The following is a 56,969-nucleotide window of genomic DNA, read 5'->3' on the forward strand; positions in this document are numbered from 1 at the left end:
GCGGCGGCCGCGCCGGCGCCAAGCGCCGCCGTGTCCAGCCCGGGCTGCTGATCGGCCGAGAAATCGAAATTGGGCTCGTTCGCGCGGTCGAAATCGTCGGTGGCGGCGAGTTCGTCGTCGGAAAGGGTAAATTCGTCCTCGCCGAGCGAGGTCTCGAATTCCGGCGGCGCGGCGTTGTCGCCGAACAGGTCGATGTCGTCGAAGAAGCGCGAGGAACCGGACCCCTCTTCCGCGCCGGCGCGCGTCTCGATGCGCGGGCCTTCCGGCTCGCGGGCGGGTGGAAGCTCGAAGTCGTCCTGCGCCTCCGACGGGTCGGACCCGTCATCGGCCGGGAGGTCGAGAGTCAGCGCCTCCTCGATGGCCGACAGGGCGGCCTCGGCGGGGTCCTGCTGAATCTTCTTCGTGTTCGTCGACATCGGCGCCTGCCTCCGGTCCGTACGCTACTCCGACCGGCTTGCGCCGTCGGGCCGGGGTTTTGCGGAGTTGTGGTATTCCCGTCGGCGGCAGAAACGCCGCGCTTGACGAGAGGAACACCAGTTCCCCGCAGCTTTATCTTACGCTCTTGACCATGAAGAATGGAACGGGGGTGAAGCCGGTGATTTGAGTTATCGTTAACGGCCTGTTTACCATGCTCCGAAACCTCTCATTCACGCTCTCCGAAAAAACCCGCAGCGGCGAGCCCGGCCTGCGAATCGGGTGTGTCGGGAACAAACCCGCCGGCGCCGCGCGACCGGCTGGCATTCGCCGTCTCCGGCAGCTATCTAGGGCGGGCCTTCCTGTAGCCATTCGAAATCGCAGAAGCCCTGCCCCATGCCCAAAATCATCTTCATCGATGCCGCCGGCACCGAGCGCGCCGTGGACGCCCAGGTCGGCTCCACCGTGATGGAAGCGGCGATCCGCAACGGCGTGCCGGGAATCGACGCCGAATGCGGCGGCGCCTGCGCCTGTGCCACCTGCCACGTCTATGTGGACGAAGCATGGCAGGCCGCCACCGGCGAGCCCGGCCCCATGGAGGAGGACATGCTCGACTTCGCCTCCGACGTGCAGCCGAACTCCCGCCTGTCCTGCCAGATCAAGGTGTCGGACGCGCTTGACGGGCTGGTGGTGCGCACGCCCGAACATCAGGGCTGAACGGCGCCCGGGGGCGGGTGCGGCGCGTCCGTCGGCCTGTCCTTGGCCTCGTCCCGGCTGATGAGGCCGGAGGCGACGTTGCTCAGCGCCGGCGCCGGCAGCGCCGCGAAGGGCAGCGGGCGCGTCACCTCGATGGCGGCGATGCCAAGCCGGGCGGTGAGCAGGCCGTTGACCACGCCTTCGCCCAGCCGCGCCGAGAGCTTGGCGGCGATGCCGTGGCCGACCACCTGCTGGACCAGCGAATCACCCGCCGCCATGCCGCCGGTGACGGCGAGATGGGCGACCACCTGCCGGAACAGCCGCATCATGCCGAGCGCGCCGGGGCGGCCGCCATAGAGCAGGGCGAGCTGGCGCACCAGGCCGATCGCGGTCAGCAGGACGAAGATGAGGTCCACCGCCGCGCGCGGCGAGACCGCAGTGACCACCGAGACCCGCTTGGCGGCGTTCGAGACCAGCCGGGTCGCCTCGGCGTCGAGCGGGCCCATGAGCTGACGCTCGGTCAGCCGGATGAGGTCGGCGCCGTCGATGATCGCCCCGAGATGGCCGGACAGTTCGGTGCGGGCGCGGAACAGGCGCGGCGAGGTGGCGGCGATGGCGAGCAGTTCCGACGTCACCGATTCGGCGAGGCGCCGGTCATCCTTCGCCAGCGCCTCGGCCGCCTGCTCGCGCAGATGGTTCAGCGTGCGCAGCCGCATCAGCCCGAACGCCTCGCGGCCGATGATGACGAGGCCCGCCAGCACCAGCAGGGCGGCGAAGCCGAGCCCGGCATAGCCGAGCCAGTCGGCGCGGGCGAACAGGTCCTCGATCAGCCGGGTGACCGCGAGCCCGATGCCGAGGCTGACCAGCCCGCCCAGCCCGGTCCAGAACAGCTTGCCCCAGCGCGAGCTTTTCGGCGGCGGCAGCGGAAGCGGGGCGATCTCCTCTACCGCTTCCGCCGGGGAGGGGGTGACGACGACGGCGCCGCGCGGGGCCGTACGGCCATCCTCGGCGAGGACGACGCCGGGATCGTCGAGACGGAAGGCCTGCGGGCGGCGAGGGGTTCGGTCGCTCATGATCCTGTTTCAGCCGGTTCTATTTCAGCCGGTCGCCGAGGAGGAATTCCAGCGCGCGATCGAGACGTATATGGGGCAGCGGCAGGGCGAGGCCGTCGGCGTTGCGCGCGACCTCGGGCGGGCGGAAGCGCAGGAAGCGGAAATCCCCGCCCGCCGCGTCCGACAGGCCGTTGAAGCCGTGGGCGGGGTCGAACAGGGCGGACGGGTTCTCCGGGAGGTCGCCGGGGAAGACGGCGGCCTCGGCCAGCCCGTCGAAATCGTCGGCGCCGTGCTGGCCGGCTTCCGGCACGCCGACAATCGCCGGCAGATGCGCCCGCCCGCGCTTCACCATCGCCTCGCGGGTCGCCCGCACGGCGGCGATCGCCACCACGTCGATATCGGCGCCCGCGCCTTCCGCCCGCGCCAGCGCCCGCTCCACCAGCCGGCGCAGGATCGCCTCCAGCGGGTCGTGGCTGGTGTGGTGCAGGTGGTCGGCCTTGGTGGCGGCGAACAGCACCTTGCCGATGCGGAGGCGGAACAGCGCCGACAGCCACGAGTTCCGGCCGATGCGGAAGGCGGCGAGGATGCCGTCCAGCGCCGATTCGAGGTCGGCCAGCGCCGCCGGGCCGGCGTTGAGCGCCGAGAGCACGTCGATCAGCACGATCTGCCGGTCGAGGCGGGCGAAATGATCGCGGAAGAACGGGCGGACGATGCGCTCCTTATAGGCTTCGAAGCGTCGCGCCATCATGGCGTGCAGCGAGCCGGCCGACGCTTCCGCCGCCTCGGCAAGGTTCAGCGGGGCGAAGGTGAGGGCGGGCGAGCCTTCGAGATCGCCCGGCATGAGGAAGCGGCCGGGCGGCAGCAGGCTCATCGACACCGTCTCGGAGCGGCAGGCGGCGAGATAGTCGGTGAACAGGGCAGCCAGCGCGCGCGCCTCGGTCTCGTCGGCGGGCCGGCGCGGGTCGGCCGCCTCCAGCGCGGCGAGGAACGGGCCGGCCAGCGGGCGCCGGGCGGGCGCGCGGGCGAGCGCCAGGCTGCTGGCGCTGAAGTCGGCAAAGGATTGATCCAGCAGCGGCAAATCGAGCAGCCACTCGCCGGGATAGTCGACGATGTCGAGGGTGAGGGTGCGCCGGCCGCCGCGCGCGGGCGCGTAATCTATGGCGAGGCGCAGCTCGCTGATGCGCCGGGTCGATTCCGGCCAGCGCCGGGCATCGACCAGCGTCGCCAGATGGCCCTCATAATCGAAGCGCGGCACGCCGTCGTCCGGCTGCGGCTCCAGCCGCGCCGTGGCGATCCGCCCCTCATGCATGGCCTGGAAGACCGGGAGGCGGCCGCCGCGCATCAGGGCGTGAATCAGCGCCGTGGTGAACACGGTCTTGCCCGCCCGCGACAGGCCGGTGATGCCGAGCCGGAGCGTCGGGCTCGTCAACTCCTCGGCGCGGTCGAGAAGGGTCTGCGCCGTCAGACGGGCCTCGTCCAGCAGCCACTCGAAGCGGGAGGGCACGGCTATTCCTTCTCCTTCTGGGCGCCGGGTTCCTTCTGGACGCCGGTTTCCTTCTGGACGCCAAGCGCGCGAGGGGTGACGAACCGCTCCAGCGTGCCGATGCCGGGCGCGATCTCGCTCCAGTCGGCCACCGGCACGTCGATGACCGCCAGCGCGGCGGTGGGAAATTTCGGCAGTACCTTGGCGCGCTGCTCGCGCCGCAGCAGCAGGGCGGTGAAATCTTCCATGCCGGGATTGTGCCCGACCAGCATCAGCGGCGAGGTGTCGCCCTGGGCCTGGACGAGACGCATCAGATTGGCGGCCGGCGCCTCATAGATGCTGCGCTCATAGGCCGGGAGCGGATGGGGCGGCCAGCCCTTGGTGACGATCTCCCAGGTCTCGATGGTGCGGCGGGCGGGGGAGACGAAGATCCGTGCCGGGAGCAAATTCTCCTGCGCCATATAGGCGCCGATAGCAGCGGCGGCGCGCAGGCCGCGCCCGGCGAGGGGCCGGTCGATGTCGGCGACGCCTTCCGGCCAGGCGGACTTGGCGTGACGGAGCAGGATGAGGCGCAGCATGATGTCCATTCGAAAGGGTGGAAGGGCGCAGCGAACATATAGGCACGCGCGCGCCGGGTGCGAGCACCCGTGCCGCCCGGCACCAAATGATTGACGCGCATTAAGTGACTTTTCGGCAACCACTTGGATGCTAGGCTGCTGTAATGAATACGCTGCTGGTTTCACAGGATGGTTGCAATGCGGTCAGTCGGCTTCGCTGGTGTGATGGTTGTCGCGGGGACGATCGGTCTGTCGGGCTCGCTCGCCCAGGCCGCCGACATGGCCTATAAGGGCGACCCGACCTACGCCAAGGCGGAGGCGACCGATCGTCAGTGGACGCTGACCGTCGGCGGCTATGTGATGGCGCAGCCGGTATGGGCGGGTTCGGACGATTACGAGTTCGGCTTCAAGCCGATCATCAGCATCACCCGCGCCGACCAGTTGAGCCGCTTCAACAGCTTCAACGACAATCCCAGCCTCGCGCTGTGGGACACCGGCACCTTCGAGGCCGGTATCGTCGGCAAGATCGACTGGAAGCGCGATTCGTCCAGTTCCAACGCGCTGCGCGGCATGTCGGACATCGACTATGCCGTCGAGGTCGGCGGCTATGCCCAGTGGTTCCCGGTGGACTGGCTGCGCCTGCGCGGCGAACTGCGCTACGGCTTCGGCGGGTTCGATGGCGTTGTGGCGGACCTCGCGGTCGACGCGATCCATTTCAGCCCGGAACTGTGGGGCGTCACCCTCTCGGCTGGTCCGCGCATGACGCTGGCCAGCTCGGGCTACATCGACACCTATTATGGAATCACCCCGGGCGAGGCGGCCTTCGCCCAGGCGCTGGGCAATCCGCTGACGCCTTACCAGGCCGGCGGCGGCATCTATTCGGTCGGCTTCGGCGGCCAGGTGGTGAAGCGCTTCACCGAAAACATCACCGGCTCGGTGTTCGCCGAATACAAATATCTGATGGACGATGCCGCCGACAGCCCGCTCGTTGTGCAGAACGGCGACCGCAACCAGTTCCAGACCGGCGTGTCGCTCTCCTACACCTTCTTCCTCGGCTTCGAATAGTCCCGTGGAATTTGGGCTCCCGCGCACCGGCCGCGGTCGGCGCGCCCTGTCCTCCGCCTCGGTGCAAATCGTCCGCCCTGCCTCGTTTCGGCGCGCAAGCTGCTGAAAAATCCGGCATTTTGTGTCAGCCGCATGACGCTGTGAGGTGTTGTGTGGCGCGAAGCGTGGCGATATAAGCTGCGCCCGATCAGGGGTGCCCCCGAACACGAGGACGAAGGCCGATGTCGGTTGAGATCGACCAAGAGTATCGCCCCCGCGAGGACGAGCCTTTCATGAACGAGCGGCAGCGGGAGTATTTCCGCCTGAAGCTGCTGCAGTGGAAGGACGACATCCTGCGCGAGGCGAAAGAGACGCTGCAGCACCTTCAGGACGAGAATCAGAATCACCCGGATATTGCCGACCGGGCCTCTTCCGAGACCGATCGCGCGATCGAGCTTCGGGCCCGCGACCGGCAGCGCAAGCTGATCGCCAAGATCGACGCCGCGCTCGACCGGATCGACGACGGTTCCTACGGCTATTGCGAGGAAACCGGCGAACCGATCTCGCTCAAGCGGCTCGAAGCCCGCCCGATCGCCACGCTGTCGATCGAGGCGCAGGAGCGCCACGAACGGCGCGAGCGGGTCTATCGCGACGATTAGGGGCCTTTCCGATCGGGTGAATGAACCGGTCGGACGGGAGAGTGTTCCGGTCGCGGCGATCGGGAGCGTGTCCCGCGAGGGGGGATCAACCCTCGCGGAGAAGGCGCCTGGGGCGCCTCCGCCGGACGGGTTCGGCGGCCGGACGCCAGGCGACAGATCCCGTACCATGCAAAAAGGGCGGCCCGCGGAACGGGTCGCCCTTTTTGCATGGTGCCCGTGACCGGGGGCTGCGCGCTTCAGGGACGGCGCGAGCGCCCCAGCAGATTGGCCATTTCTTCCTCGAACGGGTCGCCGGGATTGGCGCCGCGCGGCTCGGCGATGTCGATCTCGGGCGCCGGGGCCTCGGTGGCCCGAATTTGCGGCGCAAAGATATCGAGCGCGCGGCTCTCGGGGGTCGAGGCCTCGGCGGGGCGAGACTCGGCGGGGCGGACCTCAGAAGGACGGGCCTCGGCGGGACGGGCTTCCGTCGGGCGCGGGTCGGGGCGAATCTCGGGGGCAGATACGTCGGAGGCGCGCGCCTCCGGGCGCGGCTCGGGCCGCTCGATCGCGGGCACGAAGGCCGGCGTCGCGACCTTCGGCGCCGCAGCGGCCGGTGTGACGATGGCGGGCGCCGGGCCGGCGGCGGGGAAGGCCGGGCGCGGCTCATCGACCTTGCGGCTTTCGGGCGCGCGCGGCGGCGCCGTGCGCCGCGCCGGTTCGCCGTCGGGCGCGGCCGGGCGACGCAGCGCCTCCTCAAGCTGGTCCGCCATGTCGGCGAACAGCGGATCGACCTTCACCGTCACCCGCGCGCCGACTTCCGCCTCGGCGGGGGGCTCGATGATCGGCTCCGCGCGCTGGGCCACCGGGGGAGGAGCGGGCGGCGTCCGCGCCGTGATGTCGGGTTCCAAAGGCCGGACGTCGACCGGCCGTCGCGGCAGGGGCGGGACCGGCGGAGCCGATGACAGGGGAGCCGATGGCACGGGAGCTGGCGTCATCGGAACCGGCTCCAGCGCGATGTCGCGCGCGGGACCGCGTGAAAAGGTGGCCGGGCGCGGTTCGACCGGCGCGCGGGCCTCCGGCGGCAGCGGAATCGGGCGCGGCGGACGGGGAGCCGGTGCGGGAGCCTCGCGCGCGGCGCGGGTGGGCTCGCGGGCCGGGGACGGTTCGGCCGTACGGAAATCGCTCGCCCGGTGAACCTCCGGCACCGGCACCGGCGCCGGCTCGGGTGGGCGCGCCGCGTCGCCGGCGCGGGCCGGTGCGTGCGGGTGCAGCGGCTCGCGGGCGTGCACCGCGCCGATGCCGCTCTCCACCAGGAAATCGCTGCCGCCGCCGAGCACAACGAGATGCTGCACCTCGTCGCGCTGGATCAGCACGAGGCGGCGGGTCTCGTCGATCTGCACCTGATCGATGACCGCCAGCCTGTGGCCGGCGACAAGGCCGTGGCTGCGGTTGCGGCGCGCCCGGCGCCCGATCCACACTACGATCGCCGCCAGCACGACAAGGCCGACTAACGCCAGGATAGGCACGGCCAACGACCCCGAATCGGACAGTACATCCAGCATGAGCCCTATCTCCCCGAAACGCCGGCCGGCGGCGCGAGGCCTGCGCGAGGCCGATTATAGTGCGCTCTTTGTGTCGCGGAAGGGCGCGCCCGGCAAGCCCCGCCCGGAATTCGGACCGGCAGCGGGCGGCGGCGCCGGTATGCCGTGACGGCGCGTGCGGCCTGGGCGGCGCCACGGGCGCGGATAAGCCGAATCGGGCCTTGCTCCCGGGGTGCGGGTCGGGCACCAAGAAGGACAGGTTGAATCGCCTCGCTGCGCGGCGTCGGTGGCGGCGGTCGGGAGGCATCTGGCTTGGACATGGCGGACGGCGGACGCGACGATCCCACGATCGACCGAACCGAGATCGGCGGAAGCATCCGGCTGGTGCTGCTGGTGGCGCTGGCGCTCGTGGGCGCGGTGGTCTCGCTGCTGCTGCTCGGGCGCGACCGCGCCGACCCGTGGATCATCGGCCTGCTGACGGTGCTCGCCGTGGTCGGCGTCTTCGCCCTGTTCGCCTATGCCGCCGGCCTGCTGCGCTTCGGCGCGCCGGATCTGCGCGACGAACTGGCCCGCCGCATCGTCGACAGCGCCCCGGAGGGGGTGAGCATCGTCGACACGCTGGGCCGGGTGCTCTACGCCAACCCGCGCTATTGCGAGATCACCGGCGCCGCCTCGCCGCAGGAGGCGCGGCCGGTGGAGCGCCTGTTCACCAGCGACCCCGATGCTTCCGAGGCGGTCTACCGTCTCGCGCAGGGGGTGCGCGAGGGGCGGGCCTCGAACGAGGAGGTGCGCCTCGCCGGCCCCGGCCAGCCGGTGCGCTGGCTGCGGCTCGGCGCCCGCCACGCCGCCGCGTCCGCCAAGGGGGTGCGCACCACCGTGTGGACGGTGAGCGACCTCACGCGCGAGCGCGAACGGCAGGAAAGCGCCTTCCTCGAACTGCAGCACGCCATCGACTATCTCGACCACGCGCCGGCCGGCTTCTTCTCGGCGGCGGGCGGCGCCATCCACTACATCAACGCGACGCTGGTCGACTGGCTCGGCTACGATCTGGCCGAATTCGGCCCGGGCGGCCTCACCGTCGGCGACATCGTGCCCGGCCCGGCCGCGGCGCTGCTGACCGGCATGGCGCCGCTGCCCGGCGGGGTGCGCACCGAGGTGCTCGACCTCGACCTGCGGCGCAAGAACGGCCAGCCCTTGCCGGTTCGCCTCTGGCACCGGGTCGCCTTTGCCTCCGACGGCACGCCGGGCGCCTCGCGCACCCTCGTCGTCAACCGCTCGCGCGAGGACAATGCCGCCGATCCGGCCCGCGCGGCCGAGGTGCGTTTCGCGCGCTTCTTCCACAATTCGCCGATCGCCATCGCCGAGGTCGACGCGGAAGGGCGCGTGGTGCGCGCCAACGCCATGTTCGCCCGGCTGTTCGGCGGCCGCGAGGACGAGCGCCGGCGCATTGTCGACCTGGTCTCCGAGGCGGCGCGCAGCGCGGTCGAACTGGCGCTGGCCGCCGCCGTGCACGGGCAGGCGCCGGCGGCGCCGGTCGACATCGTGCTGGAGCGCGAGGGTGGGCGCTCGGCGCGGTTTTACTTCGCCTCGGTCGAGGACGGTGTCGCCGCACGCGAGGCGGCGATCGTCTATGTGATCGAGACCACCGAGCAGCGTGCGCTGGAAGCGCAGTTCGCCCAGTCGCAGAAGATGCAGGCGGTCGGCCAGCTCGCCGGCGGCGTGGCGCATGATTTCAACAACGTGCTGACCGCCATCATCGGCTATTCGGACCTGCTGCTGGCCAATGCGCGCCCGACCGACCCGTCCTTCCAGGACGTGATGCAGATCAAGCAGAACGCCAACCGCGCCGCCGGGCTGGTGCGCCAGTTGCTCGCCTTCTCGCGCCGCCAGACACTGCGCCCGCAGGTGCTGCGGCTCGGCGACGTGATGAGCGACCTCACGATGCTGCTGCGCCGCCTGCTGGGCGAGACCATCAAGCTGGAGGTCAAGGAGGAGCGCGACCTCTGGCCGGTGAAGGCGGACCTCAACCAGTTCGAGCAGGTGATCGTCAATCTCGCCGTCAACGCCCGCGACGCCATGCCGGCGGGCGGCACGCTCACCATCCGCACCGCCAATGTCAGCGCGGCGCAGAGCGCGGCCTATGTCGAGGCGGGACTGCCCGAGGCCGACCATGTGCTGGTCGAGGTGGCCGACACCGGCACCGGCATTCCGCCGGCGATTCTCGACAAGATATTCGAGCCGTTCTTCTCCACCAAGGAGGTCGGCAAGGGCACCGGCCTCGGGCTTTCCACCGTCTACGGCATCGTCAAGCAGACCGGCGGCACGCTGCAGGTGGACAGCGAGATGGGGCAGGGCTCGGTGTTCCGTGTGTTCCTGCCGCGCCATGTGCCGGATGCGGCGGAGCCGGCTCCGCGCGCGCCGGAGCCGGAGGTGCCGCCCAAGGCCACCGATCTCACCGGCCGCGGCACGCTGCTGCTGGTGGAGGACGAGGAGGCGGTGCGCGCCTTCGCCGCCCGGGCGTTGGTCTCGCGCGGCTACCAGGTGCTGGAGGCCGGTTCGGGCGTCGAGGCGCTGGAGGTGATGGCCGAGCACCCCGGCGAGGTCGACCTGATCCTTTCCGACGTGGTGATGCCGGAAATGGACGGCCCGACCCTGCTGAAGGAGTTGCGCGGCACCCATCCCGACATCAAGGTGATATTCATGTCGGGTTATGCCGAGGAGGCCTTCGCCAAGAACCTGCCGGAGGGCGCGAATTTCGGCTTCCTGCCGAAGCCGTTCACGCTCAAGCAGCTGATCGAGGCGGTGAAGGCAAGCATGGGCCGGGGCGAGCCCGGCCGAACCGAGTAATGTCCCGCGAGGGGACCGTCTGGAGGATGAGATGAGCGCAGCGACCGAGGACGTCTTCAAGGCTCTGGCCGCCGACCGTGCTTCGCGCGCCGACGAGAAGGTGGCGAGCCTGTTCGCCGCCGATCCCGACCGATTCGGCAGCTTTTCCGCCTCCTTCGAGGACATGCTGCTCGATTTCTCCAAATGCGCGCTCACCGCGAACACGCTCGGCCTGCTGTTCGACCTCGTCCGCGCCGCCGGCGTCGAGGCCAAGCGCGCAGCGATGTTCGAGGGCGTGCACATCAACCTCACCGAGGACCGCGCCGTGCTGCACACGGCGCTGCGCGATCCTGGCGACACGCCGCTGACCGTCGACGGGCAGGATGTGCGCGCCGATGTCGCCTCCGTGCTCGCCGCCATGGCGAGCTTCGCCGAGGGCATCCGCTCCGGCGCGCTGAAGGGCTGGACCGGCAAGCCGATCACCGACGTGGTGAATATCGGCATTGGCGGCTCGGACCTCGGCCCGGTCATGGCGACCATCGCGCTGACGCCCTATCACGACGGGCCGCGCGCGCATTACGTCTCCAATGTCGACGGCGCCCATCTCTACGACACGGTGAAGGATCTCGACCCGGCGTCGACCCTGTTCATCGTCGCCTCCAAGACCTTCACCACCCAGGAGACGATGTCGAACGCCGCCAGCGCCCGGCACTGGATCGTCGAGGCGCTGGGCGAGTCGGCGGTGGCCAACCATTTCGCCGCCGTCTCCACCGCGCTCGACAAGGTCGCCGCCTTCGGCATCGCGCCGGACCGGGTGTTCGGCTTCTGGGACTGGGTCGGCGGCCGCTATTCGGTGTGGTCGGCGATCGGCCTGCCGGTGATGATCGCGGTCGGCGAGGCCAATTTCCGCCGCTTCCTCGCCGGCGGCCACGCGATGGACACGCATTTCCGTACCGCGCCGCTGGAGAAGAACCTTCCCGTTCTGCTCGCCCTGGTCGGCATCTGGCACCGCGACGTGTGCGGCTACGCCACCCGGGCGGTCATTCCCTATGACCAGCACCTGGCGCGGCTGCCGGCCTATTTCCAGCAGCTCGACATGGAGAGCAACGGCAAGCATGTGACGCTCGACGGCAAGCCGGTGGCGCACGACACCGGGCCGGTGGTGTGGGGCGAGCCGGGCACCAACGGGCAGCATGCGTTCTTCCAGCTCATCCATCAGGGCACCAGCCCGATCCCGGTGGAGTTCCTGATCGCCGCCCGGGGCCATGCGGAGGAGAGCGAGCCGGGGCTCAAGCGCCAGCACGCCATGCTGATCGCCAACTGCCTCGCCCAGTCCGAGGCGCTGATGCGCGGGCGCACGCTGGAGGAGGCGAAGGCGCAGCTTCTCGCCGCCGGCCGCGACGAGGCCGCCGCCACCAGGATCGCCCCGCACCGCGTCTTCACCGGCAGCCGCCCTTCGGTGACCATCGCCTACGAGACGCTCGATCCCTACACGCTCGGGCGCATCATCGCGCTGTACGAGCACCGGGTGTTCGTCGAGGGGGCGATCTGGAACATCAACAGCTTCGACCAGTGGGGCGTGGAACTCGGCAAGGAACTCGCCAACACGCTGCTGCCGGCGGTGGAAAGCGGCGTGGCGCCCGACAGCGTCTCGACCTCGGCGGCCGGGCTGCTGAATCATCTGGTGAAGAAGTAGTCTCGCGCGTCGTCCCGGCTCAGGCGCGCCCTGGCGCCGGGATTGCCCGCCAGCGGGCCCGCGGCCCCGGACCGGCCCGCGGCCGGCCGGGATGACATTCCAGGCAGTTCGGGCCAAGTAGTTCGGGGGAATCATGATCCGCGTCGTCGCCACCACGCCGTTCGAGGGCCAGAAGCCGGGCACGTCGGGCCTGCGCAAGAAGGTCCAGGTCTTCCAGCAGCCGCACTACATCGAGAACTTCGTCCAGGCGTTGTTCGACAGTCTCGACGCCTTCGAGGGCGAGACCCTCGTGATCGGCGGCGACGGGCGCTACTACAACCGCGAGGCGATCCAGACCGTCATCAAGATGGCGGCGGCGGCCGGCTTCGGCCGGCTGCTGGTGGGCAAGGGCGGTATCCTCTCCACGCCGGCCGCCTCCTGCGTCATCCGCAAGCATGAGGCGTTCGGCGGCATCGTGCTTTCCGCCAGCCACAATCCGGGCGGCGAGCACGGCGATTTCGGCATCAAGTACAATATCGGCAATGGCGGCCCGGCGCCCGAGCACGTTACCGACGCGATCTTCGAGCGCAGCAGGACGATTCGCGAATACCGCATCGTCGACGCCGACGAGGTCGACCTCGACACGCTCGGCATCACCAGGGTCGGCGACATGGTGGTCGATGTCATCGACCCGGTCGAGGACTACGCCGAGCTGATGGGCGCGCTGTTCGACTTCGACGCCATCCGCGACCTGTTCGCCTCCGGCTTCACCATGCGCTTCGACGCGATGAGCGCGGTGACCGGCCCCTATGCCACCGCCATTCTCGAAGAGACGCTGGGCGCGCGGCCCGGCACGGTGATGCATGGCGCGCCGCTGCCGGATTTCGGCGGGCACCATCCCGACCCGAACCTCGTCCATGCCAAGGAACTCTACGACCTGCTGATGTCGGAGGACGGGCCCGACCTTGGCGCCGCCTCGGATGGCGACGGCGACCGCAACATGATCGTCGGGCGCGGGCGCTTCGTGACGCCCTCGGATTCGCTCGCCATCATCGCCGCCAATGCGAAGCTGGCGCCGGGCTACAAGGACGGCATCGTGGGTATCGCCCGCTCCATGCCGACCAGCGGCGCCGCCGACCGGGTGGCGGCCCAGCTCGGCGTCAAATGCTACGAGACCCCGACCGGGTGGAAGTTCTTCGGCAATCTGCTCGATGCCGGCCTCGCCACCGTGTGCGGCGAGGAGAGCTTCGGCACCGGCTCCAACCATGTGCGCGAGAAGGACGGGCTGTGGGCCGTGCTGATGTGGCTCAACATCCTCGCCGCACGCCGCCAGAGCGTGGCGGAGATCGTCGCCGAGCACTGGGCGAGCTTCGGGCGCAACTACTACACACGGCACGACTATGAAGAGGTCGAAAGCGCCGCCGCCGATGCGCTGGTGGCGAATCTGCGCGAGCAACTCGCCAGCCTGCCGGGCACCGTCATCAACGGTCTGACGGTGGAGAAGGCGGACGATTTCGCCTATCACGATCCGGTCGACGGCTCGGTGACGACCAAACAGGGTGTCCGCGTGTTCTTCGCCGACGGGTCGCGCATCGTCTACCGCCTGTCCGGCACCGGCACGGCGGGGGCGACGCTGCGCATCTATCTGGAACGCTACGAGCCCGATCCGGCCCGCCACGACCTCGACACCCAGGACGCGCTCGCCGACCTGATCGAGATCGCCCGCACGCTGCCCGATATCGAGGGGCGCACCGGGCGTCGCGCGCCGACGGTCATCACCTGAGGATCGCCAGAGCGCGCGCCAAGGCAAACGTTCTAGAGCCCGTCCGGTGAGCCGGTTTGCCGGACGGGCGCTAGGTGTTTGTTCTGCGCATTTTCTTCACGTGGCCCGGAACCCGCTACGCTCCAAAAATGATTCAGCGCAGCGAGCCGGTCCAGAGCATTTCCAGCCGGCGCAGCACGCCATGGGCGATGCCAAGCTCAAGGGCTTCGGCGTCGTCATGGCCGTTCTGGCGGCTGTCATGCGTGGCGCGGATGGCATCGCACAGGCTGTGCGCCTTGTCGGTCAGCCGCAGCCGCGCCGAGCGGCGGTCGCGTTGCGAGGCGGAGCGGTGCACATAGCCGGCGTCGACCAACTGCTTGAGGTTGTAGGAGGCATTGGAGCCGAGATAATGCCCGCGCTCGAGCAGGTCGCGGACGGACAGCTCGTCATTGCCGATGGTGAACAGCACCATCACCTGGGACGGGGCTGATGTCGTCGGTGCCGAAACGGGCCAGCTCGACCCGCAGCAGATCGAGGAACCGACGCTGCGCCCGCTCGATCAGACGCGCAATGTCCAGATGTGTGATCGGCGGCTCGGTCGCCGACGCGCCGACCAAGGTCGGCGGATAAGATTCATGCCCACTATCGGCAAGTTCGGCAGTCGGATCTCCGTTGGCGGATGTGCTTGCCGTTGACCCCATTCCCACTCTTCCCCCGTCTCAAAATCGACGCCCGCAGCCAATGTGGCGGCGCCCGATTCTGCTGTGGAACGGCCACGAGCAGAGCGGGTTGTGATGATGTGACAGAAGATTATTGAGAAAATTAGGCGGAGGCCAACGTATTTATGAGAGGCGGGTTTCCGTCCACCTCAAAGGGTGAACCGGCAGCGCCGCCGCCGGGCGGACGCTGTCGGCCGTACCGGGTGGAAGGTCACCAGGGGGTCAGCGGGGACCTTCAAGATGCGATTCGAGAAACCACAGAGCCTTATCGAGGGACCGCGAGGCGGCGGTGAAGATGTCCGCGGTGGTCGGGTCGCCGGCGTCGTCGGATTCGTTGATCGCCTTGCGCACATTATTCGCCACCGCGCCGAACCGCTCGACCAACGCCTTGATGTGGTCCGGGATCGCATAGATGTCGGTGGGATAGGGCTTCAGAGCGGTGGCGTCGGCAACGGTCTGGGTGGTGCCCAGCGCCGTGCCGCCCAGCTGCACGACACGCTCGGCCATGGTGTCGGTGTGGTCGTCCATCTCGGTGCGGAAGCCGTCGAGCATTTCGTGCACGGCGATGAACTGCGGCCCCTTCAGATTCCAGTGCGCCTGCTTGATGGCCAGCGCCAGATCGATGCCCGAGGCGAGGTTGGCATTGAGCAGCTCGATGGCGACCTTCTTGGCGTTGGAGGGAACGTCGTTTGCGGTCTTGTGGACGGGCATGGCAGATCCTCTTCTGTGACGGCCCAGCAATAGGCCTTCCTGGCGGCGGCGCGATGCGGATTCGCCCCGACGGGCAGAAGATTGGCCGGATCGAACGGTAATCAATAGCCCCGGCGGTGAAGAATCCGGCCGATGACGTTGAGCAGCAGCTGGGCGGCAAGGATGGCGGTGACGCCCGCGGGGTCGTATTCACGGGCGACCTCGACAAGATCGACGCCCACCACCGTGCCGCGCCTGGTCAGCCCGTCGAGCAGTTCGAGTACCTCGTAATAGGTGAAGCCGCCATGGCTCGGCGTCCCGGTGCCGGGGGCGATGGAGGGGTCGAAGCCGTCAATGTCGATTGTGACGTAATAGCGCCTGCCGGCGGGAATGCGCGCCAGCACCGCCTCGGTGCCGAGCTTGCGGATCTGCCGCACGCTCAGAATGTCCGATCCCATGGCGCGGGCGGCCTCGTAGCCCTCGCGCGCGGTGGAGGAGACGTTGCGGATTCCGAGCTGGGTCAGGCCGGTGACATAGGGCTTCTCGGCCGCCCGGCGCAGCGGGTTGCCATGGCCGCGCCGCACGCCGTGGCGCTCGTCGACGAAGTCGAGATGGGCGTCGAACTGGACGATATGGATCGGCTCCTCGTCCGCGAACGCCTCGATGCAGGGGATGTTGATCGAATGGTCGCCGCCGAGCACGACCGGGAGCGCGCCGGCATCGAGAATCTTGCGCACGGCGAATGCGATGTTGGCGTGGCTGGCCTCGGTGTCGGTGTGGATCATGTCGGCGTCGCCGATATCGACGATGCGGGTGGTCTCGGCGGCCAGATAGGTGACGTCGTCTTCGTGGTCGTAGGCGCCGGCATGGCCGAAGGAAAACAGCGTCGACGCCTCGCGGATGGCGCGGGGACCGGAACGGGCGCCCGAGCGCCATTGGGTGCCGAGATCGAACGGCGCGCCGAGGATGGCGACATCGGCGTCGATGCGGTTCCAGTCGAGCTGGAGCGGGTATTTGCCGAACGTGCAGATGCCGACGAAGGGGAGATCCAGCCGGCCACCCTCATAACCATGGGCCATCAGCGTGCGCCCTTCTTCTTTTCAACGACACCCGCCAGCACGCAGAGCAGCTCGAACAGGATCGTGGCCCCGGTCAGCGCCGTCAGGCCGGAGGGATCGAAGGGCGGGGCGACCTCCACCAGGTCGGCGCCGATGAGGTCGAGCCCGTCGAGCAGGCGCACCATCGCCTGCGCCTCGCGGGTATCCAGCCCGCCGATTTCCGGCGTGCCGGTGCCCGGCGCCTGCGAGGGATCGAGGACGTCGATGTCGAAGGTCACATAGGTCGGCGCGTCGCCGACGATGGCGCGGGCTTCCGCCATCACGTCCTCGACGCCGCGGGCCATGAATTCCTCGATGAAGATGATGCGCACCCCCATCTCGCGGGCATAGTCGTAATTGCCCGCGTCGGAGATGGCGCCGCGCAGGCCGATCTGCACGAAGCGCCTGGGGTCGACCAGCCCTTCCTCGATGGCGCGGCGGAACGGCGTGCCGTGGGTATAGCGCGAGCCGTTGAAGAAGCTGTCATAGGTGTCGGAATGGGCGTCGAACTGGATCAGCCCAACCGGCCCCCGCGTGTTCAGATTCGCCTTCGCCAGCCCGCGCAGAATGGGCAGGCTGATGAGGTGATCGCCGCCGGCGGTGAGCGGCAGGGCGCCGGCTTCGCGCACGCCGTCATAGTGGGCGGCGATGATGTCGAGCGAGCGCATCAGGTCGAACGGGTCGATGATGACGTCGCCGCAATCGGCCACCCGGGCACGGTCATAGGGCGACAGGCCGGTGACGTGGTGCACGCGGCGCATCAGGCTCGACTGGTTGCGCAGTTCGCGCGGGCCGTGGCGGGTGCCGGCGCGGTTGGTGGTGCCGAGGTCGAACGGCACGCCGAGAATGGCGATGTCGACCTGCGCGGGCTCGGCCACCGGCAGCCGCATGAAGGTGGGAAGCCCGGCGAAGCGCGGGATGGTGCCGGAATCGAGCGGCTCGAAGGCGGTGGTCATGGTGAACCTGGATGATGTGATGGTGCTGGGGTCATCTTCTGTCGGGCTTGTGCCCGGCTAAGGAGCCTGCGTGCTTCGAGACGCGGGGCAAGCCCCGCTCCTCAGCATGACGTGGGTCGGGTCGCGTCTGGCCGTCGTCATCCTGAGGCGCCCGGCGCAGCCGGGCCTCGAAGGACGCAGGAGAATGCCGCGCTCACAGACGTTCTCACAGCCCGAATTCCTTGCGGATGGCGGCGGAGATGTGGGTGACGTAGTCGGCCATCAGCACCTCGCCCTTCTCCACCGTCGAACCGGTGGCCACCGCCAGCACGCCGGAGGGTGGCAGGCCGAAATCGTCCGGCACCGGGAAGCGGTCATAGGGCGGGAAGGTCGCCGGGCCGTCGGACGGCACCTTGTCCATTTCCACCAGATCCGGCCGCAGCACCAACATCAGCGAGGTTTCCAGCAGGCTGGCATGTTCCAGCTCGATGCCGGGGAAGCCGTCGGGGAAGATCGACTCGAGCGTCGCCCGCTGGGCGAAGTCCCAATATTCGAGCCGCATGACGGTGAAGTCGGTGATGCCGTCGCGGGCGATCTCGCGGCGGGCGAGGTCGAGGCCCTCGACCGAGGGCCAGCAATTCTCGTAATGCCCGTTCACCACCACGAGGCGGCGCACGCCCTGCCGGGCGAGGTTGTGGATCACGTCGCGCAGCACCAGCGCGAAAGTGTGGGCGTCGACGCTGAGCGTGCCGGGGAACTGCTCGCCGCCGCCCGAGCGCGGCATCGACTTGCAGCCATAGGCGACGGTGGGTGCGACGAGGCCGCCGACCTCGCCGGCGATGCGCTCGCACACGCCGGTGGGCAGCACCACGTCGACATTGAGCGGCAGATGCGGGCCGTGCTGCTCGGTGGAGCCGAGCGGCAGCAGCACCGGCGCGCCGGCCTTGATCCGGTCGGAAAATTCCGGCCAGCTAAGTTCGTCGAGACGCACGCTGTCGACCATCCGGTCCCCCTGAGTACTGATTGCCGATCGGTTCAGTGCATCGCCGCGCCGCCGTCGACGCTGAGGCACTGGCCGGTGATGAAACTCGTCGCGCGGCTGGCCAGGAACAGCACCGCCTGCGCCACCTCTTCCGGGCAGCCGACGCGACCGGACGGGTTGCTGGTCTCCAGCCGCTTCAGCTCCTCGCTGAGATTGCGGTAACCGAGCAGCGGCGTATCGACCGGCCCCGGGGCGACGGCGTTGACCAGTATGTCCGGCCCGAGTTCGCGCGCCCAGGAGCGGGTGAGGGTGAGGATGGCGCCCTTGGTGCCGGCATAGCCGGAGAAGCCGGCGCGGCCGAGATAGGCGAGTTCCGAGGCGATGTTGATGATGCGCCCGCGGATGGGGCCGTCACCGCTGAAGCGGCCCAGCGCCTCGCGCGCCATCAGGATCGGCCCGCGCACATTGACCGCCGCCATCCGCTCATAGGCGGCGACATCGAAGCGCGCCAGCGGCGTCTCCTCGCAGATGCCGGCGCAGTTGACGATGACGTCGAGGCCGCGCAGTTCGGCCACCGCCGCCTCCATGCCGCCGATGACCGAGGTCTCCTCGGCCACGTTGACCAGAATGGTATGCCAACGGGTCTCGTCCGGTGGCGGGTGCAGGTCGAAGCCGATGATTTTCGCCCCGGCGGCGCTGAGCGCGTCGGCGCAGGCCCGGCCGATTCCGCTCGCCGTGCCGGTGACGATGACGCGCAAATCCTTGTGCGGGTTGTCTTTGTGGGGGGCTACCATGGCAATTCTCCGCGATCGACTCCGAGGCTTTGGCCGGTGATGTTGGCCGCAAGATCGGAGGCGAGGAAGAGATAAGTGCCGGCCACGTCGTCCGGGTCCATGAAGCCGGGCAGTATCTGCGCCGCCACGATCTCCTCCAGCAGCACGTCCGGCGCTATCCCGGTGCGCGCCGCCATGGCGTGGAGCGAGCGCAGCGAGGCTTGCGTGCGCACCCAGCCGGGGCAGACGGCGTTCACGGTGATGCCGCGCGGCCCGAGTTCCCTGGCCCAGGTCTTGGTGAGGCCGATCACCGCATGCTTGGAGGCGACATAGGCGCCGAACAGCGATTCCGCGCCGCGCGACCAGATCGAGGCGGTGTTGACGATGCGCCCGCCATGGGCGAGGCGCGGCAGCAGGGCGCGGGTAACGAGGAAGGTGCCGACCACGTTGATCTCCACCACGCGGCGGAACACCGCCTCGTTCTCGGCGCTCGCATCGTCCAGCGGGGTGACGCGTTCCAGCCCGGCATTGTTCACCAGCACGTCGAGATGGGGGATGGCTTCGGCCACAGCGCCCACCGCCTCTGCCGAGGTGATGTCGGCCCGATGGCCGCGTGCGCCGAGCCGTTCGGCGGCCTCGAAGATCGCCTCGTCATCGGCCAACATGTGCAGTTCGGCGCCAGCGGCGGCAAAGGCGCGGGCGATGCCGAGGCCGATGCCGCGGCTGGCCCCGGTGACCAGCACGGCGCGGCCGGAAATGCCGTCGAGCGTCATGGGCGGGACCGGGCTGCGGGGAGGCGGGGGCGGGTCACGGCGGGCTCCTTGAGGCCTCGTCATGCTCGCGCATGTTCACTTCCGGAAAAATCGGAATTAATGGAAAGATACATCGGCAAATGTCGATGTGGGGAGGAGACGCGGGTGCGCCGGCTCGACAATATCGACCTCAGGCTGTTGCGCGTCTTCGTCACGCTGGCGGAGGAGGGCGGCTTCCAGGACGCGCAGGTGGCGCTGAACCTGTCGCAATCCACCCTCTCCACCCATCTGGCGGCGCTCGAGCGCAAGCTCGGCGGGCAACTCTGCGAGCGGGGGCGGGCGGGCTTCCGGCTCACGCCCTTCGGCGAATCGACGCTGCTGGCCGCCAGGCAGTTATTCGAGGACATCGACGCCTTCCATGGCCGCATCGGCCGCGACCAGCAGCGCCTTGTCGGGCGGCTGCGGGTCGGCATCGTCGACGGTGTCGTCACCAATCCGCAACTCAGGCTGCAGACGGCGCTGGCGCGCTACATGGCCTATGCGTCGGAAGTGTTCGTCGATCTGGAACTGGGCACGCCGCTGGTGCTGGAGCGGGCGCTGATGGACGGCGCGCGCGACCTCGTGGTCGGGCCGTTCTCGCAGAAGGTGCCGGGCATCGCCTATATCCCGCTCAACCGCGAGGCGCAGGCGCTCTATTGCGGGCGCGGCCATGCACTGTTCGAGGTGCCGGGCGTGGAGATCACCCACGCCCGCATCGAGGCGGCGCTGTTCTCGGTGCGGCGCTATCGCCATCTCGACGACCTGTACCGAGTCAACCATCCGCGCGCGAGCGGCGCCATCGTGCAGATGGAGGCGCAGGTGATGATGATCCTTTCGGGTCGCTTCATCGGCTATCTCCCCCGCCATATCGGCGAGGACTGGGTGGCGCGGGGCCAGATGCGGGTGCTGAGGCCGGAGGCCTATGGCTTCGAAACCACCCATTTCGCCGCCACCCGCCGGCTGAAGGGCGAGCAGCCGCTGGTCGATGCCTTCGTGCGCGAACTCAAGGCGCAGGCGCAGGGCAAGCCGGGCGCCGCCGAGGCGGATTAGATGCCGCCGCGCACCCGGTCGCTGAGATTGCGGCGGTCGCGGATGATGAGGGTCAGCGCCTCTTCCTCCTGCGGGCCCTGCGGCCGCTGGGAGAGCTGGTCGAGCTGGTTCAGCGCCACCAGCCGCAGCAGGTCGTCGCGCACCGCCCCCGAGCCGTCGCGCGGCAGGGCGGGGACGACCTGCACATGTTCGGGCGGCAGCAGGTCCGGTAGCCGGGCGGCGAGATGGGCGCGCAGCGCCTCCTCGTTTACGCCGTCCGCCGCCTCGACGAAGGCGTAGAGCCCGAAAGAGTGGCCGGCGGTGGGAAAGTCGCAGACATGCACCGCGCGCACGCCGTCGACCTCGGCCAGGGTGCCGGCGAGGCGCGGGCCCTGCTCCATGGCGCGCGGGCCGCGCCCCTCGGTGTCGTGGTAGTTCAGCAGGCGGCGGGTGACGAAATTGTAGAGCTTCTTGCCGGTCTGCATCCACACCCGGGTGAACAGGCTCTTGCGGGCCAGTATCTTCTTTTCCCGCGCGGTCAGCGCCTCCGGGCAGTAGCTGCGCTTCTGCTTGAGGAAATGGCGGATGTCCTCATAGGCGGCGACCCGGAACGCCTTGCTGCGCCGGGAGAACACCATGGCGAGCTGGAAATCCATCAGCACCGCGCGGCCATCGGCGGCGTAGAGCCAGTTCTGCGGCTTGGCGAGGTCGTTATGGGCAATGCCCCGCCGGTGCACCTCGCGCAGGCCCTTGCGGGCGGAGGCGAAATAGGCGAGGTCGCCGCGCGGTTTGGCGATCTGCAGCGGGATGCCGTCGACGAAGCCGCGCACCAGGTGGCCTTCCTCCAGCGCGTAGACCGGCACGGTATGGCCGCTGCCCTCGGCACGGATCAGCGCGCGCGCCTCGCGGGCGGCGAAGTGGCGGGCGAGCGGCTTCACCCACCATTTCACCCCGGCATAGTTGCGCCGCACCGCGGGAAACACATTGCCGGCGGCGTCGCGCCAGAGGCCGCGCTCGATGGTGGAAAAGGTGTCGCGCTTGAGCACGGTGTCGAGTTCGAACACGCCGCCCCGGGCGGGGACCGTGAGGCTCACGCGGCGGCCTCGTTGGGCTCGTCGGCATGGGTCTTGGCCCAGGCGTCCAGATCGGCGAGGGCGCGGGCCGCAAGGACCTGCTTCTTGGCGACGGTCTTCTGCGAACCGCGCAGGCGGTTGCCCTCGGCATCGCGCGTCGGCGCGGTGTCGAGCGGCGGAAACAGGCCGAAATTGATGTTCATCGGCTGGAAGGAGCGGGGTCCCGCTTCCACGCTCTCGATATGGCCGCCGGTAATGTGGTTGATGAGGGCGCCATGCGCGGTGGTCGAGGGCGGCAGGGGCGGTGCCTCGCCCCGCCGCTCGGCGGCGGCGAACAGGCCGGCCATCAGCCCCATGGCGGCGCTTTCCACATAGCCCTCGCAGCCGGTGATCTGGCCGGCGAAACGCAGGCGGGGCTCGGCTTTCAGGCGCAGCGTGGCGTCGAGCACGCGAGGCGAGTTGAGATAGGTGTTGCGGTGGAGGCCACCGAGCCGGGCGAACTCCGCCTTCTCCAGCCCGGGGATCATGCGGAACAGCTTCACCTGCTCGCCATGGCGGGTCTTGGTCTGGAAGCCGACCATGTTGTAGAGCGTTCCCAGAGCGTTATCCTGCCGCAGTTGCACCACGGCATAGGCCTTCACGGTCGGATTATGGGCGTTGGTCAGGCCCATCGGCTTCATCGGGCCGTGGCGCAGCGTTTCGGGTCCGCGCGCGGCCATCACCTCGATGGGCAGGCAGCCGTCGAAATAGGGCGTGTTCTCGAACTCGCGGAACGGCACGGTGTCGGAGGCGATGAGCGCGGCGACGAAGGCCTCATACTGCTCCTTGTCCATCGGGCAGTTGATGTAGTCGGCGCCGGTGCCGCCGGGCCCGACCTTGTCGTAGCGCGACTGGAACCAGCACACGTCCATGTCGATGGAGTCGAAATGGACGATGGGGGCGATGGCGTCGAAGAAGGCCAGCGCCTGCTCGTCGGCGCGGGCGCGGATCGCCTCGGCCAGAGCCGGCGAGGTGAGGGGGCCGGTGGCGACGATCACGCTGTCCCAGTCCTGCGGCGGCAGGCCGGCGATCTCGCCGCGCTCCACCGCGATGCCGGGATGGGCGGCGATGGCGGCGGTCACCGCCTCGGCGAAGCCCTCGCGATCGACCGCCAGCGCGCCGCCGGCCGGAATCTGGTGGCTGTCGGCGCAGGACATGATGAGCGAGCCGAGCCGGCGCATCTCGGCGTGCAGCACGCCGACCGCGTTGTTCTGCGCATCGTCGGAGCGGAACGAGTTGGAACAGACCAGTTCGGCCAGGCTGTCGGTCTTGTGGGCATCGGTGCCGCGGGTCGGGCGCATCTCGTGCAGCACCACCGGGACGCCGCGCCGGGCGAGCTGCCAGGCGGCTTCGCAGCCGGCGAGGCCGCCGCCGACGATGTGGACCGGGCGGATGTCGGTGATGCTCATCTATTGCCGTTGCCGTTCTGCCGCTGCGTGATCAGGTCGAATGGCGCGGCCTTAGCACGAAACGGGGGCAAAAAATAACGGCCCCGGAAATTTCCGGGGCCGTTATTGGACGTTGTATACCGAACGCCGGGTTCGGTCGCTACTCACGCCGCAGCAGCGGCACGGCGCGCGACGCTCGTGATCTCGCCACGCGAGACGTTGATGTCGGCGAGCGTGCGGTCGTCGAGCTGGGAAAGCTCAACGAGAGTACGGCGATACGCCTGCCAGCGGCGGATCTGCTTGGCAACGAGGCCCCAAAGCAGCATGTCAGTCTCCATCGGTTCGGATCCGGATCGCGGCCGCCGGACACCCCGGTAGCTGCACGTCCGTTAATCATTCCGATGCCTAGATATTCGACAACCTGCTCATTTGGTAGGAAATATACCGCATCCCAGACCTGCGGGCCGCGCATGACACACTCATAATTCGTTCACGATCCGCAAGACTGGCGGAAATGTGGGCAGAATCAGGCGCCTTTGAGCGCCTGATCGAGATCGGCGATGATGTCCGCCGCGTCCTCTATGCCCACCGAGAGCCGCACCACATCCGGCCCCGCCCCGGCAAGCGTCTTCTGCTCGTCGGCGAGCTGGCGGTGGGTGGTGGAGGCGGGGTGGATTATGAGCGAGCGGGTGTCGCCGATATTGGCGAGGTGCGAGAACAGCTTGACCCCGGACACCAGCGCGACGCCGGCCTCGAACCCGCCCTTCAGCCCGAAGGTGAACACCGCCCCGGCGCCCTTCGGCGTGTACTGCTGGGCGAGGTTGTAATAGCGGTCGCCCGGCAGGCCGGGATAGCTGACCCACGACACCTTCGGATGGTCGGCGAGGAATTTCGCCACCGCGAGCGCGTTGTCGCAGTGCCGCTGGATGCGCAGCGGCAGCGTCTCGATGCCGGTGAGGATGAGGAAGGCGTTGAACGGCGACAGCGCCGGGCCGAGATCGCGCAGGCCGAGCACGCGGGCGGCGATGGCGAAGGCGAAATTGCCGAACGCCTCGCCGATCACGATGCCCTCATATTCCGGGCGCGGCTGCGACAGGAAGGGGTAGCGCCCCTCGCGCATCCAGTCGAACGAGCCGCCATCGACGATCACCCCGCCGATGGAATTGCCGTGGCCGCCGAGGAATTTGGTCGCCGAGTGGATGATGATGTCGGCGCCGTGCTCGAACGGGCGGATGAGATAGGGGGTGGCGAGCGTGTTGTCGACGATGAGCGGCACGCCGGCGCGCCTGGCGATCTTCGCGATGGCGGCGATGTCGGTGACGATGCCGCCGGGATTGGCGATCGACTCGACGAAGATCGCCTTGGTACGCGGCGAGACGGCGCGCTCGAAGGAGGCGACATCGTCGGAATCCGCCCACACCACGTTCCAGCCGAAGCTCTTGAAGGCATGGTTGAACTGGTTGATCGACCCGCCATAGAGCTTGCGGGCGGCGACGAACTCGTCGCCGGGGGTCAGCAGGGTCTGGAAGGTCAGCAACTGGGCGGCGTGGCCGGAGGCGACGGCGAGGGCGGCGGTGCCGCCTTCCAGCGCCGCCACGCGCTCCTCCAGCACCGCATTGGTCGGGTTGCCGATGCGGGTGTAGATGTTGCCGAACGCCTTCAGCCCGAACAGCGAGGCCGCGTGGTCGACGTCGTCGAACACGAAGGAGGTGGTCTGGTAGATCGGCGTGGCGCGGGCCTTGGTGGTCGGGTCCGGCTGCGCGCCGGCGTGCACGGCGAGGGTGGCGAAGCCCGGCGCGGGCGGGGATGTGTCGGTCATTGGCGTTCTCCTGTCGACGCGCGTGCGTTCCACGGGCCGGCGCGAGGCCGTGCGGGCGTCTTGCCCGGCAGTGTCGCGCCTTCGCTAAAAAACTCAACAGGATTGGCAAAAGTATTAATCAGCAGATGCGGGCTGTTGATATCGGCTCTGGCCGCGTTCCAACCCTGTCAGCGCGCTGACAGCCTGGGCCACTAGCGTACCGCCGGCAAGCGACAGGGTGGCAGGGACGGCATGGTTGCGAGGCGTGCGCAGGACGGGGTGCGAAAGCGGTGGGCGCCGTGGCGTCGCTGGTCGCTGGGCATTGGTGGCGGCCTGCTGGCTCTCGTCGGGGCCTATGCCGGCTGGGCCTATATGACCGGCAATGTGCATACGGTCGTCGCCGGCGAGCTTTACCGTTCGGCCACGCTGTCGTCCGGGCGGCTCAGGGACGTGATCGAGAGCCGCGGTATCCGCACCATCATCAATCTGCGCGGGCGGGCGGAGAACAGCGCCTGGTATCGCGACGAGGCGCGGGTCGCCGGCGAGGCGGATGTGCGGCTGATCGACCTGCGCTGGTCGGCGCGGCGCGGGCTGACCGACGAGGAGGTGGCGACCTACTTCCAGGTGCTGGCGGATGCGCCCCGGCCGATCCTGATCCACTGCTTTTCCGGCGCCGACCGCTCCGGTCTCGCCGCTGCGCTCTATCTCGCGCAGATCAAGAAGGCGGGCGAACTGACCGCCGAATTCCAGCTGTCGCTGCTGTTCGGCCATATCAGCCTGCCCTTCGCGCCCTTCTACGCCATGGACGAGACCTTCGAGCGGCTGGAACCCTGGCTGGGCTACGAAGGCAGCTGAGGCGAAGCGGAAGGCTGGGCGGGAGGCTGGGCGGGAGGCGGGGCGGCGCCGCCCATGGATGGCACCGCGCGATGGCCTTTTGCGGCAGGGTCGCCAGCGACCCGAAGGGCGGCAGCCCGGCCCGGAACACGAGCGCTGCGTGAAACCGCCATCGGTGGTGTCGATAAGGCGACATCCACGCCAAGGCGGGACTGAGCGCGAGCGCGAAACCCGCCTCCGCGCCACGCCTGTGCGACCGCGCCGGCGCCGCTCCATTCACGAATTCGCGCATGATGAGCCGTCTTCGAGCGTGCAGCGCAGCACGATAACGAAGAGCCCGACGCGTTTGCGAAGCCGCGCTGGTGCCGGGCGGCGCGCGGCGGAAAGGGTGAGCCTCCCCGAGGGATGTCCGTGCCGGACTCCCTGGCGCTCACCTGCGAGACCGTGAATGAGACACCGCACCACTGCCCGCCTCGGCCTGCATCTCGCCTGCTCTCTGCTCCCGCTGCCCTGTGCCCTTGCCGTCGACCTGTCCGCGACGGCGGCCGAACCCGCGGGAGCGGCGGCGCCCACCGACGGGTTGCTCTTCATGGCCGAGCGGCTGGCCGAATGGAATGTCGTGCTCGGCGGCGGGGTGCTGATCGCGCCGAAATACGAAGGCTCGGACGAGTTTGATGTCCAGCCCGTGCCCTTCGTCACCGCCACGTTCGGCGAGCATGTGACGGTCGATCCGCGCGGGGTCTCGGTGAATGTCTACAGCCTTGGCGCGCTCAGCCTCAGCGGCCAGCTCGGCTATGACACCGGCCGCAAGCAGAGCGATTCCGATCATCTGCGCGGGCTGGGCGACATCGACATGGGCGGCGTGGTCGGCGCCACGCTCAGCTACGATCTGGGGCCGGCGGAAATCTATGGCTCGCTCGAGCGCATCATCGGCGGCAGCGATGGCCTGCAGGCGACGCTCGGGTTCAAGCTGGCCCACCGAATCGACCAGTTCCGTTTCGCCGCCGGCGTGTCGACGACCTGGGCCGACGAGACCTATATGGAGGCCTATTTCGGCGTGACGCCGCTGCAATCCGCGCTGTCGGGGCTGGCGTCTTACGAGATCGGGGCGGGCTTCAAGCGGGTCGACCTGGAACTGTCGGCCACCTATGCCGCCTCCGAGCACTGGCTGGTGCGCGGCGAGGTCACGCTGGGCTATCTGCTCGGCGATGTCGCCGACAGCCCGGTGGTGCAGGAGGCGTTCCAGCCCTCGGTCATGCTCCTGCTCGGCTATCGGTTCTGAGCGCGGGCGGTCCGCAGGCGCGGCGCCCTACCCGACGGGAGACAGCCGAAGGCGGGGAATCTCGATCGCCGGGCAGCGGTCCATGATGACGGCGATGCCGCCCGCCTCGGCCCGCGCTGCCGCCGCGTCGTCGCGCACGCCGAGCTGGCCCCAGATGAGCCCCGGCCGGGGTGAAAGGGCAAGCGCTTCGGTCACCACGGAGTCGAGATATTCGGGGGCGCGGAACACGTCGACCATGTCGATCGGCTCCGGCACGTCGGCAAGCCTTGCATAGGTCGGCAGGCCGGCAATGTCGCGCCCGGCCTGGCCGGGATTGACGGCGAACACCTTGTAGCCGTGCCGGGCGAGGAAGCGGGCGACGCCGTGGCTGGCGCGCTCGGGCTTCGGGCTGGCGCCGACCACGGCGATGGTGCGGACCTTGCCGAGCCAATCGGCGATCAGGGCGTCGTCATAGCGGTCATGGTTCACGGCTGGTCCTGAACGTTGCGGGCGCGGGCGCGCGCCACCATGGCAGGGTTGGCGAAGGTGCCGGGTACAGATATGGGGCGGAGCGCGGCCCGGCGCGAGGCTTCCGGACGTGCCCCGGCCACGCTTCGGGGCTTGCGGCGGTGGGCGGAATGCCGATTTCAAGGGGTTAGAACGAGGTAACAAAATACCTAATTGGTAACGCGTTGATATTAAACGCTAATTTTAAACCTGCCGGCATTGACGTCGCGATGGGGCTCGGCTAGAAGGCCGCCACGAGAGAGGCGCGGGCATTCCGCGCCCTTGCATATGGATTTTCCCATGAAGACGTTTTCGGCAAAACCCGCCGATATTCAGAAGAAATGGGTCGTGATCGACGCTTCCGGCCTCGTGGTCGGTCGTCTCGCGACCATTATCGCGACCCGCCTCAAGGGCAAGCACAAGCCGATCTACACCCCGCATGTCGATTGCGGCGACAACATCGTCGTCATCAATGCCGACAAGGTGGTGCTGACCGGCCGCAAGCGCGACGACAAGGTCTATTACCACCACACCGGCTACCCCGGCGGCATCAAGGAGCGGACCGCGAAGTTCATCCTCGAAGGTCGTTTCCCCGAGCGCGTGGTCGAAAAGGCCGTTGAGCGCATGCTGGCGCGCGGCCCGCTCGGCCGCAAGCTGATGGGCAATCTGCGCGTCTACAAGGGCGCCACCCATCCGCATGAAGCCCAGCAGCCGGAGACGCTCGACGTCGCCGCGCTCAACCGCAAGAATGTGGGGAACTGATCATGGCTGAGCTCATCCAGTCGCTCGACGGGCTCGAAGCCCTCAAGACCCAGGCTCCCGAGGCTCCCGTGCGTGTCCAGAAGCTGGACCGCCAGGGCCGCGCCTACGCCACCGGCAAGCGCAAGAACGCGGTGGCCCGCGTTTGGGTGCGTCCCGGCACCGGCAAGATCCTGGTCAACGAGCGCGATGTCGAGGTGTATTTCGCCCGTCCGGTGCTGCGCCTCATCATCCAGCAGCCCTTCGCGACCGCGGCCCGCACCGGCCAGTACGACGTCGTCTGCACCGTCTCCGGCGGCGGTCTTTCCGGCCAGGCCGGCGCGCTGCGCCACGGCATCTCCCGCGCGCTCACCTATTACGAGCCCGAGCTGCGCGGCCCGCTGAAGAAGGGCGGCTTCCTGACCCGCGACTCGCGCGTCGTCGAGCGCAAGAAGTACGGCAAGGCGAAGGCCCGCCGCAGCTTCCAGTTCTCGAAGCGCTGATCGCGCCTCGCCACCAACACGAAAGGGCGGGTCCTGCGACCCGCCCTTTTTGTTTGCCGGCACGGTGGCGGCGGATGCGTCGGTCCAGCCACGAAAAAGGGGCGCCTCGCGGCGCCCCTTCGCGTTGGTCGGCCGGCAGGCCGGTCAGATCGAGTAGTACATCTCGAACTCGACCGGGTGCGGGGTCATCTCGAACCGCATCACCTCGGTCATCTTCAGCTCGATATAGGCGTCGATGAAGTCGTCCTCGAACACGCCGCCCTTCTTGAGGAACTCGCGATCCTTGTCGAGCGAGACCAGCGCCTCGCGCAGCGAGCCGCAGACGGTCGGGATCTTCTTCAGCTCCTTCGGCGGCAGATCGTAGAGATCCTTGTCCATCGCCGGGCCGGGATCGATCTTGTTCAGGATGCCGTCGAGGCCGGCCATCAGCAGCGCGGCGAAGGCGAGGTAGGGGTTCGCGCCGGGGTCGGGGAAGCGGGTCTCGACGCGCTTGGCCTTGGGCGAGGTGGTGTAGGGGATGCGGCACGACGCCGAGCGGTTGCGCGCGGAATAGGCGAGCAGCACCGGGGCCTCATAGCCCGGGACCAGGCGCTTGTAGGAGTTGGTCAGCGGGTTGGTGAAGGCGTTCAGCGCCTTGGCGTGCTTGATGATGCCGCCGATGTACCACAGGCATTCCTGGCTGAGGTCGGCATATTTGTTGCCGGCAAACAAAGGCTTGCCGCCCTTCCAGATCGACTGGTGCACATGCATGCCCGAGCCGTTGTCGCCGAAGACCGGCTTCGGCATGAAGGTGGCGGTCTTGCCGTAGACGTTGGCGACCTGGTGGATGCAGTATTTGTAGATCTGCAACTGGTCGGCCATGGTGACCAGCGTGTCGAACTTCAGCCCCAGCTCGTGCTGGGCGGAAGCCACCTCGTGATGGTGCTTCTCGACCTTGGCGCCCATGCGGGCCATGGCCGCGAGCATCTCGCCGCGCAAATCCTGGCAGCTGTCGACCGGGGGCACCGGGAAATAGCCGCCCTTGGTCCGCACGCGGTGGCCGAGGTTGCCGCCTTCATAGTCGGTGTCGCCATTGCTCGGCAGCTCGACCGAATCCAGCTTGAAGCCGGTATTGTAGGGGTCGGCCTTGAAGCGCACGTCGTCGAAGATGAAGAACTCGGCTTCGGGGCCGATATAGACGGTGTCGCCGATGCCGGTGGACTTCAGATAGGCCTCGGCCTTCTTGGCCATGCCGCGAGGATCGCGCCCATAGGGCTCGCCCGTCGTCGGCTCGAGCACATCGCAGACCACGACCATGGTGGTCTCGGCGAAGAACGGATCGATGGAAACGGAGTCGAGATCGGGCTGCAGGTGCATGTCCGACTCGTTGATGGCCTTCCATCCCGCAATGGACGAACCGTCAAACGCCTGACCTTCGGCGAAGAAATCTTCATCGACCATCGAGATGTCGAAGGTGACATGCTGCCACTTGCCGCGCGGATCGGTGAAGCGCAGGTCGACGTATTTGACGTCGTTGTCCTTTATTAGCTTCAGTACATCCTTTGCCGTCGTCATAGTGTACGTACCTCTTTGATACTGCCGGCTTCTGCAGGGCAGATGGATCCCAGGCGGATGGTCCACGACGATACGCGCCGCACCCGTCAGGATGCGGCGCGCTCGATAAGCGCGGCCATACTACGCTGGCTGTCAGATGGCGTCGACGCCCGACTCGCCGGTACGGATGCGAATGGCCTCTTCGATGTTGGACACGAAGATCTTGCCGTCGCCGATCCGGCCGGTCTGGGCGGCTCGGCGGATCGCGTCGATCGCGGTTTCCACCGTCTCGTCGGCGACCACGATCTCGATCTTCACCTTGGGCAGGAAATCGACGACGTATTCCGCGCCACGATAGAGTTCGGTGTGACCCTTCTGCCGGCCGAAGCCCTTGGCTTCCGTGACGGTGATGCCCTGCAGGCCGACTTCCTGCAGCGCTTCCTTCACCTCGTCCAGCTTGAAGGGCTTAATGATGGCCTCAATCTTCTTCATCTGACCTCGTCTCCCTGACTCGTCGATCCGCGACGCCCGGCCGAGTCGGGTCGCGAAGAAGCAGAACCCATGCCAAGCACGCCAATGTCGCCCAAAACCATTAATATCGCATCTTTGCACGCCGCCGCCGGGCCGGCCAAATGGGTTTGCCGTTGCGTGTGATTAACTTTTAATCAAGTTGTCTAATAAATAGGCTGCTCGGGGTCGGATGTTGCGCGCGGGTCTGCGCGGATGTTGGGCAGATGCCGCCGTTTTCTACGACGGCCGCGCGTCTCGCCCTGCCGGACCGATTCCGGGTAAGCTCCCGTCATCCCTTTGCACCTTGCCGGCGCGCCGGACGGGGGCCACGCAGGAAAAGGTCGATGGAGCTTCTCACACCCACCGAAATGGGGCGCGCCGACGCCTTCGCCATCGCGGCCGGCGTGCCCGGCGCCGTGCTCATGGAAAGGGCGGGACAGGCGGTGGCGCGGGTGGCGGCGCGGGTGACGCTGGCGGGCGGACGGGTGCTTGTGCTGTGCGGGCCGGGCAATAATGGCGGCGACGGTTTCGTCGCGGCGCGGCTTCTGGCCGCGGCCGGCTACAGGGTGCGGCTGGCGCTGCTCGGCGCGCGCGAGGCGCTGGCGGGCGACGCCGCCCTCATGGCCGGGCGATGGGCCGGGCCGGTGGAGCCGGCGGCGGATGCCGCGCTGGAGGCGGTCGATCTGGTGATCGACGCGCTGTTCGGCGCCGGCCTCGCGCGCGACCTCGACGGCGCGGCGCGGGCGCTGGTGGAGCGGGTCAACGCGGCCGGCCTGCCGGTGCTGGCGGTCGACCTTCCCTCGGGCATAGACGGCGCCACCGGCGCGGTGCGCGGCGCCGCCATCGAGGCGCGCTGGAGCGTCACCTTCTTCCGGCCCAAGCCCGGGCATGTGCTGCTGCCGGGCCGGCTGCACGGCGGCGAGCTGAGCGTGGCCGATATCGGCATCCCGCCCGAGGCGCTCGACGGCATCCGTCCCCGCGCCTTCGAGAACGTGCCGGCGCTGTGGGCGGCGCATTTCCCGGTGCCGGCGGTGGACGGGCACAAATATTCGCGCGGCCATCTCGTCGCCGTCTCCGGCCCGGCACAGGCGACCGGGGCGACGCGGCTTTCCGCCCGCGCGGCGCTGCGCGCCGGGGCCGGGCTGGTGACGGTGGCCTGCCCGGTCGAGGCGCTCGCCATCCATGCCGCCAACCTGTCCGCCATCATGGTGCGCCCGGTCGAGGACGCGGCCGGGCTGGCGCATCTGCTGGAGGACCGGAGGCTGTCGACGCTGGTGCTCGGTCCGGGCCTCGGCGTGGGGCAGGGCGCGCGCGACCGGCTCGCCGCCTGCCGCGACCGGCGGCTGGTGATCGACGCCGATCTCATCACCTCCTTCAAGGGCGAGGTCGACACGCTGGCGGGCGTCGTCGCCGCCGCGCCGGCCGTTGTGGCGACGCCGCACGACGGCGAGTTCGCCCGGCTTTTCGAACGATGCCCGGACATAGTGGAGGCGCCCTCGCGGCTGGCGCGGGCGCGGGCCGGGGCGGCGCGGCTCGGCGCCACGCTGCTGCTCAAGGGGCCGGATACGGTGGTGGCGGGCCCGGATGGGCGCGCCGCCATCGCCGCCAACGCCCCGCCCTGGCTGGCGACGGCGGGAGCCGGCGACGTGCTGTCGGGAATCGTCGGCGGTCTGCTGGCGCAGGGCATGCCGTCCTTCGAGGCCGCGTGCGCCGCCGTCTGGCTGCACGGCGAGGCGGCGCGGGAGGCCGGGCCGGGATTGGTCGCCGACGATCTGATCGAGGCGCTGCGGCCGGTCTATCGCCGGCTGTTCGCCCTGCGGGGGGCGACGGTCTGAGGTCGCTGCCGGCGGCTCGCGCGGTGTGAGCCTGCGGCCGGGTCGGGGCCCTCCGCGCGGCAGCATTTAGGGCTGGCGCAGCGGCAAGGCCGTGCTATAAGCCCGCACCCGGCTGGCGGCGCCTTCTCGGGTGCGCGTCCGTGTGCCCGTGCGCGTCCTTGCGGACGACGCGACGGGCGGCAGGCGCAACCGCGGGCGTGGCGGAACTGGTAGACGCGCTGGATTTAGGTTCCAGTGGCGAGAGTCGTGGGGGTTCGAGTCCCTCCGCCCGCACCAGCCCCTCCCTTGTCCGGCGCCGCCTTCCGACCCATTTGCACCGAGCGAGGCTCACGGCGCTTACGCGACGTGCTCGCACACAGACATTCGAGAGCTCGCGCAAGCGGCAAACAAGACGAAGGCCGATTGAAAATGCAGGTCACCGAACTCCTCGCCGAAGGTCTCAAGCGCGAATACCGCGTGGTGCTGCCGGCCGCCGAACTTGACGCCAAGGCCAATGCGCGGCTCGGCGAGCTCAAGGACAAGGTCCGTCTCAACGGCTTCCGCCCCGGCAAGGTGCCGGTCGCCCATCTCAAGCGCATGTATGGCAAGTCGGTGCTGGCCGAGGTGATCGACCAGGCGGTGAACGAGGCCAACACCAAGATCATCGAGGATAACGGCTTCAAGCTGGCGATGCAGCCCAAGGTGGAGCTGCCGCAGGACGAGGCGGCGGTCAACGAGGTGATCGAGGGCAAGGCCGACCTGTCCTTCACCGTGAATCTCGAAGTGCTGCCGGCGATCACGCTCGGCGACTTCAAGAGCGTCGAACTCGACAAGCCGGTTCTGGCGGTGTCCGACGAGGAGGTCGACGAGACCGTCAAGCGGATCGCCGAGGCCAACCGTCCCTACGCCGCCAAGCCCGACGGCACCGCCGAGAACGGCGACCGCGTTACCCTCTCCTTCGTCGGCTCGATCGACGGCGAGGTGTTCGAGGGCGGTTCGGGTGAGGACGTGCCGCTGGTGCTCGGCTCCAACAGCTTCATTCCCGGCTTCGAGGAGCAGCTCGTCGGCATCAAGGAAGACGAGACCCGCACGGTGTCCGTCACCTTCCCGGAGGCCTATCAGGCGGCCCATCTCGCCGGCAAGCAGGCCTCGTTCGAGGTGACGGCGAAGATGATCGAATCGCCCACCGAGATGGAAATCGGCGACGAGTTCGCCAAGACGCTCGGCATGGACAGCTTCGAGGCGCTCAAGGAGCAGGTGAAGACCCGCATCGCCCAGGAGCACAACGCCCAGAGCCGCAACAAGGCCAAGCGCCGCCTGCTCGACGCGCTCGACAAGCTGCACCAGTTCGATGTGCCGCCCACGCTGGCCCAGCAGGAATTCGACGGCATCTGGGGTTCGGTGACCACCGAGATGGAAGCCCAGAAGAAGACCTTCGCCGACGAGGACACCACCGAGGAGGCCGCCCGCGCCGACTACCAGAAGATCGCCGAGCGCCGCGTGCGGCTCGGGCTGGTGCTTGCGGAAATCGGTGAGAAGAACAACATTCAGGTCAGCGACGACGAGGTGACCCGCGCCGTCGTCGAGCGTGCCCGCCAGTTCCCCGGCCAGGAGCAGCAGGTATGGGAGTTCTACAGCAAGAACGCCCAGGCGCTCGCGAGCCTGCGCGCGCCGATCTTCGAGGAGAAGGTCGTCGATTTCCTGCTCGAACTCGCCAAGGTCAATGAAGTTCCCGTCACCCGCGAGGAACTCTACGCCGAGGACGAGGACGACAAGGCGGCCTGAGGCCGGCGGGGTTCGCGGAGTCGTGCGCGGCGCGCGGCTCCACCGCCCGCCTGTTCAGGGCCGGCGGGCTGGTAGGGACGCGCTTTCCCTTTATTGTGGGGTGGGATGGATTCGCGGGCGGCGCAGGCGCGCCGTGCCGCCGAGGATCGAAATATGCGTGACCCGATAGATACTTACATGAGCTACCTAGTCCCGATGGTGGTCGAGCAGACCAACCGGGGCGAGCGATCCTATGACATTTACTCGCGCCTCCTGAAGGAGCGCATCATTTTCCTGACCGGTCCGGTCGAGGACGGCATGGCGACCCTCATGGTCGCGCAGCTGCTGTTCCTCGAGGCGGAAAACCCGAAGAAGGAAATCTCGATGTACATCAACTCCCCGGGGGGAGTGGTGACGTCGGGCCTCGCCATCTACGACACGATGCAGTTCATCAAGCCGGCGGTGTCGACGCTGTGCATCGGCCAGGCCGCCTCGATGGGCTCGCTGCTGCTGACGGCGGGCGAGAAGGGCATGCGCTTCGCCCTGCCCAACGCGCGAATCATGGTGCACCAGCCCTCGGGCGGCTTCCAGGGCCAGGTGACCGACATCATGCTGCACGCCAAGGAGATCATGAGCCTCAAGCAGAGGCTCAACGAGATCTACGTGAAGCACACGGGCCAGAACATCAAGGCGGTCGAGGACGCGCTGGAGCGCGACAATTTCATGACCTCCGAGGTGGCCAAGTCGTTCGGGCTTATCGACAATGTGATCGACAAGCGCCCGGACGAGGCGCCGGCCAAGCCCTGACGGGCGTTCCGGCCGTGTTTCCTAGGCCACATCGGCTTCCTATATTGAGAGGCAGGCCCGCGCCGAAATGAAGCGCGGGCTTGCATGCATCGCGGTATCGCGCTTGCATGACATCAGCATGAAGTGTCGTCGGGAGGTGTGACGGGGTACGACGGGGCTTTGGCCCCATCCGCGAAGTCGGGGATGGTGTGAATGCCTGCTTGATCGTGTCGCTGCTAGCGTGCTTGGCTGTGGCGCAAGATCAAGGACCCTTAAGTCGCTTCCTTTGGACGGCCTTTTCGAGCCGTCGCGTTTCTCCCCTCTTGGAGGCCCGCGGCGGCCGCGGGACTGGGGCGGTTCCGGGCAATGCCTGGACCGCCGAGCGGACGGAGAGACGCATGAGCAAGGTTGGCGGCGGCGACAGCAAGAATACTCTTTACTGCTCGTTCTGCGGCAAGAGCCAGCACGAGGTCCGCAAACTCATTGCGGGACCGACCGTGTTCATCTGCGATGAATGCGTCGAGCTGTGCATGGACATCATCCGTGAGGAGAACAAATCCTCGCTGGTGAAGTCGCGCGACGGCATCCCGACCCCGAAGGAAATCTGCAAGGTCCTGGACGATTATGTGATCGGCCAGTTCCATGCCAAGCGCGTCCTGTCGGTGGCGGTGCACAATCACTACAAGCGCCTGAACCACGCGACCAAGCACGCCGGCGACGTCGAGCTGGCCAAGTCCAACATCATGCTGATCGGGCCGACGGGCTCGGGCAAGACGCTGCTCGCGCAGACGCTCGCCCGCATCCTCGACGTGCCCTTCACCATGGCGGACGCGACCACGCTGACCGAGGCGGGCTATGTCGGCGAGGATGTCGAGAACATCATCCTCAAGCTGCTGCAGTCGGCCGACTACAATGTCGAGCGGGCGCAGCGCGGCATCGTCTATATCGACGAGATCGACAAGATCAGCCGCAAGTCCGACAATCCCTCGATCACCCGCGACGTCTCGGGCGAGGGCGTGCAGCAGGCGCTGCTGAAGATCATGGAAGGCACGGTCGCCTCCGTGCCGCCGCAGGGCGGGCGCAAGCATCCACAGCAGGAATTCCTGCAGGTGGACACGACCAACATCCTGTTCATCTGCGGCGGCGCCTTCGCCGGGCTGGACAAGATCATCTCCTCGCGCGGCAAGGGCACCTCGATCGGCTTCGGTGCCGTCGTCTCGGCGCCTGAGGACCGCAAGCCGGGCGAGGTGTTCCGCGAGGTCGAGCCGGAAGATCTGCTCAAATACGGGCTGATCCCGGAGTTCATCGGCCGCCTGCCGGTGATCGCGACCCTGGGCGACCTCGACGAGGCGGCGCTGAAGAAGATCCTCTCCGAGCCGAAGAACGCGCTGGTGAAGCAGTACCAGCGCCTGTTCGAGATGGAGAATGTCGAACTGACCATCCATGAGGAGGCGCTGGGTGCCATCGCCCGCAAGGCCATCGAGCGCAAGACCGGCGCGCGCGGCCTGCGCTCGATCATGGAGGGCATCCTGCTCGACACGATGTTCGACCTGCCCGGCCTCGAAGGGGTCGAGGAGGTCGTCATCAGCAAGGAGGTCGTCGAGCAGAATGCGCGTCCGCTCTACATCTATGCGGATCGCGCGGCCGGCGATGCGGGTGCGAGTGCCTGAGGAACCGGCGATGATGGGCAGGGCGGGGCCGCGGTGCCGCCCGGCCGACGGGCCGGCCCGCTCCCTTGACGGGGGGCGGGGGCATCGCCATCTCAGCCACAACCACCGGTCCTCGACCGCATCGACGTGCCCAGCGCGCCTCACGCGGCCCCCGCACAGAGATCAACGTTCGCGTTCCGGCCGCATTGCGGCACGGTACCGCCCGGCGACGGCTGTCGTCGGGACACGGCGCCTGCCGTCAACAGAAAGGAAAGAGCCATGACGAGCCCCAAGCCTCGCACCGCGCTCACCCCGGGCGTCCCGCAGACCTTCCCGGTCCTGCCGCTGCGCGACATCGTCGTTTTCCCGCACATGATCGTGCCCCTGTTCGTCGGCCGTGAGAAGTCCATCCGCGCCCTTGAGGAGGTGATGCGGAACGACACCTTCATTCTGCTGGCGACCCAGGAGAACGCCTCCGACGACGATCCGGAGACCAACGCGATCTACAAGATCGGCACGCTCGCCTCGGTGCTCCAGCTGCTCAAGCTGCCGGACGGCACGGTCAAGGTGCTGGTCGAGGGCATTTCGCGCGCCAAGGTCGACCACTACACCGACCGCACCGACCTCTACGAGGCGCAGGCCTCGGCGCTGGAAGAGGACCTCGGCTCGAAGGTCGAGGCCGAGGCGCTCGGGCGCTCGGTGCTGGCCGAGTTCGACAGCTATGTGAAGCTGAACAAGAAGGTCTCGCCGGAAGTCGTCGGCGTCGTCACCCAGATCGAGGACCACTCGAAGCTGGCCGATACCGTCGCCTCGCATCTCGCGGTGAAGATCCCCGAGAAGCAGGCCGTGCTGGAGATCCTCAAGGTCACCACGCGCCTTGAGAAGGTGCTCTCGCTGATGGAGAGCGAAATCTCGGTCCTCCAGGTCGAGAAGCGCATCCGCACGCGCGTCAAGCGGCAGATGGAGAAGACCCAGCGCGAGTACTATCTCAACGAGCAGATGAAGGCGATCCAGAAGGAGCTGGGCGACGGCGAGGATGGCCGCGACGAGCTGGCCGAGCTGGAAGAGCGCATCAAGACCGTCAAGCTGACCAAGGAAGCCCGCGAGAAGGCGACGCACGAGCTGAAGAAGCTGCGCCAGATGTCGCCGATGTCGGCCGAGGCGACGGTGGTGCGCAACTATCTCGACTGGCTGCTGTCGATCCCGTGGGGCAACCGCAGCAAGATCAAGAAGGACCTTCCCTTCGCCCAGAACGTGCTCGACACCGACCATTTCGGCCTCGACAAGGTCAAGGACCGCATCGTCGAATACCTCGCCGTGCAGAGCCGGCAGAACAAGCTGACCGGCCCGATCCTGTGCCTGGTCGGCCCGCCCGGCGTCGGCAAGACCTCGCTCGCCAAGTCCATCGCCAAGGCGACGGGGCGCGAATATCTGCGCGTGGCGCTCGGCGGCGTGCGCGACGAGGCGGAGATCCGTGGCCACCGCCGGACCTATATCGGCTCCATGCCCGGCAAGATCATCCAGTCGATGCGCAAGGCGAAGAAGGCCAACCCGCTGTTCCTGCTCGACGAGATCGACAAGATGGGCGCGGATTTCCGCGGCGATCCGTCCTCGGCCCTGCTGGAAGTGCTCGACCCCGAGCAGAACCACACCTTCGCCGACCACTATCTGGAGGTCGATTACGACCTCTCGAACGTGATGTTCGTCACCACCGCCAACACGCTGAACATCCCGCCGGCCCTGTTGGACCGGATGGAGGTGATCCGCATCGCCGGCTACACCGAGGACGAGAAGGTCGAGATCGCGCGTCGCCATCTCATTCCGCAGGCGCTGACCAAGCATGGCCTGCAGCCGAAGGAATGGTCGATTGATGACGAGGCGCTGCTGACGCTGGTGCGCCGCTACACGCGGGAAGCCGGCGTGCGCAACCTTGAGCGCGAGATTTCCAACCTCGCCCGCAAGGCGGTGAAGGATCTGATGCTGACCAAGAAGAAGACGGTCAAGGTCACGCTCAAGCAGTTGGAGGACTATCTCGGCGCGCCGAAGTATCGCTATGGCGAGGCCGAGGCCGAGGATCAGGTCGGCGTGGTGACGGGCCTTGCCTGGACCGAGGTCGGCGGCGAGATTCTGACCATCGAAGGCGTGATGATGCCCGGCAAGGGCAAGATGACGGTCACCGGCAATCTGCGCGACGTGATGAAGGAATCGATCTCGGCGGCGGCGTCCTATGTCCGCTCGCGGGCGCTCGATTTCGGCATCGAGCCGCCGCTGTTCGACCGCCGCGACATCCATGTCCACGTTCCCGAGGGGGCGACCCCGAAGGACGGCCCGTCCGCCGGCGTCGCCATGGCCACGGTGCTGACCTCGGTGCTGACCGGCATCCCGATCCGCCGCGACATCGCCATGACCGGCGAGATCACGCTGCGCGGCCGGGTGCTGCCGATCGGCGGCCTCAAGGAGAAGCTGCTGGCGGCGCTGCGGGCCGGCATCAAGAAGGTGCTGATCCCCGAGGAGAACGCCAAGGACTTGGCGGAAATCCCGGACAATGTGAAAAACGCGCTGGAGATCGTGCCGGTGTCGCGGATGGACGAGGTGCTGCACCACGCGCTGATCCGCCAGCCCGAGCCGATCGTGTGGGAGGAAAAGGTGCTGGCCCCGACCGCCGAGGTTGAGCCGGTGATCGCCCGCGACGAGGTCGGCGGACTCGCCGCGCACTGAGCGCGAACGGCAGCGACGGAACGGAGGGCGGCGGTACCCGGCGGGTGCCGCCGCCTTCTCTTTTTCGCCGCCTCGCCCTGCCGCTTGCGGGCCGCGCCGCGCCACCGCCGCGGGCGGCGGTTCGGCCGGGGTCGAGGGGGTCATGAACGCCCAAATTGCAGGCGCGTGGTTCCGTCCCGAAATGAGGTATCGAAATACTTGAAACCCCACTGAAGTCGTGTATTTGTGCGGGTTTCTCGGCACGGACGCTTGCAATCGCCGCATTTTGGGGAAAGTGTGCCCGCCCGTCGTCGGTGCATGCGATCGACGATTCTTGTGCAATCAAGGGAAGGACCGGTCAGATGACCACGAAGAACGAACTCGTCGCCGCCGTGGCCGAACAGGCCAAGCTGACGAAGGCCGCTGCCGCGGCTGCGGTCGACGCGACCTTCGACGCCATTGCCGCCTCGCTGAAGGCTGGCGAGGAAGTGAAGCTGATCGGCTTCGGCAGCTTCTCCGTCGTGACCCGCGCGGCCCGCGAAGGTCGCAACCCGCGCACCGGCAACCCGGTCAAGATCGAGGCGTCGAAGGCCCCGAAATTCACGCCCGGCAAGGGCCTGAAGGAAACCGTCAACGGTTGATCCTTCGCGCTGAGGCGCCGCGCCCCCCGGGCCCGAAGGCACGGGGCGCGGTGCGGCGCCAGCGGCGTGGGTTCGCCGGCCGTAACAACCGGCGGACCACCGCTGCCCGACCGGCGGTGAGCGCCGCGGGCTTCAGGATGCGGAGCGGCGCCGGCGCCACCCGCCTTTTCCGCTTAGCGGGCGCCATCCGCGTCCACCGCTTCGCGGGCGCAAGGCGCCACGGCATCGCGGTGTCGCGGAAGCCGGAGAAACAGCCCCCGAACGCCATACGGAACGTGCGGCGTCGGAAGCGCCGGATGCCGGAAGAATTCCTTGCCGCCTCTCGCCGTCGATGCTTAAAGGCGGCCGGCAGGTGCCGTCCGGGCGGTTAGCTCAGTTGGTAGAGCATCTCGTTTACACCGAGAGGGTCGGCGGTTCGAGCCCGTCACCGCCCACCAGCGGCCCCATACCGGCGCCCGCATTTGCCATGAGGCCGCTGATCGAAGCTGCCAGAGGCGGAAGGCCGGCCGTACCGGCGAAGGGCATCGGCCGATGAAACTCATCCTGTTCGACTGCGACGGCACGCTGGTGGACAGCCAGCACGTCATCGTCGCCGCCATGGGCCGGGCTTTCGCCCGCGCCGGGCTCGCCGTGCCGCCGCGCGAGGCGGTGCTCGGCATTGTCGGCTTGTCGCTGGTCGAGGCGATGCAGCGGCTGGGCGAGGGCGACCCGCGCTTTCCCGCCGAGCGGCTGGCCGATCTCTACCGCGCAGCCTTTCGCGAGCTGCGCACCGAGCCGGATTTCAACGAGCCGATGTTTCCCGGCATGCGCGCGCTGATCGACACGCTCGCCGCCCGCGACGACGTGCTGCTCGGCATCGCCACCGGCAAGTCGCAGCGCGGCGTGGCAGCCGTGCTCGGCCATCAAGGGCTGGAAGGGCGCTTCGTCACCATCCAGACCGCTGACGACGCCCCTTCCAAGCCGCACCCGGCGATGGTGCTGCAGGCGATGGCGGCGACCGGCGCGGAGGCGATGGACACGGTGCTGATCGGCGATACCAGTTTCGACATGGTGATGGCGCGCGCCGCCGGCGCCCGCGCCGTCGGGGTGACCTGGGGCTACCACGCACAGGACCTGCTGCGGCAGTCCGGTGCCGAGCGGCTGGTGTCGGATGCCGACGAATTGCTGCGGGCGATCGACGAGATCTGGGAGCTGGTGCCGTGAACGACGCTACCCCGGAAACGCCGCCGGCGGCCGCGCGGCCCGGCACTGAGCGCAAGCTTCCGAAGCGTTTCTACGCCAACGCCGACGCGGCGCCGGCCGGCGACGGGCTGTTCCGGATCGAACTCGACGGGCGTGCGGTGCGCACGCCGGGGCGCAACCTCGTCGCGGTGGCGAGCCCGGTGCTGGCCGAGGCGCTGGCGCAGGAGTGGCGTGCCCAGGCCGAGGTGATCGACCCGGTGACCATGCCGATGACCCGGCTTGTCAATTCCGCGCTCGACGGCGTGGCCGGCGCGATGGAGGAGGTCGGGGCCGAGATCGTGCGCTATGCCGGCAGCGATCTGCTCTGCTACCGGGTCGAGGCGCCCGAGCCGCTCGTGGCCCTGCACGCGGAGCTGTGGGACCCGCTGCTCGACTGGGCGCGCGCGCGCTTCGGCGCCACCTTCATGCTGAGCGAGGGCGTTGTCCATGTCGCGCAGCCACCCCGCACGCTGGACCTCATCGCCAGCGCGCTGCCGGACGACCCGCTGCGACTGGCGGCGCTGAACCTGCTCACCACGCTGAGCGGCTCGGCGATCCTCGCGCTTGCGGTGGCGCATGGCCGGCTTTCCGCGGAAGAGGCATGGCGGGCCGCCCATGCCGATGAAGAGGTTCAGGAACGGCTCTGGGGCACCGACAGCGAGGCGCTGGAGCGCCGCACCCGGCGCTATCGCGATTTCGAGGCGGCGGCGCGGTTCTTCACCCTGCTGGCGGCCTGAGGCGCGCCTTACGCCGGGCGCAGCAGCGCCAGCGTCGCCAACGCGATCATCCGCTCCTCGTCGGTGGGAATGACGAGGACGCGCGGGCCCGGCCCGTCGGCGTCGATCCAGGTCTCGCCGGCGTCATTTGCCGCCATGTCGAGGGCGACGCCCAGCATGCCGAGGCGGGCGCAGACCCCGGCGCGTATGGCCGGCGCGTGCTCGCCGATGCCGGCGGTGAAGACCAGCGCGTCGAGCCCGCCGAGCGTCACCGCGAGCTGCGCCACCGCCTGCGCGACGTGCAAGGTGAAATAGTCCACCGCCAGCGCGGCGGCGGGGGCGTCGCTGGCCAGCAGTTCGCGCATGTCGCTAGAGAGGCCGGAAAGTCCCTTCAGGCCGCTGTCGTGGTAGAGCATATGGCCGACCTCGGCCGCGCTCATGCCCTTCTGCTCGATGAGATGCAGCACCACCCCGGGGTCGAGCGAACCACAGCGTGTGCCCATCGGCAGGCCGTCCAGCGCGGTGAAGCCCATGGTCGATTCCATGCTGCGGCCGTCGAGCAGGCCGCAGGCCGAGGCGCCCGAGCCGAGATGGCAGATGACCACCCGCCCGCGCGCCAGCACCGGCGCCCGTTCGCGCAGCGCGCCGGAGACGTATTCATAGGACAGGCCGTGGAAGCCGTAGCGCCGCACGCCGTCCTCATAGAGCCCCTCCGGCAGGGCGAAGCGGTCGGCGACGTCCGGATGGCCGCGGTGGAAGGCGGTGTCGAAGCAGGCGACCTGCGGCAGGTCCGGCCGGCGCTCGGCGATGACGCGGATCGGGTCGAGATTGGTCAGCTGGTGCAGCGGTGCCAGCGGGATGAAGCTCTCCAGCGTGCGCAGCACCTCGTCATTCACCCTCTCGGGATGGGCGTAATGCGGCCCGCCATGCACGACGCGGTGGCCGACGCCGATCAGCTCGAACGCGGCCAGATGCGGCGCCACCCATTCGCTGATCGCGTGCTGGGCCTGCGGCGCGCCGGGGATCTCCTCCGGCGCAAAGCTGCGGTCGAGGAGAACGGTGCCGGCCTCGTCCTTCGCCTTAAGGCGCGGGCGGGTGCCGATGCCGTCCAGCGCGCCGCCGAGGACGAGCGCGACGTCGCGCGCGGTGACGCGGTAGAGCTTGAACTTGATGCTGGACGAACCGGCATTGATGACGAAGATGGCCTCGCTCATCGCGCTCACCCTCCCAGGCCCGGCTGGCGCAGCCGCGCCTGCGCATAGAGCACCGCCACCGCGCAGGAGGCGAGGCGGGTCTTCAGCGTATCGGCGCGGCTGGTGAGGATGATCGGCACCCGCGCGCCGAGCACGAGGCCGGCGGCGTCGGCGCCGGCCATGAAGGTGAGGTTCTTGGCCAGCATGTTGCCCGCTTCGAGATCCGGCACGACGAGAATCTGCGCACGGCCGGCGACGGGCGAGACGATGCCCTTGATGCGCGCGGCTTCCGGCGAGATGGCGTTGTCGAGCGCCAGCGGCCCGTCGAGATCGCCGCCGGTGATCTGGCCGCGATCGGCCATCTTGCACAGCGCCGCCGCCTCGATGGTGCTGGGAATCGAGGTGGTGACGGTTTCCACCGCCGACAGGATGGCGACGCGCGGACGCCCCAGACCGAGCCCGACATGCAGGTCGATGGCGTTCTGCACGATGTCGCGCTTGGCGTCGAGGTCGGGGAAGATGTTGACCGCCGCGTCGGTGATGAACAGCGGCTCTGGGTAGCTCGGCACGTCCATGATGAAGACGTGGCTGATGCGCCGGCCGGTGCGCAGCCCGGTGTCGCGGGCGGTGACGGCACCGAGCAGTTCGTCGCTGTGCAGGCTGCCCTTCATCAGCAGGGCGGCGCGCCCCTCGCGCACCAGTTCCACCGCCCGCGTCGCCGAGGCGACGCTGTGCGGGGTGTCGATGATCTCGACGCCGGACAGGTCGAGCCCTTCGGCCTGCGCCACCGCGTGGATACGGGCGCCGGGGCCGACGAGGATGGGGATGATGAAGCCGGCCCGGGCGGCGTCGAGCGCGCCGTGCAGCGAGGCGGCGTCGCAGGGATGGGCGATGGCGGTCTCCAGCGCTTCCACCTCGCGGGCACGGGCGATCAGGCGCTCGTAATTGCCATGGTCGATGGTGGGGACGGCGTCGGGCCGGGTGGCCGTGTCCATCTGCTCGTCTCCGTTCCGCCGGCGCCGCGCCGATCGTGCCGCTTTGCACAGTGGGTGCCGCCGCTGACGACAGAACGACACAGACCGGGCTTCGGCGCCAGCGTCCATGACCTGACGCAAACGCCGTCGCTCACATGAGGAAAAGCGCGCTCAGCCCGGCCGGCGGGCGACGAGGTCGATCTCCACCAGCGCGTCGCGGGCAAGGCCGGTGACGCCGACGCAGGTGCGGGCCGGGCGACGCTCATTCGGGAAATAGGAGGCGTAGACCGCGTTCATGGCGGGATAGTCGCCCTTGAAGTCGGTGAGGTAGACGCGCGCCTGCACCACATGCGACAGGTCGAGCCCGACGCCGGCGAGCACCAGCACCAGATTGTCCATGACGCGGCGCGTCTGCGCCTCGACTCCCTCGGGCAGCGGGCGCGCATCATCGTCCGGCCAGGTCGGCATCTGGCCGGTGATGAACACCCAGCCATCCGCTTCCACCGCATGGCTGAACGGGGCGACCGGCGTCGGCGCGCCGGCGATCATGTGGAACTGCGCCATGGGTCTGTCGGGCCTCCTCGGCGGGGTGAAGCGATGCGGGACATTCGACCGGCGGCGGGCGGGGCGTCAACAGGGATCGCGCGCGCGGCTCTTCCGCCGGCGCCGGGGGTGGAATTCGGCGGCGGACGGCGCGACAATGGAGTGGTTTCGAGGGCCGGGCAGCCGTGCGGCCCACAGGCGTGACCGGCAGCGTTTCGAGTAGCGAGCATGAATCAGTGCCCATCCGTCCCCGGCCTGCAGCGCGAGCCTTTCGGCAGGCTCGCCGACGGCACCCCGGTCGAGCGGTTCCGGCTGACCGGGGAGAGTGGCTTCGAGGTGGCGGTGCTCACCCTCGGCGCCACGGTGCAAGCGCTTCACGTGGCCGATCGGCGCGGGGAGGTCGCCGACATCGTGCTCGGCCACGACACCCCCGAACCCTACGTGGCGGAGCCGCGCTTCTTCGGCGCGGCGGTGGGACGCTATGCCAACCGCATCGCCGGCGGGCGCTTTATGCTGGACGGGACGGAGCATCGCATTCCGGCCAATGACGGCCCGCATGCCTTGCATGGCGGGCCGGACGGCTTCGACCGGCGGGTGTGGAGCGTGGAGCAGGCGCTGGAGGGGGCGATGCCCTCGCTGACCCTCGGCCTCGTCAGCCCGGATGGCGACCAGGGCTTTCCCGGCACGCTGACGGCACGCGTCACCTACACGCTGAGCCGGCCGGGCGAACTCACCATCGCCTTCGCGGCGACAACGCAGGCGCCGACCCTCGTCAACCTCACCCATCACGGCTATTTCAATCTCGGCGGGGTGGAGGCCGGCGGCGACGTGCTCGACCACCTGCTGACCATTCATGCCGACGACTACCTTCCCGTCGACGCGGCGGCGATTCCGCTCGGCGGGCCGGAAAGCGTGGATGGCACGCCGTTCGATTTCTGCACGCCGCGCTGCATCGGCGCCCGTATCCGGCAGGCGCATGAGCAACTGGGGCACGGGCGCGGCTACGACCACAATTACTGCCTCGCCGGCGGGTCGACCACGCAGCCGCGCCTCGCCGCCCGGGTCGAGCACCCCGCCTCCGGCCGGGTCATGGAACTGCTGACCGATCAGCCGGGGCTGCAATTCTATTCCGGCAATTTTCTCGACGGCTCGGCGGTCGGCAAACAGGGGCGGCTGTACCGTCAGTCCGACGCTTTCTGTCTCGAACCGCAGACCTGGCCCGATGCTCCCAACCGCCCGGGCTATCCCTCCGCCCGGCTGGACCCGGGCCAGACCTACCGGCACGTCTCGGTCTACCGCTTCACCACGGCCTGAGCCTCAGCCGAGATAGCGCCGGGCGAGGTGGGCCTTGAACATTCCGGCATCGAGCGGGCGGCCGGTGGCGCGGGTGAGCAACTCGTCGGTGCTGAAACGCGCGCCCTGCCCGTGGACATGAGTGCGCAGCCAGCCGACAAGCGGGGCGAAGTCGCCGCGGGCAATGCCGGGCAGCGCGTCCGGTTCGGCCCGGCAGGCGGCGTCGAACAACTGGGCGGCGGCGATGGCGCCGAGCGTGTAGGTGGGGAAATAACCCCAGCCGCCGCTCGGCCAGTGGATGTCCTGCAGGCAGCCGAGCCGGTCATTGGGCGGCACGGTGCCAAGCAATTCCTTCATGCCGGCGTTCCACGCGGCCGGAAGCTCGGCGAGCGGCAGGGCGTCGGCGATCAGCGCCTTCTCCAACCGATAGCGCAGGATGACATGGGCGGGGTAGGTGACCTCGTCGGCATCGACGCGGATGAAGCCGCGCTCGATGCGGGTGTAGCGCCGCCACAGCGCGTCCGCCTGCCAGTCCGGGCCGGAGGCGCCGAAGGCCTCGCGCATCAGCGGGGCGGCGAAGTCGAGGAATTCAGGACTGCGGCAGGCCTGCATCTCCATCAGCAGCGACTGGCTCTCATGCAGCACCATGCCACGCGCCTGCCCGACCGGCTGGTTCATATAGGCTGCGGGGCGGCCCTGCTCGTAGAGCGCGTGGCCGGTCTCGTGGATCACCCCCATCAGCGCCTTGGCGAAATCGGCCTCGTCGTAGCGCGTGGTGATGCGCACATCATTGTCGGCGCCGCCGCAGAAGGGGTGGGTGGAGACATCGAGCCGCCCGCGCGAAAAGTCGTAGCCGAGGGCGGCCATGATCCGCTGGCCGAGCCCGCGCTGCGCCTCGACCGGGAAGGGGCCTTCGAGCGGCGCCGGAGTGGGGCGGCGGGCCTGCGCTTCCAGCGCCTCCTGCGTGAATCCGGGCAGGAAGGCGGCGAGATCGTCGAACAGCGCGTCGATGGTCGCGGAGCGCCCGCCGGGCTCGTAATCGTTGAGCAGGGCGTCGTAGGGCGACAGGCCGAGCCGTTCGCCCTTGGCGGCGCCGGCCTCGCGCTGGAGATGCAGCACTTCGGCGAGATAAGGCCGCAGGCCGGGGAAATCGGAGTCTTCGCGGGCCTGCCGCCACGCCATCTCGCAGGCGGAGATCGCCTTGCTGGAGGCTTCCACCAGATCGGCGGGCAGGGCGGTCTGGGCGGTCCAGACACGACGTATCTCGCGCAGATTGGCGCGCTCCCACTCGCCAAGCGTGGCGTCGCCGCCAGCTTCCTCCAGCCAGTCGCCGATGCGCGCATCTGCTGCCATTTCATGCTGCAGAACCCGCAGCAGGGCAAGGCTCTCGGCCCGGCTGGCGGCGGCGCCTTTCGGCATCATCGTGTCACTGTCCCATTGCAGGATGCCAACGGCGTTCGACATGGCGGCGATGCGGCCGAAATGGGCGGCGAGGGAGGCGTAGGCGGACATGAGGCGTCTCCGGCGGGTGGCGGCGCGGGCCGCCCTGCGCCCCCTTCTAGCCGAGGCGGGAGTGCGGCGGAACAGGACCGTTGCCGGTACCGGACGTTCCGCCGGCAAGGCCCGCCTCACGGACGATTGCGGCCATCTGCTCGAAGGAACTGGCCAGCGGGTTGGTCCGGCGCCAGACCATGCCGATGGTGCGGGCCGGGTGCGGCGGGGCCAGCCGCGCCACCGAAACCGCGGCTGAGCGGGTCTCGATGGCCACCGCCATCTGCGGAATGAGCGTGACGCCGATGCCGGCGCCGACCATCTGCACCAGCGTGGTCAGCGAACTGCCCTCCATCAGCTCGCGCGACAGGCGCGGCGTCAGGTTGCAGAACGAAAGCGCCTGCTCTCGGAAGCAATGGCCCTCCTCCAGCAGCAGCAGCCGCATCTCGCGCAGCATGTCCGAGCTGGGCACCGGCTGATCGGCCTCGCCGAGCGGGCGCACGAGGACGAACTCCTCCTCGAACAGCGGGTATTCGTTCAGCGAGGGCTCGGACACCGGCAACGCGACGATGGCGGTATCGAGCCGCCCGTCGACGAGATCGTCCACCAGCCGCTGCGTCACCGCCTCGCGCGGGCGCAGGTCGAGGCCGGGGAAGCGGGCCGCCAGCCGCTGCATCACCGCAGGCAGCAGATAGGGCGCGACGGTGGGGATGACACCGATCCGCAGCCGTCCGGCGAGCGGGCTGTGCGAGGCGCGGGCGAGGTCGTCGAGTTCGTCCACCGCCCGCAGGATGCTGCGCGCCCGGGTGGCGAACTCCTCGCCGAGACTGGTGAGCCGTATCTGCCGCATGCCGCGCTCGACCAGCGGCGCGCCGAGAATTTCCTCCAGCTCCTTGATCTGCAGCGACAGGGCGGGCTGGGAGATCGCGCAGGCCTCCGCCGCCCGGCCGAAATGCCCGTGATGGGCGAGCGCCTCGAAATAGCGCAGATGCCGCATGGAGATGCTAATCATAAGTATTTCATATCGCAGCAATTAGAAAATGCAAATTTTCATTATTGAGTGCGTAGGATAAGACCATTTCAAAAGTGAAGGCCTCCGGTGCGGCGCTGATATCTGCGACCGTCCGAGCGCCCCGCGACCCGTATCGCCCGCCAGCGAAGCAAGATCGGAGAGCCCAATGGACGACATCACGAACAGGCCGGCCGGCAAGTGCCCGGTGATGCATGGTGCCATCACCGAAGTCGGCACGTCGAACATGGATTGGTGGCCGACGGCGCTCAATCTCGACATTCTCCACCAGCACGACACCAAGACCAACCCGCTGGGCAAGGACTTCAACTACCGCGAACAGCTCCGCTCGCTCGACTTCGACGCGCTCAAGGCCGACATGCGGGCGCTGATGACCGAGAGCCAGGAGTGGTGGCCGGCGGATTGGGGCCATTATGGCGGGCTGATGATCCGCCTGTCGTGGCACGCGGCTGGCTCCTACCGCCTGGCGGACGGGCGCGGCGGCGGCGGCACCGGCGACCAGCGCTTCGCGCCGCTCAATTCCTGGCCGGACAATGTCAGCCTCGACAAGGCCCGCCGCCTGCTGTGGCCGATCAAGAAGAAGTACGGCAACAAGGTGAGCTGGGCCGATCTCATCGTGATGGCCGGCACCGTCGCCTATGAGACGATGGGCCTGAAGACCTTCGGCTTCGGCTTCGGCCGCGAGGATGTCTGGCATCCCTCGAAGGACACCTATTGGGGCTCCGAGCGCGAATGGCTGGCGCCGAGCGACAACCGCTACACCAATGTCGACGAGCCGGCGACGATGGAGAACCCGCTCGCCGCGGTGCAGATGGGCCTCATCTACGTCAACCCGGAAGGCGTGAACGGCAAGCCGGACCCGCTGAAGACGGCGGCGCAGGTGCGCGAGACCTTCGCCCGCATGGCGATGAACGACGAGGAGACCGCGGCGCTGACCGCCGGCGGCCACACCGTCGGCAAGACCCACGGCAATGGCGATGCCCAGGCGCTCGGCCCCAACCCGGAAGCCGCCGCGCTCGAAGAGCAGGGGCTGGGCTGGTCCAACCCGAACCAGAACGGCCTTGCCAGCCGCGCCGTGACCTCCGGCCTCGAAGGCGCCTGGACGACGCACCCGACGGTGTTCGATATGGGCTTCTTCGACATGCTGTTCGGCCATGAATGGGAGCTGCGCAAGAGCCCGGCCGGCGCCTGGCAGTGGGAGCCGATCAACATCAAGGAAGAGGACAAGCCGGTCGACGCCAGCGACCCCTCGATCCGCCACAACCCGATGATGACCGACGCCGACATGGCGATGAAGGTCGACCCGATCTACAACGCGATCTGCCAGAAGTTCATGGCCGATCCGGAGTATTTCAAGGACACCTTCGCCCGCGCCTGGTTCAAGCTGACCCATCGCGACATGGGGCCGAAGGTCCGCTACATCGGCCCGGACGTGCCGGCGGAAGACCTGATCTGGCAGGACCCGGTGCCGGCCGGCGCCACCGATTACGACGTCGCGGCGGTGAAGGCGAAGCTGATCAATAGCGGCCTCAGCATCGGCGAACTCGTCAGCACCGCCTGGGACAGCGCCCGCACCTATCGCGGCTCCGACATGCGCGGCGGCGCCAATGGCGCCCGCATCCGCCTCGCCCCGCAGAAGGACTGGGAAGGCAACGAGCCGGCCCGGCTCGCCAAGGTGCTCTCCGTGCTGGAGCCTATCGCGGCGGAGACCGGCGCCAGCCTCGCCGACGTCATCGTGCTCGGCGGCAATGTCGGCATCGAGCTGGCGGCCAAGGCGGCCGGCCATGACGTGACCGTGCCGTTCGCGCCCGGCCGTGGCGACGCCACCGACGCGCAGACCGACGCGGATTCGTTCAGCGTGCTGGAGCCGCTGCATGACGGCTACCGCAACTGGCTGAAGAAGGACTATGTCGTCACCCCCGAGGAGATGCTGCTCGACCGCACCCAGCTCATGGGCCTGACCGCGCCGGAGATGACCGTGCTGGTCGGCGGCCTGCGCATGCTCGGCGCCAACCATGGCGGCAGCAAGCATGGCGTGTTCACCGCCCGCGAGGGCGCGCTGACCAACGACTTCTTCGTCAACCTGACCGACATGGGCAATAGCTGGAAGTCGGTGGGCGAGGGGGTCTACGAGTTGCGCGACCGCAGGACCGGCGCGCCGAAATGGACCGCCACCCGCGTCGACCTCGTGTTCGGCTCCAACGCCGTCCTGCGCGCCTATGCCGAGGTCTATGCCCAGGACGACGCGCAGGAGAAGTTCCTGCACGACTTCGTCGCCGCCTGGACCAAGGTGATGAACGCCGACCGCTTCGATCTCGTGAACTGAGGCCGGGCGCCGGACCCCGGCGCCACGCTGCAAGCCGACCCTCCCCGCCGCCGCACGGTGGCGGGGAGGGGGCCGGGGCGGGCTCTCCCGCACCCGTGCGCTTTCAATAAGTCGTTGCGCGATCCTTCGCGGAATCCTACGCCTTTGCAGAGCCAGGTCCGCGCGCCGCCTGCCGCCGCGCGGCCGTGGCATGGGCGTTGGGAGCGCGCGCATGACGGACAGCGTCCTTATTGTTGGTGCCGGCCCGGTCGGGCTGGCGATGGCGCTCGAACTGGCGCGCTACCGGGTCCCGGTGCGGATCGTCGACGCGATGACCGAGCGTTCCACCACCTCGCGCGCGGTGGCGATCTGGCCCCGGACGCTCGAACTGCTGGAACGCACCGGCGGCGGGCTTTCCGACGAGCTGGTCGCCCGCGGCAACAAGGTGACGGTCGTCAACATACTGTCCGGACCGACCCGGCTCGCCCGGGTCGAGCTCGGCGATGTCGACACGCCCTATCCCTTCGCGCTCATGCTGCCGCAGAGCGTCACCGAGCGCATCCTGCTGGAGCATCTGGAGAGGCGCGGCGTCCGCCCGGAGCTGGGCGTCTCGCTCACCGGCTTCGCGCAGGACGATGAAGGCGTCAGCGCCACGCTGCGCCATGCGGACGGGCGCCGCGAGGACACGCGCCACAGTGCCATGGTGGGCTGCGACGGCGCCCACAGCCCGGTGCGGCACCATCTGGGCCTTTCCTTCGAAGGCGACACGCTGGGCAGCGATTGGGCGCAGGGTGATTTCCACCTCTCGGGCATGCCGTTCCCGGTCGACGAATTCGCCACCTGCCTGCACGCCGATGGCCCGGCGGTGCTGTTTCCGCTGGCGCCGGGGCGCTACCGCGTCATCGCCGGCCTCGGCCCGTCGACGGACGAGGTCGCGCCGCCGCCGACGCTGGCCGGCTTCCAGGCGCTGCTCGACCGGCGTGGCCCCGGCGGCATCGTGCTGCACGACACGCTCTGGACGACGTCGTTCCGCATCAATGAGCGGCAGGTGGAGCGCTACCGGGTCGGGCGGGTGTTTCTCGCCGGCGATGCCGCCCATGTGCACAGCCCCGCCGGCGGCCAGGGCATGAACACCGGCATGCAGGACGCGGTGAATCTCGCCTGGAAGCTGGCCCTCGTGCTGCGCGGGCTGGCGACCTCGCCGCGGCTGCTCGACAGCTACGATCCCGAACGGCGAGCCGTCGGCGCGGAGGTGATCGCCCTGTCGGGCCGGCTGACCCGGCTGGCCACGCTGAAGAATCCGATCGCCCGGCAGATACGCAACGCGGTGATGCCGTTCGTGATCGGGCTGGCGCCGGTGCGGGGCGCGATCGAAGGGGCGCTGACCGAAACCACGGTCCACTACCCCGAGAGCCCGCTCAACGGCGTCTCCTGGGAGGCCGGCCGCCGCGCCGGGGAGCGGGTTCCACCGGTGGCCGGCGAGACGCCTTACGGCGCTGGCGACACGCCGCGCTTCACCCTGCGCGTCGGTGCCTCTGCCGGCACGCCGCCGCCCGCCCTTCGACTGCCCGGCGATCTGGTCGATCCGGGCGTGCGGCCCGACCCGGTGGCGAGCGGCATCGAACTCATCCGGCCGGACGGCTATCTCGCCATGGCGGTGGCCGACGGCGAATGGGACCAGGTCAACAGCTATCTGCGCCGCCTCGGCGCTGGCTGATCATGCGAGGATAGCCTTGTGCACCTTTCCTTCCTGCATTCGCGCGGCGACGAGCCGCCGATCCGGATACCGGCCATCGGCCTCGACCTGTTCGTCCGCCTGCCGCCGGCGCAGAGCGGCGGCGCGTTCTGTTTCATCGAGACCATCAACGCCCCCGGCGCTGGCCCGCCGCGGCACCGCCACCGTGAGGCGGAGATTTTTCGCGTGCTCGAGGGGCGTTATCTCTACGAGATCGACGGGCGGCGCTTCTTCGCCGAGGCCGGGGATGTCGTCAGCATACCCGGCGGCGCGGCGCACGGCTTTGTCAATGTGACCGGCGCGCCGGCCCGGCAGTACATCCTGATGACGCCGGCGCTGGATGCGGCGGCGTTCTTCACCGAGCTCGCGGGGGTGATGCACGGCGGCCTTCCCGACACTGCCGCGCTGAATGCCTTCGGCGCCAGGTGGCAGGTCGAGTTCCTCGGCCCCCCGGTCCGCGCCGCCGACGGACCGACGCCGTGAGCCACCTGGAGGCGAGCGCGGCCACGGCCAAATCCGGTGGTAAAGGCTAAGAGAACATATTGCGAACATCGAACAAACAGGGTACATCTGCTGCAGCGTTCACCCCATCCCCCTTTTCCCTTGCGTGCAGCCCGGAGCCCGGCAATGACTCAGTCGACACTGCGACTCGTTGAAGGATCTTCCATGGACAAGTCCAAGGCGCTTGACGCCGCCCTTACCCAGATCGAGCGCCATTTCGGCAAGGGCTCGATCATGCGGCTGGGCAAGAACGACAAGATCATGGAGATCGAGACCGTCTCCACCGGCTCACTCGGGCTCGACATCGCGCTCGGCATCGGCGGCCTGCCGCGCGGGCGCGTGGTCGAGATCTTCGGGCCGGAATCGTCGGGCAAGACGACGCTCGCGCTGCACACCATCGCCGAGGCGCAGAAGAAGGGCGGCGTGTGCGCTTTCATCGACGCCGAGCACGCGCTCGACCCGATCTATGCCCGCAAGCTGGGCGTCGACCTCGACAACCTGCTGATCTCCCAGCCCGATGCCGGCGAGCAGGCGCTGGAGATCGCCGACACGCTGGTGCGCTCCGGCGCGGTGGACGTGCTGGTGGTGGATTCGGTGGCGGCCCTGACCCCGCGGGCCGAACTCGACGGCGAGATGGGCGACAATCAGCCCGGCATGCAGGCACGGCTGATGAGCCAGGCGCTGCGCAAGCTGACGGCCTCGATCAACCGCTCGCACACGATGGTGATCTTCATCAACCAGATCCGCATGAAGATCGGCGTGATGTATGGCAGCCCGGAGACGACCACGGGTGGCAACGCGCTGAAATTCTATGCCTCGGTCCGCCTCGACATCCGCCGCATCGGCTCGATCAAGGAGCGCGACGAGGTCGTGGGCAACCAGACCCGCGTGAAAGTGGTGAAGAACAAGCTGGCGCCGCCTTTCAAGCAGGTCGAGTTCGACATCATGTATGGCGAGGGTGTCTCCAAGATGGGCGAGCTCATCGACCTCGGCGTCAAGGCCGGCGTGGTCGAGAAGTCCGGTGCCTGGTTCTCCTATGACAGCCAGCGGCTCGGCCAGGGCCGCGAGAACGCCAAGTCCTTCCTGCGCCAGCACCCGGACGTGTCCGGCCGTATCGAGGCGACGATCCGCCAGAATGCCGGTCTCATCGCCGAGCAGATTCTCGCCGGCGAATCGGGCGGCGAGGAGGATGACAGCGAGGAGTGAGTGAGCGCGTGGGGACGGGCGGCGCCCCGGCGCGTGGGCCTCGGCGCCCCTTGTCCGTCCGGTAGCGGCGGCTTCGCGAGGGCTGCCCGCACCGCCGGCTCCTCGTCCGCCGGCGGGGGTGTCCTTGCGGGATGCGGCGGCCGGCCACTTGCCGGAAGCTGCGGCGCGGCGAGGTCGCCGCCGGGTTAGCCACCGAGGCTTGGACGGCGTCGGCCTGCTTTCTGGACAAGGTGTTGGCGCCTCGTTAGAACCGAAGCGCCGCGCCGGATGGCGCGGGCCGGCGCGCCTGCGGCGTCGGTATCTGTCATCGGCGGACCCGGGTTCATGAGCGGCGTTAACGAGATACGTTCGACCTTCCTCGACTATTTTGCCCGCAACGGGCATCAGGTGGTCGATTCCTCCCCGCTCGTGCCGCGCAACGACCCGACATTGATGTTCACCAATGCCGGGATGGTGCAGTTCAAGAACGTCTTCACCGGCATCGAGAAGCGGCCTTATTCGCGGGCGGTCACCTCGCAGAAATGCGTGCGTGCCGGCGGCAAGCACAATGATCTCGACAATGTCGGCTATACGGCGCGGCATCACACCTTCTTCGAGATGCTCGGCAATTTTTCCTTCGGCGACTATTTCAAGGAAGATGCCATCGCGTTCGCGTGGAACCTGATCACCCGCGAATTCGAACTGCCGGTCGAGAAGCTGCTGGTCACCGTCTATCACGAGGATGACGAGGCCTTCGACCTGTGGAAGCGGATCGCCGGCCTGCACGATTCCCGGATCATCCGCATCGCCACCTCCGACAATTTCTGGCAGATGGGGGACACCGGCCCCTGCGGTCCGTGCTCGGAAATCTTCTACGATCACGGCGCGCATATCGCCGGCGGCCCGCCCGGCTCGCCCGACGCCGATGGCGACCGCTTCATCGAGATCTGGAATCTCGTGTTCATGCAGTTCGAGCAGATGCCGGGCGGCGAGCGCTTGCGCCTGCCGCGGCCCTCGATCGACACCGGCATGGGTCTCGAGCGCATTTCCGCGGTGCTGCAGGGCACCCACGACAATTACGAGATCGACCTCATGCGCGCGCTCACCGGCGCCGTCGAGGAACTCACCGACGTGCCGGCCGACGGTTCGCAGAAGGCGAGCCACCGCATCATCGCCGATCATCTGCGCGCGGCCACCTTCCTGGTGGCCGATGGCGTGCTGCCCTCGAATGAGGGCCGCGGCTACGTGCTGCGCCGCATCATGCGCCGCGCCATGCGCCACGCCCAGCTGCTCGGCGCGCGCGACCCGCTGATGTACCGGCTGGTGCCAGTGCTGGTGCGCGAGATGGGCCGCGCCTATCCCGAGATCGTCCGCGCCGAGCAATTGGTGTCGGAGACGCTGCGGCTGGAGGAGACCCGGTTCCGCAAGACGCTGGAGCGTGGCCTCGCTATTCTCGAGACCGAGAGCGAGGGCCTCGGCGCCGGCGCCAAATTCTCCGGCGAGACCGCCTTCAAGCTCTACGACACTTTCGGCTTCCCGCTCGACCTCACCGAGGACGCGCTGCGGGCGCGCGGCGTCGGCGTCGACGTCGACGCCTTCAATGTCGCGATGGAGCGCCAGCGCGCCGAGGCCCGGGCCTCCTGGTCGGGTTCCGGCGAGGCGGCGACCGACGCGGTGTGGTTCTCGGTGCGCGAGGATGCCGGTGCCAGCGAGTTCCTCGGCTACGACACCGAGGCCGCCGAAGGCACGGTGACGGCGCTTGTCGCCGATGGGCAGCGGATCGCGGAACTGCGGGCCGGCGCCACCGGGCTGGTGGTGCTCAACCAGACGCCGTTCTATGGCGAATCCGGCGGCCAGGTCGGCGACACCGGCGTGCTGACCGGCGAGGATGGGCTGCGCGCCCGCGTCACCGGCACGCAGAAGAAGCTCGGCGACCTGCTGGTCCACGAGGTCGAGGTCGAGAGCGGGGCGCTCGCGGTCGGCACCGCGGTCGCTCTCGCGGTGGATGCCGGGCGCCGTCAGTCGATCCGCGCCAATCACTCGGCCACCCATTTGCTGCACGAGGCGCTGCGCCGCGTGCTCGGCGACCACGTCGCCCAGAAGGGGTCTCTGGTGGCCCCCGACCGGCTGCGCTTCGACTTCTCCCACCCCAAGCCGGTGGACGAGGCCGAACTGCGCCAGGTGGAGGACATCGCCAACCGCGTCGTGCTGCGCAACGAGCCGGTGGTGACCCGGCTGATGGCGGTCGACGACGCCATCGCGTCCGGCGCGCGGGCGCTGTTCGGCGAGAAGTATGGCGAGGAGGTCCGGGTCGTCACCATGGGTACCGATCCGGGCAATGGCGCCCCCTATTCGGTCGAACTGTGCGGCGGCACCCATGTGGGGCGCACCGGCGATATCGGCCTCATCAGCCTCGTTGGCGAAAGCGCCGTCGGCGCCGGCGTCCGCCGGCTCGAGGCGATGACGGGCGACGCCGCCCGCCATGCGCTGAGCGCCGACCGCCAGGCGCTGCACGCGGCGGCGGGCCTGCTCAAGGCGCCGGT

50 protein-coding genes and 2 tRNA genes (2 of these 52 cut by a window edge) are annotated in these 56,969 nt (G+C 68.6%); 27 read left to right on the forward strand and 25 right to left on the reverse strand.

Annotated features, from left to right (window positions below; genetic code table 11):
- On the reverse strand, nt 1–325 hold the 5' portion of the coding sequence (locus KHC23_RS09780; RefSeq protein WP_425514564.1) for an apolipoprotein A-IV repeat region-like domain-containing protein. Its footprint begins 5,333 nt before the window's first position; 325 of the gene's 5,658 nt are visible here — the first part of the coding sequence; its start codon is at nt 323–325; the stop codon falls past the left edge of the window.
- A 485-nt stretch (nt 326–810) separates the two neighbouring features.
- On the opposite strand from KHC23_RS09780, the gene KHC23_RS09785 reads away from it, so the two are divergent.
- A complete protein-coding gene (locus KHC23_RS09785; RefSeq protein WP_213371946.1) occupies nt 811–1,131 on the forward strand; it encodes a 2Fe-2S iron-sulfur cluster-binding protein in 321 nt (106 codons plus the stop codon).
- Here the strand turns inward: KHC23_RS09785 and KHC23_RS09790 are convergent.
- The 3 genes from KHC23_RS09790 to KHC23_RS09800 are packed head-to-tail and all read right to left on the reverse strand — an operon-like array spanning nt 1,122 to nt 4,223.
- Complete coding sequence (locus KHC23_RS09790) at nt 1,122–2,183, reverse strand: YcjF family protein (protein ID WP_213371948.1); 1,062 nt, start codon at nt 2,181–2,183, stop codon at nt 1,122–1,124. The genes KHC23_RS09785 and KHC23_RS09790 overlap by 10 nt on opposite strands.
- Nucleotides 2,184–2,202: 19 nt before the next feature.
- Nucleotides 2,203–3,666 (reverse strand): YcjX family GTP-binding protein, encoded by a 1,464-nt coding sequence (locus KHC23_RS09795; RefSeq protein ID WP_213371950.1) that lies wholly within the window; start codon nt 3,664–3,666, stop codon nt 2,203–2,205.
- A gap of 2 nt (nt 3,667–3,668) precedes the next feature.
- Entirely contained in the window at nt 3,669–4,223 is a 555-nt protein-coding gene (locus KHC23_RS09800) for a SixA phosphatase family protein (protein ID WP_213371952.1), read from the reverse strand.
- A gap of 177 nt (nt 4,224–4,400) precedes the next feature.
- Between KHC23_RS09800 and KHC23_RS09805 the strand changes: the two genes are divergently transcribed.
- Complete coding sequence (locus KHC23_RS09805; protein ID WP_213371954.1) at nt 4,401–5,267, forward strand: MipA/OmpV family protein; 867 nt, start codon at nt 4,401–4,403, stop codon at nt 5,265–5,267.
- Between the two features lie 221 nt (nt 5,268–5,488).
- On the forward strand, nt 5,489–5,905 hold the full coding sequence (dksA, locus tag KHC23_RS09810) for an RNA polymerase-binding protein DksA (RefSeq protein ID WP_213371956.1): 417 nt from the start codon (nt 5,489–5,491) through the stop codon (nt 5,903–5,905).
- Nucleotides 5,906–6,141: 236 nt separating this feature from the next.
- On the opposite strand, the gene KHC23_RS09815 is transcribed toward dksA, so the two are convergent.
- Nucleotides 6,142–7,446, reverse strand: coding sequence for a flagellar biosynthetic protein FliO (locus KHC23_RS09815; protein WP_213371958.1), 1,305 nt, complete (start codon nt 7,444–7,446; stop codon nt 6,142–6,144).
- 297 nt (nt 7,447–7,743) lie between these two features.
- Here KHC23_RS09815 and cckA point away from each other — a divergent pair, with 297 nt between their 5' ends.
- The 3 genes from cckA to KHC23_RS09830 all read left to right on the forward strand — a co-directional run bounded on the left by cckA (nt 7,744) and on the right by KHC23_RS09830 (nt 13,709).
- Nucleotides 7,744–10,272, forward strand: a complete 2,529-nt coding sequence (gene cckA / locus KHC23_RS09820) for a cell cycle histidine kinase CckA (protein ID WP_213371960.1) — start codon at nt 7,744–7,746, stop codon at nt 10,270–10,272.
- A 31-nt stretch (nt 10,273–10,303) separates the two neighbouring features.
- Nucleotides 10,304–11,947: a glucose-6-phosphate isomerase gene (gene pgi / locus KHC23_RS09825; protein ID WP_213371962.1), complete on the forward strand. Its 1,644-nt coding sequence runs from the start codon at nt 10,304–10,306 to the stop codon at nt 11,945–11,947.
- Nucleotides 11,948–12,080: 133 nt separating this feature from the next.
- Complete coding sequence (locus KHC23_RS09830; RefSeq protein ID WP_213371963.1) at nt 12,081–13,709, forward strand: alpha-D-glucose phosphate-specific phosphoglucomutase; 1,629 nt, start codon at nt 12,081–12,083, stop codon at nt 13,707–13,709.
- A 133-nt stretch (nt 13,710–13,842) separates the two neighbouring features.
- Here the strand turns inward: KHC23_RS09830 and KHC23_RS24345 are convergent, their stop codons facing one another.
- The 8 genes from KHC23_RS24345 to KHC23_RS09865 all read right to left on the reverse strand — a co-directional run bounded on the left by KHC23_RS24345 (nt 13,843) and on the right by KHC23_RS09865 (nt 19,657).
- Nucleotides 13,843–14,160 carry a MarR family transcriptional regulator gene (locus tag KHC23_RS24345; protein ID WP_246544492.1) on the reverse strand — a complete coding sequence of 106 codons (318 nt, stop codon included), beginning with the start codon at nt 14,158–14,160 and terminating at the stop codon, nt 13,843–13,845.
- Complete coding sequence (locus tag KHC23_RS24350) at nt 14,135–14,389, reverse strand: hypothetical protein (protein WP_246544493.1); 255 nt, start codon at nt 14,387–14,389, stop codon at nt 14,135–14,137. The genes KHC23_RS24345 and KHC23_RS24350 overlap by 26 nt, the downstream gene beginning before the upstream one ends.
- 240 nt (nt 14,390–14,629) lie before the next feature.
- The gene (gene dps, locus KHC23_RS09840; protein ID WP_213371965.1) at nt 14,630–15,118 is read right to left on the reverse strand and encodes a DNA starvation/stationary phase protection protein Dps; all 489 of its coding nucleotides are present in this window, start codon (nt 15,116–15,118) and stop codon (nt 14,630–14,632) included.
- A gap of 101 nt (nt 15,119–15,219) precedes the next feature.
- Nucleotides 15,220–16,176 carry an agmatinase gene (gene speB, locus KHC23_RS09845; protein ID WP_213371967.1) on the reverse strand — a complete coding sequence of 319 codons (957 nt, stop codon included), beginning with the start codon at nt 16,174–16,176 and terminating at the stop codon, nt 15,220–15,222.
- On the reverse strand, nt 16,176–17,150 hold the full coding sequence (gene speB / locus KHC23_RS09850; protein WP_213371969.1) for an agmatinase: 975 nt from the start codon (nt 17,148–17,150) through the stop codon (nt 16,176–16,178). Before speB (KHC23_RS09850) ends, speB (KHC23_RS09845) begins: the two co-directional genes overlap by 1 nt.
- 205 nt (nt 17,151–17,355) lie before the next feature.
- Nucleotides 17,356–18,132 carry a creatininase gene (locus KHC23_RS09855; RefSeq protein WP_213371971.1) on the reverse strand — a complete coding sequence of 259 codons (777 nt, stop codon included), beginning with the start codon at nt 18,130–18,132 and terminating at the stop codon, nt 17,356–17,358.
- A 32-nt stretch (nt 18,133–18,164) separates the two neighbouring features.
- The gene (locus KHC23_RS09860) at nt 18,165–18,905 is read right to left on the reverse strand and encodes an SDR family NAD(P)-dependent oxidoreductase (RefSeq protein WP_213371973.1); all 741 of its coding nucleotides are present in this window, start codon (nt 18,903–18,905) and stop codon (nt 18,165–18,167) included.
- A complete protein-coding gene (locus KHC23_RS09865; RefSeq protein ID WP_213371975.1) occupies nt 18,899–19,657 on the reverse strand; it encodes an SDR family NAD(P)-dependent oxidoreductase in 759 nt (252 codons plus the stop codon). Before KHC23_RS09865 ends, KHC23_RS09860 begins: the two co-directional genes overlap by 7 nt.
- A 99-nt stretch (nt 19,658–19,756) precedes the next feature.
- On the opposite strand from KHC23_RS09865, the gene KHC23_RS09870 reads away from it, so the two are divergent.
- Entirely contained in the window at nt 19,757–20,725 is a 969-nt protein-coding gene (locus KHC23_RS09870) for a LysR family transcriptional regulator (protein WP_246544494.1), read from the forward strand.
- Here the strand turns inward: KHC23_RS09870 and KHC23_RS09875 are convergent.
- The 4 genes from KHC23_RS09875 to KHC23_RS09890 form a co-directional block, all read right to left on the reverse strand.
- Entirely contained in the window at nt 20,722–21,798 is a 1,077-nt protein-coding gene (locus KHC23_RS09875) for a serine/threonine protein kinase (protein ID WP_213371977.1), read from the reverse strand. The two genes, KHC23_RS09870 and KHC23_RS09875, sit on opposite strands and share 4 nt — an antisense overlap.
- Nucleotides 21,795–23,225, reverse strand: a complete 1,431-nt coding sequence (gene trmFO / locus KHC23_RS09880) for a methylenetetrahydrofolate--tRNA-(uracil(54)-C(5))-methyltransferase (FADH(2)-oxidizing) TrmFO (protein WP_213371979.1) — start codon at nt 23,223–23,225, stop codon at nt 21,795–21,797. Before trmFO ends, KHC23_RS09875 begins: the two co-directional genes overlap by 4 nt.
- A 143-nt stretch (nt 23,226–23,368) precedes the next feature.
- A complete protein-coding gene (locus KHC23_RS09885; RefSeq protein ID WP_213371981.1) occupies nt 23,369–23,530 on the reverse strand; it encodes a DUF1127 domain-containing protein in 162 nt (53 codons plus the stop codon).
- A gap of 200 nt (nt 23,531–23,730) precedes the next feature.
- Nucleotides 23,731–25,023, reverse strand: a complete 1,293-nt coding sequence (locus KHC23_RS09890) for an O-acetylhomoserine aminocarboxypropyltransferase (RefSeq protein WP_213371983.1) — start codon at nt 25,021–25,023, stop codon at nt 23,731–23,733.
- Nucleotides 25,024–25,254: 231 nt separating this feature from the next.
- Between KHC23_RS09890 and KHC23_RS09895 the strand changes: the two genes are divergently transcribed.
- Both KHC23_RS09895 and KHC23_RS09900 read left to right on the forward strand, forming a co-directional pair.
- Nucleotides 25,255–25,857, forward strand: coding sequence for a tyrosine-protein phosphatase (locus KHC23_RS09895; protein ID WP_213371985.1), 603 nt, complete (start codon nt 25,255–25,257; stop codon nt 25,855–25,857).
- Between the two features lie 427 nt (nt 25,858–26,284).
- Nucleotides 26,285–27,118 carry a MipA/OmpV family protein gene (locus KHC23_RS09900; protein ID WP_213371987.1) on the forward strand — a complete coding sequence of 278 codons (834 nt, stop codon included), beginning with the start codon at nt 26,285–26,287 and terminating at the stop codon, nt 27,116–27,118.
- 27 nt (nt 27,119–27,145) lie between these two features.
- On the opposite strand, the gene KHC23_RS09905 is transcribed toward KHC23_RS09900, so the two are convergent.
- A complete protein-coding gene (locus tag KHC23_RS09905) occupies nt 27,146–27,586 on the reverse strand; it encodes a CoA-binding protein (protein ID WP_213371989.1) in 441 nt (146 codons plus the stop codon).
- A gap of 318 nt (nt 27,587–27,904) precedes the next feature.
- On the opposite strand from KHC23_RS09905, the gene rplM reads away from it, so the two are divergent.
- Together rplM and rpsI are read left to right on the forward strand one after the other, a co-directional pair.
- Entirely contained in the window at nt 27,905–28,366 is a 462-nt protein-coding gene (gene rplM, locus KHC23_RS09910; protein ID WP_213371996.1) for a 50S ribosomal protein L13, read from the forward strand.
- A 2-nt stretch (nt 28,367–28,368) separates the two neighbouring features.
- Nucleotides 28,369–28,845 carry a 30S ribosomal protein S9 gene (gene rpsI / locus KHC23_RS09915; RefSeq protein WP_213371998.1) on the forward strand — a complete coding sequence of 159 codons (477 nt, stop codon included), beginning with the start codon at nt 28,369–28,371 and terminating at the stop codon, nt 28,843–28,845.
- A gap of 144 nt (nt 28,846–28,989) precedes the next feature.
- On the opposite strand, the gene glnA is transcribed toward rpsI, so the two are convergent.
- On the reverse strand, nt 28,990–30,399 hold the full coding sequence (gene glnA, locus KHC23_RS09920; RefSeq protein ID WP_213372000.1) for a type I glutamate--ammonia ligase: 1,410 nt from the start codon (nt 30,397–30,399) through the stop codon (nt 28,990–28,992).
- Between the two features lie 132 nt (nt 30,400–30,531).
- A complete protein-coding gene (locus KHC23_RS09925) occupies nt 30,532–30,870 on the reverse strand; it encodes a P-II family nitrogen regulator (RefSeq protein ID WP_213372002.1) in 339 nt (112 codons plus the stop codon).
- Nucleotides 30,871–31,232: 362 nt separating this feature from the next.
- Between KHC23_RS09925 and KHC23_RS09930 the strand changes: the two genes are divergently transcribed.
- The 10 genes from KHC23_RS09930 to KHC23_RS09975 all read left to right on the forward strand — a co-directional run bounded on the left by KHC23_RS09930 (nt 31,233) and on the right by KHC23_RS09975 (nt 42,197).
- The gene (locus KHC23_RS09930) at nt 31,233–32,723 is read left to right on the forward strand and encodes an NAD(P)H-hydrate dehydratase (protein WP_213372004.1); all 1,491 of its coding nucleotides are present in this window, start codon (nt 31,233–31,235) and stop codon (nt 32,721–32,723) included.
- A gap of 191 nt (nt 32,724–32,914) precedes the next feature.
- A tRNA-Leu gene (locus KHC23_RS09935) sits at nt 32,915–32,999 on the forward strand.
- 132 nt (nt 33,000–33,131) lie between these two features.
- Complete coding sequence (gene tig / locus KHC23_RS09940; RefSeq protein WP_213373185.1) at nt 33,132–34,487, forward strand: trigger factor; 1,356 nt, start codon at nt 33,132–33,134, stop codon at nt 34,485–34,487.
- 153 nt (nt 34,488–34,640) lie between these two features.
- A complete protein-coding gene (clpP, locus tag KHC23_RS09945; protein WP_213372006.1) occupies nt 34,641–35,273 on the forward strand; it encodes an ATP-dependent Clp endopeptidase proteolytic subunit ClpP in 633 nt (210 codons plus the stop codon).
- Nucleotides 35,274–35,650: 377 nt separating this feature from the next.
- Nucleotides 35,651–36,922, forward strand: coding sequence for an ATP-dependent Clp protease ATP-binding subunit ClpX (gene clpX / locus KHC23_RS09950; RefSeq protein WP_091436366.1), 1,272 nt, complete (start codon nt 35,651–35,653; stop codon nt 36,920–36,922).
- 258 nt (nt 36,923–37,180) lie between these two features.
- Nucleotides 37,181–39,619: an endopeptidase La gene (lon, locus tag KHC23_RS09955; protein WP_213372008.1), complete on the forward strand. Its 2,439-nt coding sequence runs from the start codon at nt 37,181–37,183 to the stop codon at nt 39,617–39,619.
- 341 nt (nt 39,620–39,960) lie between these two features.
- Nucleotides 39,961–40,239, forward strand: coding sequence for an HU family DNA-binding protein (locus KHC23_RS09960; protein WP_018386927.1), 279 nt, complete (start codon nt 39,961–39,963; stop codon nt 40,237–40,239).
- A 361-nt stretch (nt 40,240–40,600) separates the two neighbouring features.
- Nucleotides 40,601–40,676 (forward strand) — tRNA-Val (locus KHC23_RS09965).
- Between the two features lie 94 nt (nt 40,677–40,770).
- Complete coding sequence (locus tag KHC23_RS09970) at nt 40,771–41,442, forward strand: HAD-IA family hydrolase (protein ID WP_213372010.1); 672 nt, start codon at nt 40,771–40,773, stop codon at nt 41,440–41,442.
- Entirely contained in the window at nt 41,439–42,197 is a 759-nt protein-coding gene (locus tag KHC23_RS09975; RefSeq protein WP_213372012.1) for an ATP12 family chaperone protein, read from the forward strand. The genes KHC23_RS09970 and KHC23_RS09975 overlap by 4 nt, the downstream gene beginning before the upstream one ends.
- An 8-nt stretch (nt 42,198–42,205) precedes the next feature.
- Here the strand turns inward: KHC23_RS09975 and KHC23_RS09980 are convergent, their stop codons facing one another.
- The 3 genes from KHC23_RS09980 to KHC23_RS09990 all read right to left on the reverse strand — a co-directional run bounded on the left by KHC23_RS09980 (nt 42,206) and on the right by KHC23_RS09990 (nt 44,892).
- Entirely contained in the window at nt 42,206–43,390 is a 1,185-nt protein-coding gene (locus tag KHC23_RS09980; RefSeq protein ID WP_213372014.1) for an acetate/propionate family kinase, read from the reverse strand.
- Nucleotides 43,391–43,395: 5 nt separating this feature from the next.
- Entirely contained in the window at nt 43,396–44,364 is a 969-nt protein-coding gene (locus tag KHC23_RS09985) for a phosphate acetyltransferase (RefSeq protein WP_213372017.1), read from the reverse strand.
- A gap of 150 nt (nt 44,365–44,514) precedes the next feature.
- Nucleotides 44,515–44,892, reverse strand: a complete 378-nt coding sequence (locus KHC23_RS09990; protein WP_213373186.1) for a RidA family protein — start codon at nt 44,890–44,892, stop codon at nt 44,515–44,517.
- Nucleotides 44,893–45,114: 222 nt separating this feature from the next.
- Between KHC23_RS09990 and KHC23_RS09995 the strand changes: the two genes are divergently transcribed.
- A complete protein-coding gene (locus KHC23_RS09995) occupies nt 45,115–46,200 on the forward strand; it encodes an aldose epimerase family protein (RefSeq protein WP_213372019.1) in 1,086 nt (361 codons plus the stop codon).
- A gap of 3 nt (nt 46,201–46,203) precedes the next feature.
- On the opposite strand, the gene KHC23_RS10000 is transcribed toward KHC23_RS09995, so the two are convergent.
- Both KHC23_RS10000 and KHC23_RS10005 read right to left on the reverse strand, forming a co-directional pair.
- Entirely contained in the window at nt 46,204–47,691 is a 1,488-nt protein-coding gene (locus KHC23_RS10000) for a carboxypeptidase M32 (protein ID WP_213372021.1), read from the reverse strand.
- A gap of 46 nt (nt 47,692–47,737) precedes the next feature.
- Nucleotides 47,738–48,682, reverse strand: a complete 945-nt coding sequence (locus KHC23_RS10005) for a hydrogen peroxide-inducible genes activator (RefSeq protein WP_213372022.1) — start codon at nt 48,680–48,682, stop codon at nt 47,738–47,740.
- A 166-nt stretch (nt 48,683–48,848) separates the two neighbouring features.
- On the opposite strand from KHC23_RS10005, the gene katG reads away from it, so the two are divergent.
- From katG to alaS, 5 genes are all read left to right on the forward strand, one after another.
- Complete coding sequence (gene katG, locus KHC23_RS10010) at nt 48,849–51,026, forward strand: catalase/peroxidase HPI (RefSeq protein ID WP_213372031.1); 2,178 nt, start codon at nt 48,849–48,851, stop codon at nt 51,024–51,026.
- 211 nt (nt 51,027–51,237) lie between these two features.
- Nucleotides 51,238–52,722, forward strand: coding sequence for an FAD-dependent monooxygenase (locus KHC23_RS10015; RefSeq protein WP_213372033.1), 1,485 nt, complete (start codon nt 51,238–51,240; stop codon nt 52,720–52,722).
- A gap of 18 nt (nt 52,723–52,740) precedes the next feature.
- Nucleotides 52,741–53,223 carry a cupin domain-containing protein gene (locus KHC23_RS10020; protein WP_213372035.1) on the forward strand — a complete coding sequence of 161 codons (483 nt, stop codon included), beginning with the start codon at nt 52,741–52,743 and terminating at the stop codon, nt 53,221–53,223.
- 144 nt (nt 53,224–53,367) lie between these two features.
- On the forward strand, nt 53,368–54,447 hold the full coding sequence (gene recA, locus KHC23_RS10025; protein ID WP_213372037.1) for a recombinase RecA: 1,080 nt from the start codon (nt 53,368–53,370) through the stop codon (nt 54,445–54,447).
- Between the two features lie 324 nt (nt 54,448–54,771).
- Nucleotides 54,772–56,969 carry the 5' portion of an alanine--tRNA ligase gene (gene alaS / locus KHC23_RS10030; RefSeq protein WP_213372039.1) on the forward strand. 454 nt of this gene lie beyond the right edge of the window, so the window shows 2,198 of its 2,652 coding nt (coding positions 1–2,198); it begins with the start codon at nt 54,772–54,774; its stop codon lies off the right edge, out of view.

The sequence above is a fragment of the Ancylobacter dichloromethanicus genome (assembly GCF_018390645.1).
Lineage (GTDB): Bacteria > Pseudomonadota > Alphaproteobacteria > Rhizobiales > Xanthobacteraceae > Ancylobacter > Ancylobacter dichloromethanicus.

Coding starts and splice junctions, on each gene's coding strand:
- KHC23_RS09785 (WP_213371946.1), top strand. CDS start 811: ATGCCCAAAATCATCTTCATCGATGCCGCCGGCACCGAGCGCGCCGTG.
- KHC23_RS09790 (WP_213371948.1), bottom strand. CDS start 2,183: ATGAGCGACCGAACCCCTCGCCGCCCGCAGGCCTTCCGTCTCGACGAT.
- KHC23_RS09800 (WP_213371952.1), bottom strand. CDS start 4,223: ATGCTGCGCCTCATCCTGCTCCGTCACGCCAAGTCCGCCTGGCCGGAA.
- KHC23_RS09805 (WP_213371954.1), top strand. CDS start 4,401: ATGCGGTCAGTCGGCTTCGCTGGTGTGATGGTTGTCGCGGGGACGATC.
- dksA (WP_213371956.1), top strand. CDS start 5,489: ATGTCGGTTGAGATCGACCAAGAGTATCGCCCCCGCGAGGACGAGCCT.
- KHC23_RS09815 (WP_213371958.1), bottom strand. CDS start 7,446: ATGCTGGATGTACTGTCCGATTCGGGGTCGTTGGCCGTGCCTATCCTG.
- cckA (WP_213371960.1), top strand. CDS start 7,744: ATGGCGGACGGCGGACGCGACGATCCCACGATCGACCGAACCGAGATC.
- pgi (WP_213371962.1), top strand. CDS start 10,304: ATGAGCGCAGCGACCGAGGACGTCTTCAAGGCTCTGGCCGCCGACCGT.
- KHC23_RS09830 (WP_213371963.1), top strand. CDS start 12,081: ATGATCCGCGTCGTCGCCACCACGCCGTTCGAGGGCCAGAAGCCGGGC.
- KHC23_RS24345 (WP_246544492.1), bottom strand. CDS start 14,160: ATGGTGCTGTTCACCATCGGCAATGACGAGCTGTCCGTCCGCGACCTG.
- KHC23_RS24350 (WP_246544493.1), bottom strand. CDS start 14,389: ATGGGGTCAACGGCAAGCACATCCGCCAACGGAGATCCGACTGCCGAA.
- dps (WP_213371965.1), bottom strand. CDS start 15,118: ATGCCCGTCCACAAGACCGCAAACGACGTTCCCTCCAACGCCAAGAAG.
- speB (WP_213371967.1), bottom strand. CDS start 16,176: ATGGCCCATGGTTATGAGGGTGGCCGGCTGGATCTCCCCTTCGTCGGC.
- speB (WP_213371969.1), bottom strand. CDS start 17,150: ATGACCACCGCCTTCGAGCCGCTCGATTCCGGCACCATCCCGCGCTTC.
- KHC23_RS09855 (WP_213371971.1), bottom strand. CDS start 18,132: ATGGTCGACAGCGTGCGTCTCGACGAACTTAGCTGGCCGGAATTTTCC.
- KHC23_RS09860 (WP_213371973.1), bottom strand. CDS start 18,905: ATGGTAGCCCCCCACAAAGACAACCCGCACAAGGATTTGCGCGTCATC.
- KHC23_RS09865 (WP_213371975.1), bottom strand. CDS start 19,657: ATGACGCTCGACGGCATTTCCGGCCGCGCCGTGCTGGTCACCGGGGCC.
- KHC23_RS09870 (WP_246544494.1), top strand. CDS start 19,757: ATGGAAAGATACATCGGCAAATGTCGATGTGGGGAGGAGACGCGGGTG.
- trmFO (WP_213371979.1), bottom strand. CDS start 23,225: ATGAGCATCACCGACATCCGCCCGGTCCACATCGTCGGCGGCGGCCTC.
- KHC23_RS09885 (WP_213371981.1), bottom strand. CDS start 23,530: ATGCTGCTTTGGGGCCTCGTTGCCAAGCAGATCCGCCGCTGGCAGGCG.
- KHC23_RS09890 (WP_213371983.1), bottom strand. CDS start 25,023: ATGACCGACACATCCCCGCCCGCGCCGGGCTTCGCCACCCTCGCCGTG.
- KHC23_RS09895 (WP_213371985.1), top strand. CDS start 25,255: ATGGTTGCGAGGCGTGCGCAGGACGGGGTGCGAAAGCGGTGGGCGCCG.
- KHC23_RS09900 (WP_213371987.1), top strand. CDS start 26,285: ATGAGACACCGCACCACTGCCCGCCTCGGCCTGCATCTCGCCTGCTCT.
- rplM (WP_213371996.1), top strand. CDS start 27,905: ATGAAGACGTTTTCGGCAAAACCCGCCGATATTCAGAAGAAATGGGTC.
- rpsI (WP_213371998.1), top strand. CDS start 28,369: ATGGCTGAGCTCATCCAGTCGCTCGACGGGCTCGAAGCCCTCAAGACC.
- glnA (WP_213372000.1), bottom strand. CDS start 30,399: ATGACGACGGCAAAGGATGTACTGAAGCTAATAAAGGACAACGACGTC.
- KHC23_RS09925 (WP_213372002.1), bottom strand. CDS start 30,870: ATGAAGAAGATTGAGGCCATCATTAAGCCCTTCAAGCTGGACGAGGTG.
- KHC23_RS09930 (WP_213372004.1), top strand. CDS start 31,233: ATGGAGCTTCTCACACCCACCGAAATGGGGCGCGCCGACGCCTTCGCC.
- tig (WP_213373185.1), top strand. CDS start 33,132: ATGCAGGTCACCGAACTCCTCGCCGAAGGTCTCAAGCGCGAATACCGC.
- clpP (WP_213372006.1), top strand. CDS start 34,641: ATGCGTGACCCGATAGATACTTACATGAGCTACCTAGTCCCGATGGTG.
- clpX (WP_091436366.1), top strand. CDS start 35,651: ATGAGCAAGGTTGGCGGCGGCGACAGCAAGAATACTCTTTACTGCTCG.
- lon (WP_213372008.1), top strand. CDS start 37,181: ATGACGAGCCCCAAGCCTCGCACCGCGCTCACCCCGGGCGTCCCGCAG.
- KHC23_RS09960 (WP_018386927.1), top strand. CDS start 39,961: ATGACCACGAAGAACGAACTCGTCGCCGCCGTGGCCGAACAGGCCAAG.
- KHC23_RS09970 (WP_213372010.1), top strand. CDS start 40,771: ATGAAACTCATCCTGTTCGACTGCGACGGCACGCTGGTGGACAGCCAG.
- KHC23_RS09980 (WP_213372014.1), bottom strand. CDS start 43,390: ATGAGCGAGGCCATCTTCGTCATCAATGCCGGTTCGTCCAGCATCAAG.
- KHC23_RS09985 (WP_213372017.1), bottom strand. CDS start 44,364: ATGGACACGGCCACCCGGCCCGACGCCGTCCCCACCATCGACCATGGC.
- KHC23_RS09990 (WP_213373186.1), bottom strand. CDS start 44,892: ATGATCGCCGGCGCGCCGACGCCGGTCGCCCCGTTCAGCCATGCGGTG.
- KHC23_RS09995 (WP_213372019.1), top strand. CDS start 45,115: ATGAATCAGTGCCCATCCGTCCCCGGCCTGCAGCGCGAGCCTTTCGGC.
- KHC23_RS10000 (WP_213372021.1), bottom strand. CDS start 47,691: ATGTCCGCCTACGCCTCCCTCGCCGCCCATTTCGGCCGCATCGCCGCC.
- KHC23_RS10005 (WP_213372022.1), bottom strand. CDS start 48,682: ATGATTAGCATCTCCATGCGGCATCTGCGCTATTTCGAGGCGCTCGCC.
- katG (WP_213372031.1), top strand. CDS start 48,849: ATGGACGACATCACGAACAGGCCGGCCGGCAAGTGCCCGGTGATGCAT.
- KHC23_RS10015 (WP_213372033.1), top strand. CDS start 51,238: ATGACGGACAGCGTCCTTATTGTTGGTGCCGGCCCGGTCGGGCTGGCG.
- recA (WP_213372037.1), top strand. CDS start 53,368: ATGACTCAGTCGACACTGCGACTCGTTGAAGGATCTTCCATGGACAAG.